Origin of the sequence: Helicobacter pylori (assembly GCF_014497725.1) — a bacterium.
GTDB classification, from domain to species: domain Bacteria; phylum Campylobacterota; class Campylobacteria; order Campylobacterales; family Helicobacteraceae; genus Helicobacter; species Helicobacter pylori_DE.
Genome location: NZ_JACTGF010000006.1, coordinates 1 through 57,671, shown reverse-complemented (window position 1 = coordinate 57,671; position 57,671 = coordinate 1). Strand labels below are relative to the sequence as shown.

Sequence of the window (57,671 nt, the reverse complement as noted above, 5' to 3'; positions counted from 1 at the left end):
ACAATTAGAAATCGTGCGTATCATTGGGAGAACCTACTAAAAATCAAGCCAAACAACCGCCCACGCATTACGACTTATTTTAATGGTTTAAGAGATGACAATAAACCTAAAAAACCCATGAATATAAGCGTTGAGTCTAGTAAAATCACTCTATTTTTAGATGATTTAATCAAAAGCATTGGGAATAAAGATTTAGAAGAGTTGAGTAACTTATAAAGAAGTGGGCTAACCGAAGCCCATTGAATGTAAGCGTATTATAGCCAAACAATCACTATAAGTCAAACCAAAACCAACACAAAATTTGCTAAACTAGAACAAATCAATTTAGGGAGGATAAAAATGCCATTTGCTCCTATGTTACTAGCTACAGCTAATAATTCTATTGGCGATAAAAATAACCATGTGAGTTTAGAATACCTTATAAAGCTTTTTATGGATAAAAAAACGACTAATCTAAGCGAAATAGATAAATATGTGATAGATACCATTAAAACAGAGGCAACCAAGCAAGAGATAGAATGGTTTTCACAAGATTATCATGTCCCTATGGAGAATATTAAGCATGTCCTTTCTATCAATCCCTATCAATAACTAAAAGGCAAAATTTATGCAATACAACCCAAACGCTCTTAACAATCTACAAATTTTAAATCCTAAAGAAAAAGAAGAATTTAATAGCCTTGTTTGTTATTTTGATGAATTTAGAAATACTAAAGGCTTGTTTGAAAAACTAGGCTTTGATTTTATCTATTCAAGCGCTCAAATTGAGGGCAATACTTATAACAAGCTAGACACACTTTCTTTATTAGAAGAGGGACTAACAGCTGGGGGTAAGAGATATAGCGATGCTAAAATGATACTCAATTTAAAAAAAGCCTTTGATTTTATCTTAAACAATGATTTAAAACTAAGTTTAGAAACTTGCTTAGAATTACATTCTATACTAAGTGATGAATTAGTTCTTAAATCTAATCAAGGCACTATGCGAAAACATAATCTAAGTGGCATTACTGGGAGTTCTTATTTGCCTTTAAACACAGGGGATAGATTGTATACTGAAATGAAGTTTGTTTTTACTCAAGCTAATAAAATAAGAGACCCTTTTGAACAAGCCATTTTTTTACACAACAACCTATGTTATTTACAATATTTTGAAGATTGCAACAAACGCACTGCAAGGTGCATGCAATTTATCGCTTTAAAAAATCATAATATCATGCCCTTAGTCATTTTAGAAGATAACAAAGAGTGCTATAGGCAATATAGGGGGGCTATGATAGAATATTATGAGACTAATGACTACGCACCTTACATAGAATTTTTTAAAGAAAATTACGCAAAAATGCATGATTTTTTACAAGAAGTAAGAGAGCTAAACTTAAAGCAAGAAAACACCCATTCAAATTCCTATGACAACAACACCGATGATTTAGACAGCTCTAATGAATATGCCCATGCGCCTAAGCGTAGGCGATAAACAATATTATTAAGTAGGTATTTGATAGTTTTAGTTATTATGTATGTATTTAATAGAATTTAGTTACTTAATATATACAATCTTAATAAACAATAACATTCAATTTATTGCTTATGATATAAATTAAATAGAATTTAGTTATTTATACTAACTATTAAATATATTCTTAATAAGTAACAACAATCTATAATTAAATTGTTTTTGTAATGTTTTGTAATTTAAGATAGCCATGTAAATACTAATTGTTTTTAATTAGCAATATAACATTAAATAGTTAAGTAAAAACTATCTAATGTTATACTATTTATTCTAATTAGACTATTTAGAGTAACTATATTAAACTAACTAATCAATTTTAACCCCCTTACTTCTTATTCTCTATCAAACTATCAAATACAAGAGCTACTTTCTTGTTATGCTCTTGTGTGGTATGGATATAAATCTTAGTAGAGAGTAATGAGCTATGCCCTAAAGCTCTTGAAGTTAAAACTAAGTCTTGGGTCTCTTGATAGATAAGCGTAGCAAAACTATGTCTAAATAGATGTAAGCCTGTGCCATATTGTTTGTAATGTTTGATTTGGGCTAATTTAAAGATTAAGGGGATAAAATTATAAAGCGTTAAAGAATTTTGTGATTTTTGCTTATCCTTTTTAAAGAGATATGCTCCATTGAAATATTTTAGTCTGTAATCATCACTAAGCCAAGCATTCAAGCTTGGTTCTAACAAACTCTTTTTGATATAAGCTTTTCTTTCTTTCCTACCTTTACCTTGAATTAAAATAGAGTAGTTTTGTTCTTCTACTTGAATGTGTTTTAACTCTATGTTTAACACTTCGCATTTTCTAAGCCCTCCTAGTATTACAATGAGTAAAACACACTTATTGCGCTTTTCAAAGCTAGTGGTTGGCTTATATTTTAAAAGTGTTTTTAAAAAACTCTTTAAATCCTTGTAGTTTAAATGTCTGGGTAAGCTTTCTTTGGTCTTAGCAAAGGCTAGGTTTTTAAGGGCAAAGTCAAAGTTATAATGCTTTTTTCTATCCAAGTAATCAAAGAATTGCCTTAAATACATCACATACTTAGCCATAGAGCTTGGTTTTCTATTTTGAGCGAGTTCAAAAAGAAAGTTAATGACTTGCTCTTCACTAAGCATTCTAAAACTTCTTAGTTTCAGATTGTCTCTAAAGTATTCAAAGAATAAAAACAAGCCTTGCATCATTATGGTGTGTTTGATACCTTGATTATAAAGAATATGACAGAGTTGTCTTAATTGCTCAACATTATGGCATTTTAAAACTTTGTTTTGTGTATCTAATATCAAAGCCATATCATTCACATCTTGAATAGGTGTGAAATTTTTAACCTTAGTGTATAAAAAGACTTTGAGATTATCAAAAAGTTCTCTTTGAGATTTGGTGAGTTTGTTATTTAGCATATTGCTCCCTTATTTAAAATTCAAAAATAAATCTTAAAGAATGAGAGTTTTATGTCTTTTAATTTGCTTGGTTTTAAAAGCGGTATTTTTAACAATTCCGCATTGCTCCTTAGAGATTACTAAGTTCCGCTTTTAAATCTTAGTTTTTAAAAAGTTCCGCATTCACTAAAGCATAAAAACAAAAATTCCACCCCCCCTTAAAAATTAATAATCAAATACATGGTTATTTACATTACTTATCAAATACAAAAATTAAATTTAGCAACGATTAAATAGCTATTGAAAATTAGCTTTAAGCATTTTTTAAGATTAGGAAGTGCGTGTTTATGGGTATTAGAGATAAAAGCGGAACTTAAGTTCCGCATAGTTATAAAGATATTAAGGGAAAGAAAGGTTTACCTTTCTTTCCTTACCTATTAAGTGAACATGTTATAAGTAATATCATGTCATGAGTGTTTTTCTTTTTTTTAAAAAATATTAAATCATGTAAATCATGTAATGTGATTTTGCTAAAAAAAAGAAAAAGTTAAAAAAGAAAAAACTCTTTAATTTAAAGAGAATAAACTAATTGGAGTTCCCATAGGATAGTGTAATATTTAGTTAAGGGTAGGGTTTTAGTTTAAGATTGATAAAGTAAGAATAAAAATCAAAAAGAAAAGAAAACTAAGAATTACTTATCAATGAAATGTTTGTTGTGGGGGGAATGATTAGGATTAGGTTGTATTGTTAAGTTGTAAGGGTTTATTGTTTGGTGTTCTAGGATTAGAAAGAGTTAAGTTTAGGTTTGTTTCTAGCTCTTATCATTAAAAGATTTGAGTTTGAGTAGTAGTAGGTTCAAGGAATAGATTAAGAGCTTGTTTTATGATAATGTTTAAGAAAACTTTAAGGTTAAGAAAATTCAGCGTGCCGCTTAAGAAAATTTTAAGCTCTACAAGGCGTTTTAAAGCGTTTTTTATTTTAAGTTAATAGTTTGTCTTGTCTTATGGCTTTATTTTGATTGTGGGGCATTTTAGAGTGCTTTATTTGTATATCTGTTTAAATAAGCTAATTTGTGAAAAGAACAAGAATGAACCCCTTTAATCAAAGGGTGTATTCTTTATTAAGAACATTAAAGGCAATCATCGCTTGAGAGCATTATCTATTACGCCCTTTAAAGTTTGTGTTGTCATTTTGTTTTAATCCAGCATGAGCTTTAGGGTCATCATCAAGCTCATTAGAGTGCAAGGTGTTAGCTTGTTGTTTGGCTAATTCTTTAGCTTTTTCTTTTTCTAGCATAGCTTGATAGTGTGCTTTAGCTCTAGCTTGTTCTTTTTTACCAAACTCAATCCAAGGCTCATCGTTATTAGGCTCTTTGGTGATAGCTTGAATTTCTTTTTGCTCTAGCTTAGTATCTTTAGCGTGTTCTAGGACTTTTTCAAGGTTTAGGTTGTCATAGTGGGTTAAAAACCTATTAGCTCCTATGATCTCATTACAGATATAGACAATATCCTTAGAAAGTTTAGAAAATTGCTTAGTTTGTTTGAGAAAGTCTTGTTTTTCTTTTAAGGGTAATGAAAAAGTCTCTTTATAGCTTTCTAGGGCTTTGAAATAGCTCTCTTTGGCTCTTTTAAACTCTTCTTCTTTTTGCTTTAAATCTTGTTCTAAAAAGAGTAGTCTTTCTTTGGCGAGTAAGAGCATAGTCTTTTGATGGTCTTGTAATTGTTTGCTCACTAGCTCATAAGTATTGTCATTAAGCTTATAGGTAGGGTCATCTTGTTTAGATTTAAAGCTTTCTAGCATAAATTGATATTTTCTAGCACTAAAATAAGCGTTTTTAAAGGTTTTGAGAGTGGGGTGCTTATCTTTAGAAAGTTCTAAGGCTTTGGCTAAAAGAATAGGATTAGTTAGAGTGTTGTATTGGGTGTTTTGCTTGGTTTTAACTTCATTTCTTAGCTGGGCTAATAGTAAGTGTGAGTTTTTATCTAAAAGGCGTTTGTCTAGGTGTTCAAGCTTATTTAAAAGCATTTCTTTCTTCTTTAAAACAGAATAGCCCTTAGTCTCTCTTTCAAAGTCTCTGTCTAAACCATTGAGAATAGCAAAATTCTTAAAGGCTGAATGGTTTTGTTTTTTATCTAATTCTTTTTGATAAAAGCCTAAGAGTTCGTATAGCTCGTGTTTGTTAGTGTTTTTTAAGTGTTCGCTTACTGGTTTTCTCTTATCTATCCTGTCAATATCTAGCTGTTCTTTTTCATCATTGCTTGTGTCTTTGTGATTAAACAGAGCGATTTTAAATTCAGAAATCTTTTGTTTTAAAGGGGTGCTGTGGTTATTTTGAATGTCTAGGGCTTTTGCTTTGTTTTTATATTTGAGTTCTTGTAAATACTCGCTTTGTAAAGCCTTGTTTAAGTCCCACTCATCTTGTGGGGATTTGATTTGTTCTAAGGCTTTTTCTTCTTTTTCCAAGTCTTGTAATTGTTGTTTGATATTGTCTAGCTCTTTAAGTTTTGGCTCATTGACATACAAGTATTCTTCGCTCAATAAGTGGTCATTCAACCTATAAGCAAACTCACTTCTTAATTCATTAAAAAATTCTTTACAATCTTCATGCCCCTTAAAACGCAGTCTTCTTCGTGTGAGCTGATTAGTCTTATTGATAAAACAATGGATATGGGCATGGTCTTGATGAGCGTGTGGCACAAGGGCAAACTTGTATTCAGGCAATCTTATTTTTAAGCTCTCCCAAGTAGAATGTAAAAGCCCTTGCATTGTCTCTTCATCTGGCTTATCTTTGATAGAAAAAACTAAGTGCATAGTCTCGTTATAATCTTTAGTCAAATCAAAGTCATTGAGCCAACTCTCTAAGATGAATTGCTTATCGCATTCTAAAAACATTTCATTGTAAGCTGTTTCGCTATTTTCTAAAGCATAATTTAGGGCATTTTCAAAGTGGGAGCGTTTCATTTGCCCTATGTTTTTAATCAGCACAGGACTAGTGCTCTTTGTGCCAACTAAATTAGATTTAATAGACTTTGGACTAGAACTAAATTGATTGAATTTAATGAGCAATCTTTTATCCACTTTATCGCTATCGCTAGGTCTAGGCTTTCGCATATGCTCTAAAATATCATCTAAAAAAGATAAATCCATAGGGCGATTATCCAGCTTAGTATCTTTTATAGCTCCATCTAGCATACGAGCCCTTCAAGACTTAATAACAAAGTTAAAATTTTATCTAATTCGCACGCTTTCAAATTGACTTCATTTTCCTTACTAAGAAGAGCGTTAAAAACGCCCAAAGTAGCATAGCACAAAGAATTGAAAAAAGACCTAAATCAAAATAAGGTGCAGGATAACACCATGTGTGCGTACACATTAGGTTAAAACTTCGTATTCAAGGGGATTGGAGCTAGATTTTTAAAAAATAAGGGTTTTTGCTAACTTTTTTCAAAAAGTTTTAAAGAGAGTGCTTTGATAGATGAGATATTTTTTAATCTAGTCAAGGGATAAAAATTTCATTCAAGAACTTACTTCCCTTACTACAAAATTTAAGAGCAAGAACTTGTTAGCAATGCTATAAAAACTTAGAGACTTTTATTGAAAGAACTTGTAGCCAAATATTAAGAACTAAATAGCTAAATGATAAGAACTTAGTTGCTAACAAAAAAGAACTTACAGCCCACTGATACGAACTAATGGGCTAGATAGATACGAACTTGTAAGCAAAAATTAGAGAACTAGGGTAGCTACACGATAAGAACTAAGAGACACAAGTTAGAACTTAATAGCTCACACCCATAAAGAAACTTAGGGAAATAGATTAAGAACTTGTTTGCTCTAATGGTATGAACTAGGTTGCCTACACGATTAAGAACTAGAATGACACCACCTTAGAACTTACTAGAAACTCGCTTGATAACTTACAGCTAGAACTAAAGAACTTTCAAGTTCATTTCATAAGAACTTGTAGCTAATGCTAAAGGAATGAAATTATTCTTTAAGCTTTTGTTTAGAAAGTTTGTGTTATATTTCCAAATGACTTTTAATTAAATTTAACTTGAAACTTAGAGAACGCTTAAAACTTACATTCTTTGAGAAAAAGGAAGGAGTGGTTTATAAGCCTTACAAAAGGGGTCAAAAAATTAAGATTGCTAACCGCATCAACATTGACCAAAATTGAGAAAGCCCCAACTCCCCTAAATTCTTAAAGAATTACTCAGAGACTTTTAAACACACCATAGCTTTTATGCGAAAATTTTATAGAGCGGTATCTGTTGATAATGTAACGATAAAATCCATTAAAGCCAAGCTAAGGGATAACCATTACCACAAAGTGAGTGGTAGCCATCAAGTTGGGGGTGTGCATAAAGTAATCTCTAGTTTCAACGCTAAAAAACCCCTTTTTCATTAGACAGCATCTTAAAAGCCACTGAATTTATCGCTAATACTGGATTGGGCGTTTGAGTTGTGGATAATAAGGTTAGTCCTAAACATGCTAACATGTCAAATTAGCTACATAAGGATAAGTTATCTTGTCTCTGTTAGCGATTTTGTGATTTGCAAGGAAAGATTTATGGATGAAATTAAAACGCTGTTAGTGGATTTTTTTCCGCAGGCAAAGCATTTTGGGATAATCTTGATCAAGGCTGTCATTGTCTTTTGTATAGGTTTTTATTTTTCGTTTTTCTTACGGAACAAAACCATGAAGCTTTTATCCAAAAAGGATGAGATTTTAGCGAATTTTGTCGCGCAGGTTACTTTTATCTTAATCCTTATCATCACTACAATCATCGCGCTCAGCACGCTAGGCGTGCAAACCACCTCTATTATCACTGTTTTAGGAACGGTGGGGATTGCGGTGGCGTTGGCTTTAAAAGATTACCTTTCAAGCATTGCTGGAGGGATAATCCTTATTATTTTACACCCTTTCAAAAAAGGAGACATCATTGAAATCTCTGGCCTAGAGGGCAAAGTAGAAGCGCTTAATTTTTTTAACACCTCTTTACGCTTGCATGACGGGCGTTTGGCGGTTTTGCCTAATAGAAGTGTCGCTAATTCTAATATTATTAATAGCAATAACACGGCATGTCGGCGCATTGAATGGGTTTGTGGGGTAGGGTATGGGAGCGATATTGAACTGGTGCATAAGACTATAAAAGATGTTATTGACTCAATGGAAAAAATTGATAAAAACATGCCCACTTTCATTGGAATCACGGATTTTGGATCCAGCTCATTGAATTTCACTATTAGGGTTTGGGCAAAGATTGAAGACGGGATCTTTAATGTGAGAAGTGAACTCATTGAACGCATCAAAAACGCCCTAGACGCTAACCACATTGAAATCCCTTTCAACAAGCTAGATATTGCTATTAAAAATCAAGATTCTTCTAAGTGATTGGTGTGAGACGCATTGATTGTAGTAATACTTGAATTTTAAAGGAGACCCTATGTCAAGCGATTTTAAAAACATTTTCATCGGTGCGGATAATTCTAAACGCACCAAGTCTAACTTAATAGCGAAAAAAAACCCTATCAATTCCCATTCGTTATCATCTATCCTTGATGCTAATCTCAAGGAATATTAGGGAAGCTAAAAGCCAACTACCTCTCTTTAAAATCTCTGTCAAAATCCTAACCAATCTTTATTGGCTCAACTAAACGAGTATGATAAGAAAAGTCAGCGTTAAAGAACGGCGCAAGTAATAGAGTGGTATCATTAAACAATAACAAAAAGGAGCGAGTTATGCTATTGAACTATGATTTTTTGGAAAGAATGGAAGGCTCTAAAGTCAGAGCCATTGATGAGAAAATGAAATTTCTGCATTGTTCGAACAGCATTGACAGGTTGATTTTAAGTTATAAGATGAACCCCATTAAAGGCTCTACTATTGAGAGCGCCAATCTTTCTAGGGTGGTGAGTAAGATTAAAAACAGACTACCCTTTGGGACTATCTTGGCGTTTAGACCTTTTAAACCTGAATTTATTACTGATTTTACTGAAGAGGAACGAGAAAAACTGATTGAAGCGTATAAGAGCGGTTATAAACATTCTAAAGCAGACCGAGTAGCCAAAAATTGGAATGACGACCCTAATTCCATAGACGCCTATTATGATTCTGACGCCTTTTTGAGAGGTAATGGAACCATCTACGCCAAACTCTGTAAGGGGTTAGGAAAACCTTTTGTTAATAAATTCTTAAATCCTAAAAGTGAAGCCACAATGAAAGGCTTTATGTCCAGTAAGGAATTTGTCAAAAGATACCGCTACACAAGCAAGGACAATATGGAAAGGACACGACAGCTGAAATCATTTTTAAACTTTAAGCGGGATTTTCTGGGTTATTATTGAAGTGGTAGGGTATTGGAAAGAGAGCCTAAAAGATGGCCTTTTAACTGATAAAGAAACGAGCTTTTTCGTATTTCAAAACGAACCTAGTGATACCTTTAATTTAAAAAAGACCTTATTGGTGTTAGCTAGAGCGTTTAGTCAAGCGGCTATTTGCTATTGTCAAAACGCAAGCGCTAATGAAGTGGATTTAATCGGTGCTGAGCCTGGTAGTTATGGTGAAGTGTGGGATACATTCAATGGCATTGCTTTTTCAGTACCTGCACAATTACCTCAATCTCTCACACGATTAAAAGACAAGGTTTATACCTTTTTCAAAAAACAACCTGATAGCGGTTATGGCATAGATTTTGGTGGAATCGCTAAAACGCAAATCAAAGCAACTATTTTACCTATTGATAGGCTTAGCGAACCTTTTGAGAGCTATATTGTAGGCTCTATCAAAGGGAGACAGAATATGGCTCGTGCGTATGGATACCCTAAAGTTTTTACCATTGATGAGGTGAGTGGATGGGAAAAAGAAGCCATTGAAAGCCGAGACTATGAGAGACGGAATTTGAGTAAGACTTATAGATTGAGCGCGAAACAAAACCTTGAAATCATTAAAATTTCTAACGCTCTGGCACAAGGTAAGAGTGACCTTATTGCAAGCGTGTTAAACAATACCAACAAGCCTAACGACAAGTAGAGAAAACCCATCTCTTATCTATGCGTTGGATAAAGATATAACCTATAACGGCTTTCTAGAGTTTCATTAACAATAGGGGGTATTTGCGATGATTTCCCTTTAAAGCGTCCTAAAATCCCCATAAAACGCTCTAAAGGTCAGTACACCCAAAGCTTTTAGTTTTATTCTAAATTTTTATTATTAATGATCAATAAGAGCAAACCCAACAAACCGCTTTATTATGACCCTATAAAAATAGGGGGGAAAGCGAGATCTGCAATTAATCTTGCTGGATCCTTATGGCTGTGGGTGTGGATAGTTCTTCTTCAGTAGGGATTCTTAAAAAATCGCTATTACCCACTTTTCTTGTTTGTTTCACCACAGGCTGAGAGGGCGTAGCGATAGATTCCAAACCCGCTCCACCGCTGTTTCTTTCAGCACCGGTTGCAATGATAGTAACGCGCACATGATCAATGGGGATACTCTCGCTCGTGTGTTGGCCAAACTTAACATCAACATCTTGATTGGCTCGTTCTTGAATAGATATGCAAGCTTGAGAATAAGCATACATAGGATAATCAGGGTGGTGCTCAAAAAAGACAATAATGCTCTTAGCCCCATCAATAGAAGCATCATCAAGAAGAGGCGATTGGATCGCATTTTCCACCGCTAATTTAGCGGATTCTTCGCCAGTGGCTTCACCAATACCCATTAACGCAAAGCCTTTAAAACCAAGAGCGCTTTTTAAATCGGAAAAATCAACATTAATATCACCGGGCTTAGTGATGATCGTAGAAATGCCACTCACAGCCCTAACCAAGACATCATCAACTTCCTTATAGCATTCTTTGGTGCTGGCGTTTTTTTTCATGGTCAAAAGAATTTTATCATTAGGGATAACCAAAATAGAATCGCTAGATTGCTCCAACTCCTTTAACCCCTCTTCGGCTTTCTTGCTTTTTTGAGACCCTTCGTATTTGAAAGGCTTGGTAACGATAGCAATCGTGAGCGCTCCCACTTCTTTTGCGATTTTAACGATAGTAGGGGTGGCTCCAGTCCCAGTCCCTCCTCCAAGCCCTGTAGAGACAATGACTAATTTGGCGTCCTTAATCGCTTCTCTAATTTCATCAGCACTTTCTTCAGCGGCTTTCCTACCAATATCAGGAACCCCTCCAGCGCCTAAACCTCCAGTAGACTCTTTGCCTAAAAGGATTTTAACCGGAGCGGGATTGTTTTTGAGATGTTGGCCATCAGTGTTCGTTGCAATGGGGGTAACATCTTGATGCACGCCGTATTCAACCAGGTGTTTAATCATGTTAGACCCCCCACCTCCAACACCGATGACGACAATCTTAGCCCCTTTATAAGCTGGATCGCTTACTTCTTCAATGCTCGCTTGACCAATATTATAATTTTCCATCTCTGATTGATGAACCATAGCCACATTCCCCTTGAGATACGATTTTTGCAAATCTTAAACTTTGATAAATAGCTAAAGGATTATACCATGTTTTCTGGCTTTTGATAACTATCAAGGCGTTTTTATCGCATAAAGAAATGGCTGTATCTTAAAAGATTTTAGAAATCTTATCAAGGAAACTTTTAAAAAAACCTTTTTGTTCGGTGGGTTTTATGGGTAAGAAGTCATCGTTTTTAGCGGTGTTTAAAGGAGTGTTAAGGGTTTTTAAATCGCTCAAATTCCTTTCTGTGGGCGATGAATGGATATGGGGGGTAGGGCTTGATTGATGGGCTGTTCTTGTGTAATCATCGCTTTCATGGTAGCGGATAACCCCTTTAGAGTCTCTTTCATAATTGGTATGCCCCCCTGCTTTGTATAAAATCAAGCCAACCACGACTGAAAAGCGAGGGTCTTTCAAGTCTTCAAACATGCCCATGATATTGTATTTTTCCACAGGGGCTGCCAAACGCACCGGGTAATTAGTGAAATGGGTTCTGGCTAGTTCTTTGATCCCTTTCATTAAAGCCATCCCACCGGTTAACACAACGCCCCCGCCCAAATGCTCTTCTAAGCCGCTATCTTGAATGCTCCTGTGGATGATTTTAAAAGTTTCTAAAGCCCTTTCCCTCATGATAGTTTGGATTTCACTAAGCGGCACAATATGGCTTTCATGGCCATCAGAGCCGGTGGTAGGGATTTGGACATTTTGAGAGGGCGTTTCTTCTCCGCCTTCAAAAGAAAGATCCCCGTATTTGATCTTAACTTCTTCAGCGTAAGGGAATGGGGTGTTGAGCATGTGTGATAAATCCGTGGTTAAATGGTGAGAGCCTACGGGTAAGTATTTGTTATAGCGTATGGAATTGCCGCTATAAATCGTAAGGTTGCATGTCTCTCCGCCCATATCCACGCAAGCCACGCCCAATTCCCTTTCGTCATTAGACAAGGTGGCAATCGAGGCTGCATAAGAATTGATCACGATGTTTTCAATCTCCACCCCAGATTGGATCATGATTTTTTCTAAATTTTCAATGTTGTTTTTTTCTGTATAGACAATGTGGATAAAGACTTCTAAGCGAGTCCCACTCATTCCTAAGGGGTCATTCACTTCTTGTTTGTCTAAAGTGAAGCGATAGGGGAGGGCATGCAAAATATGTTTGTCGTTATCTAAGCCTGCTTTAGCGCATGCGTTATTGATAGCGCGATTGATTTCATCTATAGTAACCACATTGTCTTTAGTGCTCGCTACACCAGTAACATCTCTAATGCTTTCAGTATAAGCCCCAGAAAAAGAAACAATCGCTTTAGTTTTAGGGTAATACGATTCTCTAAAGGATGAAATGGGGTTATTCCTGTCTTCATCAGCGTTCAAACCTGCCATTTTTTTAGCGCTATTAATCACTTCTTTAATGGCGTTAGAAGCGTGAGCAAGGCTATTGATACGCCCTCTTTTAATGGCTTTTGAATTGATTTCTTTAGAGTCTTGATGGGCTGTGCCAATGATGCGCAAAATCCCTTCTTTAAATTCAGCCACTATCGCGCAAATCTTTCTAGAGCCTATATCAACCCCTATAACGATTTCTTTATGTTCCATGATTTCCCCTTGCATTTATTGAATGTATTTGACTATCTTATAGCGTTTTTTCAATTCTTCTATCAACGCTTTATCAAAAAAATCCGTTTTAGTGTTATTGACTAAACGCTGCATATACTGGCTTTCTTCTGCGCTAAATGAGTGGTTGAAATTTTGCTCTGTGATTTGATAAAGCACCACTTTATTACCAATAGTAATAAACCCTTTTTTTTCTTGGCGGTTAAAAAGGGTGTTGATAAACTTAGCGCTTTCTTCTTGGTTAAGTTCGCTAATAGTGCCTCCAAAATTAGGGCTTACATAGCCCACGCTTTTGCCTTTAAAATCCTTAAGCTTTTCTTTAGCTAAAGCTTGCAACGCCATAAGGGTTTTTTCTTGAGTCAAACGGGTTTTAAGAGCGCTTTTGGCTTCATTAAAATTCTGCAATTCGTCTTTAATTTGAGAGATGAGTTGCACCACAATAAAACCATCTTTAAAAGGCTCTGGCTTTAGGATTTCAAGGGGTTTGAGAGCGGTGAGTTTTTGCGTGATTTCAGCAGTATAGGGGGAGTTGTTCTCTTCAAAATCTTGTGTGGTGTAGTTTTGCGCGTTCGCTTTTTTTAGAGCGATATAGCTCCTTAAGGCTTTTTCATTCGCTTTTTGCATGCTTAAATCATGCTTGACTTGCTCTTGAACGCTTTTAAAATCCTGCAATTTCCCCTCTTTGTCCAAATAAGACACCTTGTTTTTATGGTAGTATTCCTCCAATTCTTTCAAATCAGGTTTTTCCAAACTAGCGTCAAAATATAAAGAGCGTGTTTTAAAGCTTGTGGGCTTTTTAAAATCCTTTTTATGAGACTCGTAATATTTTTTCATCTCTTCTTCATTGAGAGAGATTTTAACATCATTAGGGTTTAGGATAAGAATGTCTAATTTGTCTTGCAATTTTGCCCAAAGCGATAGGCTGGATTGCTCCAAAGGGGTAGTGGTTTTGGGGAAGAGAGCGCTGATTTTTTGAAGGATTAAAAGCTTTTCAACGCTTTCTTCAAAGTGTTTAGGGCGGTAATGGCTTTGCTTTAAGATATTCTTATACAATTCTTCATCAAAAACGCCATCTTTTTGAAAAACGCTCGTTTTTCTGATCTCTTTGGCCACTTCTCGCTTTGTAGCGCCAAGCCCTAAATCTAAAGCGAGATTTCTCAATAGGGCTTGATTGATGAGCGAATCTAAAGCGCTTTTTTCTAAATGCATGGCTTTGATTTGATCTTCAGTGAGTTCTTTAAAATCAGGGATAGACTCAGCATATGCGTCTTTAAGGCGGCGGTATTCTTGGGCTAATTCTTCTTGAGAAATCTTAATCTGTCCCACTTTGGCAACGCTATCGCTATCTAAAGAAAAGCTGTATTGCCCCCAACCTATCATTCCGGCAGCAATAAAAGCGATCGTGCTTATCCATATTGTAACCACTAAATACTTTCTATGATTTTGCATCCATTCAATCATAAGAACTCTAATCCCTTTTAAAAAATCAAAAATGTGAAATTCAGGTTTAAACAACCTTATAGTAAAATCAAATAACCTTATTTTAACCAAAGGTTATTAAAATTATCCTTATTATAGAGAGTTTTTAACATGAATTTTCAAGAAAATTTAGCCGCTTTAGATTTGGAGTATCTTTGGCACCCTTGCTCGCAAATGCAAGAGCATCAAAATTTCCCCATTATCCCCATTAAAAAGGCTCAAGGGATTTATCTCTATGATTTTAATGATAACGCTTACATGGATTTAATCAGCTCATGGTGGGTGAATCTTTTTGGGCATAATAACGCCTACATCAGCCAGCAGCTCAAAAATCAAATTGATAATTTAGAGCATGTCCTTTTGGCTTCTTTTAGCCATAAGCCCATTATCACGCTCTCTCAAAGGCTTTGCCAGCTCACCGGTATGGATAAATGCTTTTATGCGGATAACGGCTCATCTTGTATTGAAATCGCTTTGAAAATGAGCTATCACGCCCATTTTTTAAAAAACCAAACGCGCCGCAAAAAGCTTTTTTTATCGCTTTCTAATTCCTATCATGGCGAGACTTTGGGAGCGTTAAGCGTGGGCGATGTGAAACTTTATAAAGACACTTACACCCCCTTATTGCTCAAGAATCTCATCACGCCCGTGCCTAAAAACGACAGCGAGATAGAAAATAGTTTGAACGCTTTAAAGCGTTTGTTAGATAAACATGGTGAAGAAATTTGCGCCTTCATTGCAGAACCTCTTTTGCAATGTGCAGGGAATATACATATTTATAGTGCAAGATATTTAAAACAAGCCGTTTTATTGTGCAAGCAAAAAAATATCCACATTATTTTTGATGAAATCGCTACCGGGTTTGGGCGCACAGGGAGCATGTTTGCTTATGAACAATGCGGGATTGAGCCTGATTTTTTATGCTTGTCTAAGGGGATTAGCGGGGGGTATTTGCCTTTAAGCGCGCTATTAACCCGCAATGAAATTTATAACCAATTTTACGCTCCCTATGAAGAAAATAAAGCGTTTTTGCATTCGCACAGCTACACAGGAAACGCCCTAGCATGCACATGCGCGAACGCCACGCTGGATATTTTTGAAAAAGAAAATGTTATTGAAAAAAACAAGGCTTTGAGCGAGTTTATTTTTAGCGCACTCCAAAAGGCATTAAAAGACTTGATAGAGCAACAAGTGGTGTCTAATCTAAGGCATTTGGGCATGGTCTTTGCCTTTGAAGTCTTTATTCAAACCAAAGAGCGTTTGAGTTTAGCGGTTTTTAAAAAAGCTCTAAAAAAAGGTCTGTTATTACGCCCCTTAAACAACACGATCTATCTCATGCCTCCTTATATTATCACGCATGAAGAAATCACAAAGGCGGTTGCGGGGCTAGTGGAAATTCTTGATGAGTTAAAAAAAGCTGAAAGCGCTTTTAAAAATAAAATGTAAAAAGCTTGATTTTAATCAAGCGATAGCTTTTTTCTGCCTATTTGATTTCAAAAATCAAGCTTTTCACTTGATATTAAGCCTATTCAATAAAACCTATTCAATGAAGCCTATTCAATGATTTTGGGCACAACGAAATAATGATCTTGGCTGTGTTTGTTGTGGCTTAAAATCTCTTTAGCGATGTGGGGTTGGCTTTTGGGTTCGTCTTCTCTTAAGGGGGTGCATAGCTCTGTATCTGTTTTTAACCCATTAGTTTCTAAAGCGAAGATGTTTTCCACAAAGCCTAAAACCTCCGCTAAATGGCCTTTAACGCTTTCTTTACGCTCGTCTTTAATCTCTAGCATGCTCAATTTTTCTAAGCGTTGCAATAAGGTGTCATCAATTTGCATTCTTTTCCTTTAATTTAAAATAGGGGTTCGTCCATCGTTGCTGGGGCTTTAAGGCCCATGAGTTTTAACACGCTGCTAGCGATATTGTTCAAGGCTCCGTTTTTTATGGATTTGACTCCATCCCCTAAAACAAAGCAATACACGCTCCCGGCGGTGTGGTTGGTTAAGGGGTTTTGGTTTTCATCTTTCATGCGTTCGCAATTCCCATGATCACTTGTTAAAAGCATGGCGTAATCCAATTTTTTAGCCAGTGAAAGGATTTCGCCTAAGCATGCATCCACTGCTTCTACCGCTTTAATACTCGCTTCAAAATTCCCTGTATGCCCCACCATATCGCCATTGGCAAAATTCACAATGATCAAATCCGTGCCTAGTTTCATTTGCTCTAACACCGCAAGGGTTACTTCTTTAGCGCTCATTTCAGGCTTTAAATCATAAGTGGTAACTTTAGGGCTTTGGATAAGCACTCGGTTTTCATTTTTAAAAGGCGTTTCCACTCCGCCGTTGATGAAAAAGGTTACATGCGCGTATTTTTCAGTTTCAGCGATATGGCTTTGGGTCAGGTTGTGTTGAGAGACCACTTCAGCGAGCGTGTTTTGAACGCTTTCTTTAGGGAATAAAACAGGGTAGGGGAAAGTGTTATCATAAGGCGTCATGGTAGCGATATGGAGTTTTTTAAAAGCTTGGCGCTTAAAGCCGCTAAATTCCTTTTGGCCTAAAGCGCTCACGATTTCTCTAGCCCTATCATTCCTGAAATTGATAAAAATGAAGCTTTCACCATCTTGCATGCCGCAATAATTTTTAAAACAAGCGGGCATGATAAATTCATCGGTGATATTTTTATCGTATTGGCTTTGGATATACTCGCTAGGGCTTAAAGGCGTGTGATTAAGCCCCATTAAGCTATGATACGCAAGTTCAATCCTTTCAAAGCGATTATCCCTATCCATCGCATAAAAACGGCCGCCTATGGTAGCGATTTGAATGTTTTCATTGCAGATATTTTGCATGGTTTCTAAATAAGTTAAAGCGCTTTTAGGAGCCACATCGCGCCCATCGGTGATTAAATGCAGAAAGACTTTTTTATGGGATTTTTCACACTCTAAAGCCAGAGCGATAAAATGCTCAATGTGTGAATGCACGCCCCCATCGCTCATCAAACCCATAAGATGCACCACTTGGCTTTTTTGGATCGTGTTTAAAAAAGCGGGGTTGTTTTTTAAGTCATCGTTTTGAAGGCTTAAAGAAATTTTGACTAAATCCTGATACAGCACCCTACCAGCCCCAATACACATATGCCCCACTTCAGAATTCCCCATTTGCCCTTCAGGTAAGCCCACGCTCAAGCCATGCGTATCAATCAGGCTATAGGGCAAGGTTTTAAACATCAAGTCATAAGTGGGTTTTTTGGCATGGAAGAAAGCGTTATGATCGCTATCTTTACGATACCCAATGCCATCAGTGATAATCAAAAGAGTTTTTTGCGCCATTTTTAGGACTTTTTAAAGCTCTTGCATGAGAGTGATGTGGTTGGCTAAAATCGCATTCCTTTGCCCTGGAGAGCAATTTTTGCACACTTCTTTACTTTTGGAAGCGGTTTTGGTGTTGCTTTTTACATTATTTTTAATGTTATTCTTAGAGGAGCGTTTTGGATTCGCTTTAGCCGGTTTTTTGGGGCTTTTTTTAGCGGGTGTGAAATCAGCACTACTGATTTGAGCCAAATACATGGGTTTATCTTTTGCTTTTTCTGGCTTGTTGGCTGTTTGCTCGCTAGTTGCCTCTTTCATTTCTTGGGATTTCTCTGCTTGGGTTTCCTCTGTTTGAGATTTTTCTATTTGAGATTTTTGGGCGGCTAAAGTTTGGGGCATGGCGTTGCCGATAGGGTCTAAATCTAGGTTGCTATTAGCGCTTTTTTGCAATTCTTGGTCATTACTAGACTGCGAATCAAAGATTTTAGATTCTTTCAAACGCCTGATCTTGTCTTGTATCTCTTCGTAATATTTTTCAGCATCAGCGTTAGACTTCTCGTTTTTTTCCCAACGACTGCCCTTGTTGTAAGATTTAATCATGTCTTTTAGATTGTCATGGTAGCGTGTTTTCCAATAGAGCAACTCTTTTAAAGCCACTTCAGAAGCAAACGCATCGTCTTTAATGAGCAATTCCCCCATCACATTACGCAAAAAGGGGCTATCGTTATGCCCATAGCTTTTTAGAACGCTTGGGATATAAGAATGGTACACGCCAGCACTCGGATCCGAAAAATTGATTTTATAAACCCCTGCACATGACTCCTTCCATGCGATGCCTGCCATTTCATAGCCTAAATTTTCTTTAGAGCCGAATTGATAAGCGGCTTTTAAGACTTCTTTTTGCTTAGCGTTAAAATTTTTAAGGTTGTCGCAATTGGTCATCATGACTTTAGTAACGGGCGATTTGGACTTGTTTTTAACCCCCTTAGCGGGCTTAGGCTCTGTTTTAGTGGGGCTTTCTGCTGCAACTAAGCTTAAAGATGTGCTTAAGGTTGCACCTAGCCATAAGGCTTTAAAAAGGGTGTGAGTGAGTGGGGTCAAATGTTTCAAAACGCCTACCTTTTGTATTTAAAAAATAAACTAAACTAAAAATAAATTCAAGTATAATTCTAACATGATTTAGTCTTAAAAGTGATTTTGTTTTTTAGGGAGAATTGAGATTTTGCATTCAGATGAATTGTTAGTAGAGATTTTAGTTGAAGAATTGCCCGCGCAAGCGTTGTTGAATGAATATAAAGAAATGCCTAAAAAACTCCACGCTCTTTTTCAAAAGCACGCTTTAGAAGTGGGAAATATAGAGGTTTTTTACACCCCTAGGCGCTTGTGTTTGTTTATCAAAGACTTTCCTCTTTTAACCCAAGAAACTAAAGAGGAATTTTTTGGGCCTCCGGTTAAAATCGCATGCAATCACCAAGATAAAACGCAAGGGTTGAACGCTCTAGGTTTAGGGTTTTATCAAAAATTAGGACTAAAGGATCACCAGCATTTCCAAACGGCGTTTAAAAACAATAAGGAAGTGCTTTATCACGCTAAAATCCACGCCAAACAGCCCACAAAAGATCTGATCATGCCCATTGTGTTAGAGTTTTTAGAGGGTTTGAATTTCGGGAAGTCTATGCGTTGGGGTAATGTGGAAAAAAGCTTTATCAGACCCATTTATAATATTTGCGTGTTGTTTAATGGGGAAAATTTTAACGATATTGAAGTTAAAGAGTATGGTTTTAAAACCAAGCAAGCCACCAAAGCGCACCGACAAGAGGGTTTTGATTTTATTGAAGTGGATAGCCCTAAAGCGTATTTTGAAGTTTTAGAAAAAAACCATGTCATTTTAGACCCTAAAAAGCGCGAAGCTAAAATCTTACAAGAAATTAAAGAGCTAGAAACAAAGCACCACATCATCGTAGAAATAGATAGGGATTTATTAGATGAGGTTGTAGCGATCACGGAATACCCCAGCGCGCTTTTAGGGGAGTTTGACAAGGCGTTTTTAAAATTACCCAGTGAAATCATCACCACTTCCATGAAAGAAAACCAGCGCTATTTTGCAACCTTTTGTCAAAAAAGCCAAGAAGAAAGCCCAACATTGCATAACGGCTTTATTGTGGTGAGTAACGCTATCAATAAAGACAAGCAAAAAATCATTGCAGGCAATCAAAAGGTTTTAAAAGCCCGTTTGAGCGATGCGGTTTTCTTTTATGAAAACGATCTCAAAAAGCCTTTAGATAACGCTCCTTTAGAGAGCGTGGTTTTTGTGCAAGGTTTAGGGACTTTAAAGGACAAAATGGAGCGCGAATCAACCATCGCCCAATACTTGACGCAAAAATACGCTCCATCTTTAAACATGCCTTTAGAAAAAGCCCTTGAGTTAATTAGCCGAGCCGTTCAAGTCGCTAAGGCGGATTTACTCAGTGAAGTGGTGTATGAATTTAGCGAGCTTCAAGGGATCATGGGCTATTACTACGCTTTAAAACAAAATGAAAACGAGTTAGTCGCCTTGAGCTTGAAAGAGCAGTATTTGCCCGCAAGCGAAAACGCCCCCTTGCCCTCTAGTGTTTTTAGCGCGATCGTGGCTTTGAGCTTGAAATTAGACAGCTTGTTTTCTCTTTTTAGCGTGGGTAAAATCCCTAGCGGATCTAAAGATCCCTTTGCTTTGAGGCGCTTGAGTTTTGGGCTATTGAAAATCATCGCGCATTACGGGTTGGAATTTGATTTGAAAGCGGATTTAAAAAATCTCTTTGAAAAAGTGGGCGTTTATCAAAGCTTTGATTTAGAAATTTTAGAAAAGTTTTTACTGGAACGCTTTCATAATTTAATAGATTGTAACCCCTCTATTATAAGAAGCGTGTTAAACACCAACGAGCGAGACATTGTTACAATCATCCAGAAAGTCAAAGCCTTAAAACGCTTTTTAGACGATCCTAAAAACGCTCAAAAAAAAGAGCTGCTTTTTAGCGCTTTCAAACGCTTAGCCAATATCAATAAAGACAGAAACCCTAACGAATCAAGCGGGTTTTCTACGAGTCTTTTCAAAGAACCAGAAGAGCATGCCCTTTTTGAAGTGTTCAATGCGATCAAAACAAGCGCTTTTGAGAGTTTGGATAGCAAAATAGAAGCTTATTTTGGTTTGCATGCGCCTTTAGAAGAATATTTTAAAAGCGTGTTAGTCATGGATAAAGATATAGAAATCCAAAAAAATCGTAAAAATTTCTTGTGGGGCGTGTATCAAAGTTTCTTAGAAATTGGGGATATTAAAGAAATTGCGATTTAATGCTGTCAAACGCAAAGTCCAGCGTTTTTGTTTGGGGGTAGCTTTTTTAATAAGCGGTGCGGGTGTGCTTGATGCGAAAATCTTTACCCTACAAGAGTTTTTTAAAGAAGTAGAAATTAATTCAATGGAGCTGATCGGCAAAAAAGCCGATTTTAAAAGCCGTTTGAATGAGCAACGCTCCGTGAACGCGTGGGATTTCCCCTATATTTATAATGAAACCTCTATGGTGAAAAACTTCCAAGGCATTATAGAAGCGCAGCCCAGAACCCTTTTAATGGTAAGACCCAAGCTCCCATGGGTGAGTTCGCTTTTATCCAAAAGCCTTTCTATCAAAACCATTCAATACGATAAAAGCTATCAATTGAATAAAAATCTCGCTTTTATTGGCGCTAAACGCCTTTATTTGACTTATGTGATGACTAAGGAAAAGTATCAGGTGTATGCGCAACGGGAAGCGAACTTTTATTCGCAGCTCAAAATCGCTAAAGAAAAAGTCAAAGCCGGCAGCATGAGCGAAAAGGATTATATCAACTTCAATAATTCTTATTTGGAATCCAAACTCGCTAAAACCAATGTGGAAACCAAACTCATAGATTTAGAAAAAATGCTAGACACGATGCTTGCGATTGTGGAGCCGGTCAAAGAGGGGGCGCATTTTGACACTTATTTAGACCATTTGCATGATGTCAAGGTGATCGGTTTGGATTTTGAATACGTGCGCTTAGAACCTGAAGCTTTAAAGTTCAAATTGGATCGCTCGTTGTATGTGGATATTTTGGATTTGACGGCTAAAGATTATCAAGTGAATGCGAAACTGGCCAATAGAGACGTGTTTAATGCATTTGAATTTGGGATTGGCTCTGAAAGCTATAACTCTTCCACTAATCTTTCTATAGAAGTGCATATCCCTTTGCCGGTAACGCCTAAAAATATCTATCAAAAGCGTAAATTCTTGGATTTGCAAAGCGGGACGCTCGCGCAAAATGAAGTGATGAAACGAAACATACGAATCAACGCCAACTCCTACTTAAACCAGCTCAAAACCAAAGAAGCATACATTGAAACCCAAAAAGAAGCCATTGCCAATAAGAAGCGTTTGATGGAAATGGGGCGTATCGCTTATGAAGCCCAAAAAATCGGGCTTTTTGAATACTTGATTTATCAAAATTCTTACATGGACGCTCTCATCACTCTAGCGGAAGCTAAGATTGAATACATTGATATTAGCGCGCTTTTAGAAGAGACTTTAGGGGAGAGTTTGACCAGATTAGGAGAATTGCATTGAAGCGGGCGTTATGGTGGCTTATGTTAATGGGCGTTTTGGGTGTTTTTTTGGAAGCCAAAGAGTATCCAGAAATTGTTTTAGAAGAAAAAAACTTGCAACCCATGGGGTTAAAGGTGATTAAATTAGATAAAGAAATTTTCAGTAAAGGGCTTCCTTTTAACGCTTATATTGATTTTGATAGTAAAAGTTCTGTAGTGCAGAGTTTGAGTTTTGATGCGTCTGTGGTTGCGGTTTATAAAAGAGAGGGCGAGCAGGTGAAGGCTGGAGATGCGATCTGTGAAGTGAGCTCTATTGATTTGAGCAATTTGTATTTTGAATTGCAAAACAACCAAAATAAATTAAAAATCGCTAAAGATATTACTAAAAAAGATTTAGAGCTTTATAGGGCCGGTGTCATTCCTAAAAGGGAGTATCAAACGAGCTTTCTAGCCAGTGAAGAAATGGGCTTAAAAGTCAATCAACTAGAATCCACTTTCAAAAGCTTTGGCGTGGATCCTAAAAACCCTAAAGGGCAGTATGGTTTTAGGATTGTGGCTAGAGATGGCGGTCTTTTAGCGTTAGCACCTAAAAATGTGGGCGAGAAGATTTTAGCTTTCACTAGCTACGTGCGTATTTCAAAAAGCGATGATTTGATCGCTCAAATCAAATTGCCTGTAGGCGTTTCTAAAACCATTAAAAGGGATTCGCCGGTCTATAATGAAGAGGGGGAAAAAATCGGAAAGATCCAAAGCGTTTCGGTGGTGTTAGACAAAGGCTCTAACACGATTTTAGCCACCGCTTTATTAGATGAGGGCAATTACCATGTGGGGGAAATGGTAGAAATGTATATTCAAGGCTCTCAACCTAAAGACTCGGTTTTAATCCCTTCAAACGCTTTAATCAGAAACGGGAAGGATTACCTGGTGTTTGTGAGGACGCCTAAAGGTTTTAGGCCTGTGGTGGTTCAAGTTTTAGAAGAGCGCAGCAAGATTTTTATCGTGAACGCTCAAAATTTACACCCTAATGACAGCGTGGCAGTGGGGTCATTGATAGGGTTAAAAGGCATGATCAACAATTTAGGGGAGGAATGATGCTCGCTTCTATCATTGAATTTTCCTTACGCCAGCGGGTGATTGTGATTGTTGGCGCGATTCTTATTTTATTTTTTGGGACTTATAGTTTTATCAACACTCCAGTGGACGCTTTCCCGGATATTTCGCCCACTCAAGTTAAAATCATTTTAAAACTCCCTGGCTCTAGCCCTGAAGAAATGGAAAACAACATCGTGCGCCCTTTAGAATTGGAGCTTTTAGGCTTGAAAGGGCAAAAATCTTTAAGAAGTATTTCAAAATATTCTATTTCAGACATCACGATAGATTTTGATGATAGCGTGGATATTTATTTAGCGAGAAACATTGTTAATGAACGCTTGAGCAGCGTGATGAAAGATTTGCCCGTGGGGGTTGAAGGGGGCATGGCGCCCATTGTTACGCCGTTGTCAGACATCTTTATGTTCACTATTGATGGCAATATCACCGAAATAGAAAAACGACAGCTTTTAGACTTTGTGATCCGCCCGCAATTAAGAATGATTAGCGGCGTAGCAGATGTCAATTCTATTGGAGGCTTTAGCAGAGCGTTTGTGATCGTACCGGATTTTAATGACATGGCAAGGCTTGGGGTGAGTATTTCTGATTTAGAATCGGCCGTAAGAGTGAATTTAAGAAACAGCGGAGCGGGGCGCGTGGATAGAGATGGCGAAACCTTTTTAGTCAAAATCCAAACCGCTTCTTTGAGTTTAGAAGACATTGGAAAAATCACCGTTTCCACTAATTTAGGGCATTTGCACATTAAGGATTTTGCGAAAGTCATCAGCCAGTCTCGCACCCGTTTGGGGTTTGTTACTAAAGATGGCGTGGGTGAGACCACAGAGGGCTTGGTGCTTTCTTTAAAAGACGCTAACACCAAAGAAATCATCACTCAAGTGTATCAAAAACTAGAGGAATTAAAACCCTTTTTACCGAGCGGCGTTTCCATTAATGTTTTTTATGATCGTTCAGAATTCACGCAAAAAGCCATTGCCACCGTTTCTAAAACCCTCATTGAAGCCGTTGTTTTAATCATCATCACGCTTTTTTTATTTTTAGGGAATTTGAGGGCGAGCGTGGCTGTAGGGGTGATCTTACCCTTAAGCTTGTCCGTGGCGTTTATTTTTATCAAGTTTAGCGATCTGACTTTAAATTTGATGAGTTTAGGGGGGTTGGTTATCGCTATAGGCATGCTCATTGACTCAGCCGTGGTGGTGGTGGAAAACGCTTTTGAAAAATTGAGCGCTAACACTAAGACCACTAAACTCCATGCAATCTATCGTTCATGCAAAGAAATCGCTGTTTCAGTGGTGAGCGGGGTGGTGATTATTATGGTGTTTTTTGTGCCGATTCTAACCTTACAGGGGTTAGAGGGTAAGATGTTTAGGCCTTTAGCGCAAAGCATTGTGTATGCACTTTTAGGTACTTTAGTTTTATCCATCACTATCATTCCTGTAGTGAGCTCTCTTGTCTTAAAAGCCACGCCCCATAGCGAAACCTTTTTAACGAGGTTTTTAAACAGAATCTACGCCCCTTTATTGGAATTTTTTGTGCATAACCCTAAAAAAGTGATTTTAGGAGCGTTTGTTTTTTTAATCGCAAGCCTTTCTTTATTCCCTTTTGTGGGGAAGAATTTCATGCCCGCTTTAGATGAGGGCGATGTGGTTTTGAGCGTGGAAACCACCCCTTCTATTTCTTTAGATCAATCTAGGGATCTCATGTTGAACATTGAGGGCGCGATTAAAAAGCATGTCAAGGAAGTTAAAAGCATTGTCGCGCGCACAGGGAGCGATGAATTGGGGCTGGATTTAGGGGGCTTGAATCAAACCGATACTTTTATTTCCTTTATTCCTAAAAAAGAATGGAGCGTTAAAACCAAAGAGAAATTATTAGAAAAAATCATGGATTCTTTAAAAGACTTTAAGGGGATTAACTTTTCTTTCACCCAACCCATTGAAATGAGGATTTCTGAAATGCTTACAGGGGTTAGGGGGGATTTAGCGGTTAAGATTTTTGGAGATGATATTAGCGAATTGAACAAATTGAGTTTTCAAATCGCGCAAGCTCTAAAAGGGATTAAAGGATCTAGTGAAGTTTTAACCACGCTCAATGAGGGCGTGAATTATTTGTATGTAACCCCTAATAAAGAAGCGATGGCGGATGTGGGGATCACTAGCGATGAATTTTCCAAGTTTTTAAAATCCGCTTTAGAGGGCTTAGTTGTGGATGTGATCCCTACAGGGATTTCACGCACTCCGGTGATGATCCGCCAAGAGAGCGATTTTGCAAGCTCTATCACTAAAATCAAAAGTTTAGCCTTGACTTCAAAATATGGCGTTTTAGTGCCTATCACTTCTATCGCTAAAATTGAAGAAGTGGATGGCCCTGTTTCTGTTGTGCGTGAAAATTCAATGCGCATGAGCGTGGTTCGCAGTAATGTGGTGGGGCGCGATTTAAATTCTTTCGTAGAAGAAGCTAAAAAAGTGATCGCTCAAAACATCAAACTCCCTTCTAGCTACTATATCACTTATGGGGGGCAGTTTGAAAACCAGCAACGGGCCAATAAAAGGCTTTCTACCGTTATCCCTTTAAGCATCTTAGCGATTTTTTTCATTCTTTTTTTCACTTTTAAAAGCATTCCTTTAGCCTTGCTCATTCTTTTGAATATCCCTTTTGCAGTTACCGGAGGCCTTATTGCGTTGTTTGCGGTAGGGGAGTATATTTCCGTGCCAGCGAGCGTGGGCTTTATCGCTCTTTTTGGGATTGCGGTTTTAAATGGCGTGGTGATGATAGGCTATTTTAAAGAGCTTCTCTTGCAAGGAAAAAGCGTAGAAGAATGCGTTTTATTGGGCGCTAAAAGGCGTTTGAGGCCGGTTTTAATGACCGCTTGCATTGCCGGTTTGGGTTTGATACCTTTATTATTTTCTCATAGCGTGGGATCTGAAGTCCAAAAGCCTTTAGCGATCGTGGTGCTTGGGGGCTTAGTTACCTCAAGCGCTTTAACCTTACTCTTATTACCGCCAATGTTCATGCTCATCGCTAAAAAGATTAAAATTGTTTGAATTGAAGGATTTCGCATGCTAGCTTTAGAAATTTATATTGATATTTGCTTGAAAGACGCTTTAATAGATTATTTATTTGAAAAAGGCTTTGATGATTTTTTTTATGTGGAATGCTATAAATACGCCGCTTCTTCATTGCTCTTAAGCCAAAAAGAGCAGGTGAGTGGGCGTAAAGACTACGCTAAATTCAAGCTTTTTTTAAGCGAGGAAGTCGCTTTACCTCTAGCCCAAGCGTTAAAAAATCAGTTCGCTTCTAAAGAAATGAAATTGTTTTATTCTCAAACGCATGGGTTGTAAAACGCATGGCGTTTTTCATTAAATGCCAATAACTAAAATTTTTAACTTTTTTAAAAAATGGGGTTTGAGTTACTCTGTTTTTGAAACTCATTCTCTTAAGGGGATATGGGGGTATTTTGCGATAATACCCCCCTTAACCCCCTTAAAATCCCCCTAACCCCCCAAGACCGCTTTTTATAAGCTATCGCTTGATTAAAATCAAGCTCTTTAATATTTTTGAGTTTTTTAGTTTTGATTGTGAAAAATCAAGTATAATACCCACCATTAAATGGTGCTAGGAGTTTGTAATGATGATTATTCTTAAAAATTCGCTTTCTTTCTCTCTCTCTCTCTAGTCAGCCGTTTTATCTTTTCACCCCCATATAAACCCATACCCATATAAACCCTATCTATATTTTAGGGATTTTTAGGGATTTTTGCGTCTTGTTTAGATTTTAATTTTTAATTTTAAAGGATTGGTAATGATTTTACGCGCACAGACAAATTTTGTGGAGTTTTTAGAACAGGTTTTAGAAGTTTTAAAAGAAGTGGAGATCGATAAAACAGAATGCTCCACGCTTTTAGCAAGCGTTCAAAAACAACAACTTGTGATACCCGTTGTGGGGAATTTTAGCGCAGGGAAAAGCACACTATTAAACCGCTTTTTAGGCAGTAGCGTTTTGCCTACCGGTATCACGCCAGAGACTTCTTTAGCCACTGAGTTGCACTATAGCGCTAACGAACGCATAGAGGCTTTTTCAAACAATGATGAAAAAACAGAGAGTTTTGAACTGAATGAGCAAAGTTTTGAGGTGGTTAAAGACAACGCCACGAAGTATTCCTACCTTAAGGTTTATTTGAATAATGAAGCCCTAAAAGATAGTGTGCCTTTAGTGTTTGTGGATATGCCTGGGTTTGATAGCCCCATTTCAAGCCACACCCATGCCATTTTGGAATATTTGGAAAGAGGCGTGCATTTTGTCATCCTCACAAGCGTAGAAGAGGGCAACCTCACTAAACGCATGGTTAGGGAATTGAAAAACCTTTTAGAGTTTGACAAAGGCCTTAGCTTTATTTTGAGTAAAACGAATTTGAGGACGCCCTCGCAAGTGGGAGAAATCTCTCACTACATTCAAGATCAAATCCAAGATCACCTTGATTTGACAACGCGTCTTATTTATTCCAATAAAGACAATAACGCCCTTTTAGAGGTAGCGGATACAATAGACGCTGAAAAGCTTTTTAGCGCTTTGTATTTGAAACGATTGAAGTTTTTAAATTCCCAGTTACAAAACAGCCTAAAAAGCGTGATGGAAAGCTTTGATTACTCCAAAGAAAAGGCTTTAGAAGAAATACAAGCTTTGGATTTGAGCGTTAAAGACATTGAAAAAACCTATGAAAAATTAAGGGCTAATTTAGAAGAAGAATATTCTAGCGTGGCTGTGGGATCGGTGGTTAAAAAAGTCATAGAAGAGGTCAGGGAGCAAAAATCCTATTTAGCCTCTTTAATCAACAAGCCTAACGAGTTCAATAGCGAAATAGAAAGCATCATGCAACAAAGCTTGATCAAAAACGCTAAATTAGAGATTGAAAAGATCAACCTTTCTTTTTCAAAAGATTTTTGCGCGGAATTTGCAAGCTTGAACAACACGCAGCTTTCTAGCGGTTTTTCTGTAAATGTAGAGCATAGCCTTGAATTAGGGATCAACGCCTTAAGCGTGATTTTAGCCAAGAACCCGGTTACAAGACCCTTCGCGCTGATCTTGCAAGGGTTAAAACCTCTTTTAAAAGATTTATTGACTTTGTTGCCTAATATCATCGCTTCATTCTTTAGAAATGAGGAAAAAGAGCGGGCGAAATTAGAAAATCTGATTGAAGTCAAAGTGATACCAGAGGTTCAATACAAGCTTAAAAAAGTTTTACCGGGCTTGTTTAATGAATGCTTGGAAAATTCCCTAAAAGGTTTAAAAGATCGGTGCGAATTAGAAATCACGCATAAAAGACAAGAAATCGCGCTCGCTCAAAAGGAAAAAGAAAAACACCTTAACGATTTAGAAAGTCAAAAACAAATCTTAGAAAACAAGATCAACGCTTTAAGCGATCTAGAACAACAATATTTAAAGGATCAATAATGAACGCGCAAGAACTCATCAAAAAAAGCGCTTTAATTGAAAAAACGCTACAAGAACAAGGCTTGCAAGAAAAAGCGAAGTCTTTTATGAGCGATAACTCTGTGATTAAAGCCGAAGAGTTAGAGAAAACGCTAAAAGAAATGCAGGCTGAAGATAGGGATCTTAAAGTCGGTATCATCGGGCGCGTGAAAGCGGGTAAAAGCTCGCTCTTAAACGCTTTGATTTTTGAGGGTGTAGAGGTTTTACCCAAAGCGGCAACGCCCATGACCGCTAGTCTCACTGTTTTAAAATACGCCAATACCCTGAGCACTGAAGTGGAGTTTTATAGCCAAAAGGATATTTTGGAGCTTAAAAACGAACATGAAAGGTATGTAAGGGAGTTTAACAGGATTGTTGATGAAGAAGTCAAAAAGCAAAAAGAAAAACAAAGTCTTTCAAACAGGGCTAAAGAGGGATTAAAGAATCTTGGCAACATGCTTAACAGAAACAAAAACACTGAAGCAGCGCCCAAAGAGAATATTTTAAGCGATGAAGAAATAGTGAAAAGGGCTGAAAGGATCGCTAAAAACGAGTTAGAAAAGGACACAAAGCTCGTTTCATCATACGATCAATGCGAAAAAATGAAAGAAAGCGGATCGCTCAACACGAAAAACTTAGATCCGCGCATTCAAGCCAACAGCTTACAAGAGTTGAATCAAAAATTGCTCCAATTCGTGGGCGCGGACGGGAAGTATATGCCCTGAACTAAAGCGGTGCAAATTTCTTTGAATAACCCCAATCTTAAAGATTTGGAAGTGATTGACACCCCAGGAGTGAATGATCCCATCGCTTCCAGAGAAGAGCGCACCAAAGCCTTATTGAAAGATTGCGATGTGGTGTTTATCATAAGCCCTTCTAATCAGTTTTTAACAGATAGCGATATGAGTTTGTTTGATAGGGTTTCTCATAAAGAAGGCCTTCAAGAAATTTATTTTGTGGCAAGCCAAGCCGACAGCGCCGTTCTTTCTATGAGTGAAGTGGGAAAATCCAACCAACACCTCCCTACAGCCTTAGAAAACGCGCAAAAATCTCTTTCATCTCAATTAAATAATATCATGGGAAAATTGATTCAAAACTACCCTAACCAACGAGAGGTTTTTGAAAAAGCAATCAAAAATGGCGTCATTTTGGCTTCAGGGGTTTGCTTTAGCATGCACAAAGATTTCAACAACCAAGCTTCTTGGGAAAGAAGCCAAAAAACAGAAGAGTATCACAATGCCTTACGGAATTTAAAAGATTCTTACCCTGACGCTTTTAGTAGCGATGATAAGTCTGAAGAAAGCTTATTGTTTTTAAGCAATATGGGCGCGATTGAAGAGCGTTTAAAAAAAGCCGCTCAAAGGAAAGAAAAAATCATTTCTCAAAGATTACAAGATTATACACAGAGCCAAGCGAACAACCTCCATAATTTGATCACGCAGTTATTAAAAGACCTAGAAGATGAAAAAAAGAGGGTTAAAAACGCTGATATGAGCGCGATTAAAAAGCAAATAGAGGCTTATCAAAACCTCTCTGGTAACATTGAAACAGGATTTAAGGAAGCGTATGAAGAATTTATTTTTCATTTCATCAAAAACACTAGAGATGGCTTGAATGAAACCTTAACGAAAGCTATTCAAACGGCTAAGGTGGGTGCTCAAAACGAAGAGGGAGTAGAGCGTTACACTGAAAGAGTGAAGCAAGGCGGTTTGGGAGGTTGGGCAAGATTTTTTGGTAGCGTTGTTGGTGAAAAAGATTGGGGCTATAATGAAGTAGAACGCACAAGAGCAACCATTAAAGCCGGAGCGGTGCTTGATTATTTAACAGAGATGCATGAACGCTGCGAAAGCGCTTTGAATGACAGTGCTGATTCTTTTAAAGTCGTTTTCAAAAAAGAACTCTACGCTAAAGTCTTTTCTCAATTGCGCGAAATCATCTCTGATGATTTGATTGATGAGGTGGCTTTCAAAAAAAGCGTGAAAGCTGTTTTAGATTCCATTGAATTTAAAGAGTTTGATTATGCCGATAAGCTTCCTGGCGAGATAAGGGGGAAAACGGGCTTTTTAAAAGGCGATGAAGCTAATGCTTTCATACAAAGCGTGGAAAATCATGCGAGAGGTTTTGAAGCTGAGGCTAAACAAGATGTGAAAGGCTACATCGGAGGTTTAAGAGAGAATTTAAAAAAGCAAAACTTCGCTAGCGATACGCTTAAAAAACATGCAAGACTTGCACAATCAAGCGCAAAACAAAGAACAATCCATCGCTCAATTAGACGCTCAAATCAAGGCTTTAAAGGGGATTTAATGATTAATTTTTTTAATGGTATTTTTAGTGACAATAGCAAGGCTGAAAACCACCACAATACAGAGGGTTTAAAAGAACGCTACGATCTAATCGCTCGTATTTTAAACGCCAAAACAAGCAATGAAGGGCTAGAAGAATACCAGAGCGTCTTAGACAACGAGTTTTTAGAGTTCGCTAGCGGCGTGGATTCGCTCAAAGAAAAGGAAATAGCGTTACTGACGCTCCAAGAAATCCAAAAAGAATTGCAATTAGTAGCGAGCTACCCTAGTTTGTTCCAAAAAACCATCGTTGCGGTGGGGGGAGGGTTTAGCGCGGGCAAATCCACTTTTTTAAACAACTTGTTGGGTTTGAAATTAAAACTCCCTGAAGACATGAAACCCACCACAGCTATCCCCACTTATTGCCTAAAGGGTAAAAGAGAAGTTTTAATGGGGTTTTCTCAAAATGGGGGTATGGTGGAATTACCCCATCTCGCTTTTGACCATCAGTTTTTAGAATCCCTTGGCTTTAATCTCAAAGAGATCATGCCCTTCATGCTTTTGATCGCTCCTAGCGTGCCTTTTGAATTTTTATGCTTCATAGACACGCCTGGCTATAACCCCGGCAATCAAGGCTATACGGGTGGGGACAAAGAAGCCTCTAAAGAATACCTAAAGCACGCTAAACACATTCTATGGCTTATCAGTTGCGAGCGTGGGGGTATTGAAAGCGATGATTTAGAGTTTTTGCAAGATTTATACGAAGAAGGCAAGCAGGTTTTTATCGTATTGAGTAGGGCTGATAGGCGCACCAAAAGCCAGTTAGAAGAAGTCGCTATTAAAATTAGAGAAACTTTAAAAGATCATGGTATTGAGTTTTTGGGGATTTGCGCTTACAGTGCTACAAGGTATCTAGAAATTAAAGAGTTCAGTGAAAAAAGCCATGTTTTCAATTCGCTTGAGAAATTTCTAATGAAATTAAATCAAAGGAGCGAGAAACAAAACGAAATTTTAGAATCTTTATACGAGGTGCATCGGATGTATGAAAAGGCTATTAATCAAGACGCTAACCGATTCAAACGCTACCAAAAGACTTTGCATTCTGTCAAACTGGATTTGATGGAAAAAGGCTTTGATGATTTCAACGATGCTACCTTTAATAAAATTAAATCGCTCAACAACGAATTTTCCGATCAAGAGCGATCCAAAAGAGAGAATTTAGCGCGATTGAATGAAGTGATTGGCTTGTTTAAAGAAAGCGTTGATAAGGTTTTTGATCGTGTGAGCGCTTTCACTTGGGAAAAATACAAAGAACAAAACGACGACGAAGAGGACGAAGAAGCAAACTACAGAGAGTTTGAAGAAATCAAAAAAATGGTGCTGTATTTTAGGGATCGCAGTTTGTTTTATTTGGATTGGTATGATTTGAGCCAAGAAGAAATCCAAAAAGAAAGAGATAGCATGGATTATGATAATAAACTGCTCCAATTAGATTATTCTTTAAGAAATTTGCAAACGCTTAGGGAATACAAAGAAAGCTAATGAAGATTATCAAAACCACTTAAACGACGAGGAGCTTCAAAATAATTTGCGGGAGTGGAGGAGATCAAAAAATCAACAAAATAACAATAAAGCTTTCAATACGAATGATACGAATTTATTTGAAACTATTCAGGCAGTTATTGCTGAGCAGTTGAACATAGATGCATCACAAGTTACGCCAGAAGCGAAATTTGTGAAGGATTTAGGTGTGGACTCTTTAGATATCGTGGAATTGATCATGGCGTTAGAAGAAAGGTTTGGCATTGAGATTCCTGATGAGCAAGCGGAAAAAATCGTCAATGTGGGCGATGTAATGAGATATATTGAGAAACAACTAATTTAACGCTTTTTAATTTTAAAATATTATTTAATATGTATATATTTTAATCAAAGACAGCGTTTTGAATGTAAGGGCTATTTTAAACTTATTATTGTAAAATGGTGAGTTTTACAATCAATGAGATTAGGAATTTAATGGAAATTGCAGTATTTGGTGGCGGGGCGTGGGGGAGGGCTTTAGCCTTTGCTTTTGGAGAAAAGAATGAAGTTAAAATCATTTCAAGGCGGGATTTAAACGAGCCGCTAAAAAAGCTCAATGACGCCTTGATTTCTAAAGGTTCTGCCCCCATAGAGCAAGTGGATTTAGAAAGAGGCTTAAAAGCAGCGCTCTATGTCATCGCTATTAGCGTGCAGCACTTAAGGGAATGGTTTCAAAACGCTTCTTTACCCAAAAACGCTAAGGTTTTAATCGCTTCTAAAGGGATAGAGGTGTTAAACAAGGCGTTTGTGAGCGAGATCGCAAAGGATTTTATCGATCCTAACGCTTTGTGTTTTTTAGCCGGCCCTAGTTTTGCGGCTGAAATCATTCAGGGCTTGCCTTGTGCGTTAGTCATCCATTCCAATAATCAGGCTTTAGCGCTAGAATTTGCCAATAAAACCCCCTCTTTTATCAGAGCCTACGCCCAACAAGACATTATAGGGGGTGAAATCGCTGGGGCGTATAAAAACGTGATAGCCATTGCGGGGGGGGTTTGTGATGGCTTGAAATTAGGCAATAGCGCTAAGGCGAGTTTATTATCTCGTGGTTTAGTGGAAATGCAACGCTTTGGGGCGTTTTTTGGGGGCAAGACAGAGACTTTTTTAGGGCTTTCTGGGGCTGGAGATTTGTTTTTAACCGCTAATTCTATTTTATCTAGGAATTATCGTGTGGGCTTGGGGCTAGCCCAAAACAAGCCTTTAGAGATGGTTTTAGAAGAATTGGGCGAAGTGGCTGAAGGGGTGAAAACGACCAACGCCATTGTGGAAATCGCTAGAAAATACGGCATTTACACGCCCATTGCGAGCGAACTAGCCTTGCTTTTAAAGGGTAAGAGTGTGCTAGAGAGCATGAACGATTTGATCAGACGCGCTTAAAAGGAAAGAGAGCATGCAAGATTTTTCAAGTTTATTATTAAAATTACAAGAGTATTGGAAAGATCAAGGCTGTTTGGTGATCCAGCCTTATGATATTCCTGCAGGAGCGGGGACATTCCATCCGGCCACGCTTTTAAGGAGTTTGGATAAAAGGCCGTGGAATGTGGCGTATGTCGCGCCCTCTAGAAGGCCTACTGATGGGCGCTATGGGGAAAACCCTAACCGCTTGGGGAGTTATTACCAATTTCAGGTGGTCATCAAGCCCAGCCCTTCTAATATCCAGGAACTCTATTTAAAAAGCTTGGAAGTGTTAGGGATAAACCTTAATGAGCATGATATACGATTTGTAGAAGACAATTGGGAGAGTCCGACTTTAGGGGCATGGGGGCTTGGCTGGGAAGTGTGGCTTGATGGCATGGAAGTTACGCAATTCACTTATTTCCAGCAAGTGGGGGGCATTCCTTGCAGCCCTATCCCAGTGGAGATCACTTACGGCTTAGAAAGATTAGCGATGTATGTCCAAAAAGTGGAAAATATCCTAGAGATTGAATGGGATAAAAAGGATAATGAAAGCGTGCGTTATATGCAAGTGCATTTAGAAAGCGAATACGAATTCAGCAAGTATCATTTTGAAATAGCGAGTGTAACAAGGCTATTAGAAATGTTTAAAAACGCTCAAGCCGAAGCCTTGCATTGCTTAGAAAATAAGCTCCCACTACCGGCTTATGATTTCGTGATGCTATGCTCGCATTTTTTCAATATTTTAGACGCCAGAAAGGCGATTTCGGTGGCTGAAAGGCAAAATTATATTTTACAGATTAGGGATTTAGCCAAAGGGTGCACCGTTCTTTATAAAGAGCAAGAAGAAGAAAGAGAAGAGCGTTTAAAAAACGCTTTAACAAAGGCTTAAAATGGCGTTAGTTAGGGAAGTGTTAGAAGTTTTGAATCGCCTTTCGCCTTTTGAACTCCAAGAATTGTGGGATAATAGTGGGTTGAATGTGGGGAGTGAAAATAGCGAGTTTGGCGAGATTGTCGCATGTTTAGAAATCACGCTTGAAATCGCTCTAAACGCGCCACAAAACGCCCTAATCATCACGCACCACCCTTTAATTTTCAAGCCCTTAAAAACGCTAAATTATGAGGCTTATCCGGGGAATATTTTAAAAATCTTAATCCAAAAAAACATTTCAGTCATCAGCATGCACACGAATTTTGACAAAACGCATTTAAACAAGCATTTCGCTAGCGCGCTTTTAGGGTTTGATGGCTTGATAGAAAAAGGCCTTATGTTGGTGAAAGAAAACGCTAATATAGAATTTGATGCGTTGGTGAAAAAAATCAAAGCTTCTTTAGGGGTGGGAAAATTAGCATGCGTCAAAAGTTCTCAAATGATTAAAGATCTAGCGTTTGTGTGCGGATCGGGAGCGTCCATGTTCTCTTCTTTAAAAGCGCAAAGCTGTTTAGTTACAGGCGATGTGAAATACCATGACGCTATGATCGCTCAATCTTTAGGGATAAGCTTGATTGACGCCACGCATTATTATAGCGAAAGGGGTTTTGCGCTGATTGTGGCTGAAATTTTGCATTCTTTTAATTATTTGGTTACAATAGAGAACTTTAAAGACCCCTTGCAAATCATTTAAAGGAAAGCGATGAACACCCACCTCAAACAATTGATTGAAATTTCGCATTTGGATAAAGAGATTGACTCCTTAGAGCCGTTGATCAGAGAAAAACGCAAAGACTTGGATAAGGCCTTGAATGATAAAGAAGCTAAAAATAAAGCGATTTTGAATTTAGAAGAGGAAAAATTAGCCCTAAAATTACAGGTTTCTAAAAACGAGCAAACCCTACAAGACACGAACGCTAAAATCGCCAGTATCCAAAAGAAAATGAGCGAGATCAAATCCGAAAGGGAATTGCGCTCTTTAAACATTGAAGAAGATATTGCTAAAGAGCGATCCAACCAAGCCAACAGAGAAATTGAAAACCTGCAAAATGAAATCAAGCACAAAAGCGAAAAACAAGAGGATTTGAAAAAAGAAATGCTAGAGCTTGAAAAATTAGCACTGGAATTGGAAAACTTAGTGGAAAACGAAGTTAAAAACATCAAAGAAACCCAACAGATCATCTTCAAAAAGAAAGAAGAACTCGTGGAAAAAACCGAGCCTAAAATCTATAGCTTTTATGAAAGGATTAGAAGATGGGCGAAAAACACGAGCATCGTAACGATCAAAAAACAGGCTTGTGGGGGTTGTTTTATTAGACTAAACGATAAGATTTATACCGAAGTGCTAACGAGTGGGGATATGATCACTTGCCCGTATTGCGGGCGTATTTTATACGCTGAGGGCGCGTATGAAAGTAACGCTCAACCTCCAAAAGAAAGCCAACCAAAAGAAAGTCAAGAAGAAAGCCAAGAATTAGTTTGATTGTTTAAGTTTTTCTACCTTTTATTTTTAACTTTGGGGCATCTTTTTTGCACGCCTTTCATCTTTTTTTGGAGTTTTAAGGAAAAATACCGCCATTCTTTAAAGGCTCGTTTTTTTCTCAAAGACAATCTTTTAAAAAGCGAGCCGATTTTTTGGTTTCATGCATGCTCTTATGGGGAGGTCAAATCCTTAGAGCCGATCATTCAAGCTTTAAAAGAGCCGATTTTAATTAGCGTTACCACTAATACCGGCTTTGAATTAGCCGCTCAAACTTATCAGCATTTTCAACACATAGAAGTGCGTTACCTGCCTTTTGAAACCTTATTATTTGCATGGGAAAAAAACTTAAAACGCTTAAAAACTTTGGTGGTTACAGAAGCGGAATTGTGGTTTAATGTGTTTGATACGGCTCAAAAATTAGGGGCAAAAACCATGCTCATTAACGCTAGGATCAGCGTTCGTTCTTACCCCAAGTACCAGCGTTTTTCTTTCTTTTATGCGTTTTTATTCAAACGCATTGATTTGATCTTAGCGCAAAGCAAGGACGATCAAAAGCGCTTGTTGAATCTAGGGGCAAAAAAAGTGGTGGATTTTTTGAATATCAAGCGTTTTTCAAAGCCTGTGATCACTTCGTTTTACCCTAAAAACCCAAACGCTTTAAACATTGTTTTAGCCAGCACGCATGAGGGCGAAGAGGAATTAGGGTTAAAAGCGTTTTTGGAGTTCAAAAAGACTTTTAAAAACGCAAGACTTTTTGTTGTGCCGCGCCACCCCGAGCGTTTTAAAAGCGTGCAAAATTTGTTGCAAGATATTTTAAAAACGACGCCTTTTAGTTTGGAGTGTTTTTCTTCAAAGGGTTTTGTGGAATGCGATATTTTGTTAGTGGATAGCTTGGGGGAATTGAATAACTTCTATGCGATCGCAGACATTGTCATTTTAGGGGGTTCGTTTGTCAAAATGGGGGGGCATAACCCTTTAGAGCCGGCGTTTTTTAATGCACGCCTAATCACAGGGGAATATCTTTTCAACCAGGTGGCGTTGTTTGAATTAATCAAGCCTTATAAAATCGTTCCAAAAGAGGATCTGTTAGACGCTCTTTTAGATTACAAAAATTTAGGCGTGGCGCGTTTTTTAGACAATGGGCATGATTTAAACGAATTGCTCGCATTGATTAAACATTAAAAAGGATAAACATGGAAAAAGCTTATAAAATATTGAGCGTTCAAGAAAACATTTCGCATAAAAAAGCCAAGGCTTTGATTGATTTGGGGTTAGTGAGTGTAGGGGGGCAGAAATTGAGCATCGCCAGAAAAGAATTGCCCCAAAACACACGCTTTAGCGTCCAAAAGGTTGAAAAACCCAGCGTGATTTTTGAAGATGAAAACATTCTAGCCCTTTTTAAACCCCCCTTTATAGAGAGCTATGATCTGGTTTCTTTTTTCAAAGGTTGGGTTTTGTTGCACCGCTTGGATAAAGAAACAAGCGGGGTGATTTTATTGGTGAAAGAAAACTCAGAATTCCACTTAAAAGCTAAAAAGGCTTTTAAAGACAGGGCGCTTAAAAAGGAGTATTTAGCGATCGTTCAAGGCATCATAGAAGAAGAGCGAGAAATCAACGCCCCCATTCTCACGATTAAAACCACTAAAGCTTTCAGTAAAATCTCTAAAAAAGGGCAAGAAGCGGTTACAATCATCACGCCCTTAAAAATCATCAATAAAAAAACCCTTTTAAAAGTGGGAATCAAAACCGGAAGAACCCACCAAATCAGAGTCCATTTAAAGCACATCAACCACCCCATTATAGGCGATACGCTCTATAATAATGAGCCAGGTTCAGCCAAACGCTTGATGCTCCATGCGCATAAAATCGCGCTGCTAGGGTATGAATTTGAAGCGATCCCCCCTAAAGAATTTGAAATTTAAGGATTGATTATGAACGCTTGGAATACGATTTATGATCAATTTAACCCTATCGCTTTTAGTCTTGGCGGTATTGAAGTGCATTGGTATGGTTTGGCGTATGCGTGTGCGATTGTTATCGCATTTTACATGGCGTTAAGAATGATCCAAAAAGACCCCAAGCGATTCCCCATTGAAAGGAAGGAATTTGAGAGTTATTTTTTATGGGCGGAGCTTGGCATTGTGCTAGGGGCAAGGATAGGATACATTCTCATTTATGAGCCTAATTCCAGCTATTATTTGACGCATTTTTGGCAAATCTTTAACCCTTTTGATAGCCATGGGAATTTTGTAGGCATTCGTGGGATGAGCTATCATGGGGGGTTGGTGGGGTTTTTGATCGCTTCGTATCTTTACAGCCGTAAGGATTTGAAAAAGCTTTTGATTTATTTGGATTTGATTGCGATTAGCCTGCCTTTAGGGTATGTTTTTGGGAGGATTGGGAATTTTTTAAACCAGGAGCTTTTTGGGAGAATTGTCCCCAAAGACAGCCATTTAGGGCAAATCATTGGTATTATGGTGGATAATCAATTGCGTTATCCCAGCCAGTTGATTGAAGCGTTTTTAGAGGGGGTTGTCGTGTTTTTAATGGTGATGTGGGCTAAAAAACACACCAAAACGCATGGGTTGCTGATTGTGGTTTATGGTTTGGGGTATTCCTTGATGCGCTTTATTGCGGAATTTTACAGAGAGCCAGATAGCCAAATGGGGGTTTATTTTTTAAATTTGAGCATGGGGCAGATTTTAAGCTTATTTATGGTAATTGTTTCGTTAGGGATTTTATTGTATGCTACGAAGAATTCTAAAAAAATAAAGGAAAATCAATGAAATTTTTGGATCACGAAAAAAGAAGACAATTACTGAACGAGTGCCATTCTTGCAAGATGTTTGATAGCCATTATGAGTTTTCTAGCACAGAATTAGAAGAAATCGCTGAAATCGCCAGACTATCGCCAAGCTCTTACAACACGCAGCCATGGCATTTTGTGATAGTTACTGATAAGGATTTAAAAAAACAAATTGCAGCACACAGCTATTTCAATGAAGAGATGATTAAAAGCGCTTCAGCGTTAATGGTGGTATGCTCTTTAAAGCCTAGCGAGTTGTTACCACATGGCCACTACATGCAAAACCTTTACTCGGAGTCTTATAAGGCTAGAGTGATCCCCTCTTTTGCTCAAATGCTTGGCGTGAGATTCAACCACAGCATGCAAAGATTAGAAAGCTATATTTTAGAGCAATGCTATATCGCTGTGGGGCAAATTTGCATGGGCGTGAGCTTAATGGGATTGGATAGTTGCATTATTGGAGGCTTTGATCCTTTAAAAGTGGGCGAAGTTTTAGAAGAGCGTATCAATAAGCCTAAAATCGCATGCTTGATCGCTTTGGGCAAGAGGGTGGCAGAAGCGAGCCAAAAATCAAGAAAATCAAAAGTTGATGCAATTACTTGGTTGTGATTAAACGAAATCAAAAACTTTTTAATTATAATCAAAGCCAAAATTAAATTAAGGAGTGGCATTTTGTTTAAAAGAATGGTTTTAATCGCTCTTTTAGGGGTGTTTTCAAGCGTTTCATTAAGCGCTAAGAGTATTTTAAGAGATGATGGGATTTTAGTATCTGATTTAAAGGGCATGAAATCAGAATTATCTGATGCTCCTGCTTGGGTTTTTGAAGACCCTAAAGTCCCCTATGAAGAAATGGGCGTGGCGTATATCCCTGTTAATAATAAATATTTAGGGATTGAGCAAGCGGCTTTAAACGCTAAATTGAGCTTGATCGTGGTTTTTCATGAAATCATGATGAAGTATAAAAAACGCTTCATGGAGCAATTCCATGAGTCTGAGCAAACGACTACGAGTATCAGCTACGCTATCTATAATTACCTAGCGACTAAGATTCAAGTGGCCGACACTTACACGAATTTAAAATCGGAGGTGGCTGTGGTGAAAATCAAGCTAGTGGGTTGCCAGATTGAGCAAATCAAAAGGTATTTAAAAGCGAGCGTTGAAAACCTTAACGATAATGAAATCGCCTACATTGCTAAGGTCGCTCAAAAAGAATTCGGTAGCGTTTGCGCTTTAAGGTAGTTTTATAGCATTCTAGCGAGCATGTTTAAGGCATGCTCTACGCTTTTATTTTGAATGCTTTCTCTGTCCCCTTTAAAAAAACAGCGATCAATTAAAGCTTGAGATCCTAACTTTTGTGCACCAATATAAATCGTGCCTACCGGATTAGCCTTACTCCCCCCATTAGGGCCAGCCACCCCACTGATCGCTAACGCTAAATCCACTTTAAAATTTAAAAACACGCCTAATAGCATTTCTTTCACGCATTCTTCGCTATAAACCCCAAAGACTTTTAAAGTCGTGGCATTGACTTTCAATAAGTCGCGCTTGACCTCTTCATTGTAACACACAATGCCCCCCATAAAAACCGCTGAAGCCCCGCTAATGGAAGTGAATGCATGCGATAATAACCCCCCAGAGCAGCTTTCAGCCACCGCCATTTTTAAACCTAAAGATTTCAAGCGCTCTATCACAGCGTTTGCGCTTTTTTGGTTATCGTCTAATTCCACGATGTTAGAGTTAAAAAGCGTTTGAAGATAAATTCTCGCTTGCTTGATATTCTCGCCTTTTAATTCAATGCCATCTTCTTTGACTTGAGCGAGAATGTCCAATCGTTTCAATTCTTTTTCAATCAAAATAAAACCGCTCTCATTGTCCATATTCAAAAATTTAAATTTCATTTTTAACCTTTCAAAACCCTAAATTCAGCGTGCGCCACAATTCTTCCACTTCTTCTATTTCTAAATCAATCGTGCTTTGAGTGTGAAAAAAAGCTTGGATTTTTTCTAAATCCAGGCTTTTAGCTTTCAAACAAGAGGGGTGCGCTAGAATAAACCCTTGCGCTAAAGCGACAGAACGCTCTAATTTTGCATCGCATAAAAAACAAGAATTGTAACTTTGCAAGCGCCCTTCAAAATTCAAAAGCGTTGCATACATTTCTAAAATCACTCTTAAGGGGTGCTGCTTGGAGAGTTTGCTAGCCCCATCATCTAAAGTGTCAAAATAGATGCTATCCAAAGAATGCACGCCCTCTAAATGCTTGAATAAAAGAGCGCAAAAGCGTTGCCAAAAAAACAAGCGCTCCATTTCTCTTTCCCAAATATAGCCTAAATGCAAAATATTCCTTAACTTGGGTAAAAACTTATCATCGTTTTCTTCTTCAAAATCAATTTTACGCCCCACATTCAGCACACTATGGCGTTTGCCATAGAAACGATAGAGGGTTTTGAGCTGGTTTTTGGTTAAAACGCGCACGATCAAATCTTCATCTCTTATGCTTTGTGTTTGTAAAAGAAACCCTTGCATCGCTACTCTTAAACTAATTTTGTTTTATTATAAGCAAAACTTGGATACAATCCTAATAAAACTGCAAAATTAAGGAAAAACATGGGATTTGCAGATTTCTTTAAAAATTTTAAGATCAATAAATTGCGGACAGCACCAAGTAAGGAAGAACAGCCAAGCCATTGGGTGAAATGCCCTAAATGTTATGCGTTAATGTATCATAAAGAAGTGTTTAGTAAATACAGCGTGTGTTTGAAATGCCATTACCATTTCCGCATGAACGCAACTGAAAGGATTGAATTTTTATGCGATGTGGGGAGTTTTGAAGAGTTTGACAAACACTTACGCCCTAATGATCCTTTAAATTTCGTGGATAAAGAGAGCTACAAGCAACGCATTAAAAAATACGAAAAAAGGACTAACCGCCCAAGCTCAGTGATCAGCGGTGAGGCTAAAATCAACCGCATGCCTTTGCAGATCGTGGTGTTTGATTTTAGCTTTATGGGAGGGAGTTTAGGCTCTGTGGAAGGCGAAAAGATTGTAAGAGCGATCAATCGCGCGGTCGCTAAAAAAGAAGCGTTATTAATTGTTTCAGCGAGTGGGGGGGCTAGGATGCAAGAATCCACTTATTCGCTCATGCAAATGGCTAAAACGAGCGCGGCTTTGAACCGATTGAGTGAGGCTAAACTCCCTTTCATTTCGCTCTTAAGCGATCCCACTTATGGGGGCGTTAGCGCGTCTTTTGCTTTTTTAGGGGATCTCATCATCGCAGAGCCTGGGGCGATGATAGGTTTTGCAGGGCCTAGGGTGATCAAGCAAACCATAGGGGCGGATTTGCCTGAGGGCTTTCAAACAGCGGAATTTTTATTAGAGCATGGCTTGATTGATATGATTGTGCATAGGAAGGATTTGAAAAAAACTTTAAGCGATCTCATCGCTATGATGACGCATAAGACTTCAAAGATTTTTTAAAGTTTTAACATTGATGCGTTGCGTGGTGTATTCTATCGCTAAAAGTTCGCCCCTAGAGTTAGTGAACATCTATCAAAAGCAATGCAAGCGATTTGATTGCGAGCTGGAATTAGTGGATTTGTTCCCTAAAAATACCGCAAACGCTCAAAAAGTTTCTAAAGAACTCGCTCAAAAAAGCTACTCTCTAGCCTTTGAGCCGTATTTAAACCCTAAGGCAAAAAATATTGCCTTACACCCTAAAGCTCAAAGGGGCGATAGCTTTGCGTTTAGTAAAATGTTAGAAAATCATCTTAATATTAATTTTTTTATCGCTGGAGCGTATGGGTTTGAAGAAAATTTTTTAAAGGATTGTCAAGCTTGGAGTTTGAGCGAGATGACTTTTAGCCATGAAGTGGCTAAAATTGTCTTATGCGAGCAGATCTATAGGGCTTTAAGCATTATTTTTAGGCATCCATACCATAAATAGGAGGTGCGCATGCGTTTTTACATTATCTTTACATTTTTATTTATTGTGGGTTTTGGCGTGTTTGTTTATAGTATTGATCCGCAAGCTTACGCCTTCAATTTAGGGAGTTACAGCTTTAATCTTCCCATTGCGGTATGGCTTATGGGCGTTTTGGGCATGTTCGCTTTTTTTTCATGGGTTTTTTTATTCAAGCACAATCTCAGCCATAAAATCCGCTTATACCACGAAAAAAGGGATTTTGACAAATTGCTCAAACAAATCCTGTCTCAAGACACCCAAAAGACTTTTTTAAAAACGAAATTTAAAAGCGATCTCGCTAAAAACCTCTCTCAAATCTTAGCCCGCTATGATTTAAAGGCTGATTTAAACACGCCAAGTAGCGGGTGCGAAAAAGTGGATAACCTTTTTAAACATTACCACAATATAGAAAACAACACCCTTGAGCCTAAAGATCACGCTAAGCATTCGTTGGCTTATGAGCATGCTTATTTTTCTAAACGCTTGAAGGCTTTCATCCATAACGATTTAAAAAACGCCTTTGAAGTTTTAACAAACGTGCAAATCCCTTTGGAATTACGCCGCTACGCTTTTATAGAAATCGCCCAAAAAGGCAGCAAAAAAGAGGTTTTAAAGGCTTTGAATGCGATGCAAGATAACTTGGACAAAGAGTGCGTGAAGTCTTTTTTAAAAGCCTTTTTTGAAAAATCTTTAAACACAGACACTTTAAAAATTTCAGAGCTTTGCAAAAAGGTGGGTTATGACAAGAATGATTATTTAAAGCTCGCGCAAAAAGCGCAAAAATTTCTTGTCCCCGATCAATGGTTCCAGTTTTTTGAGATTTTAAGCCAAGAAGACGATAAGGCGCAAAAAGCCTTTTTATTCGTGTTGTTAGAATTAGAAATGAACGATCTCGCTAAGGAGCATCTAGCGGTTTTATCCTTTGAAGAATACATGCTTTTAAACGCTTACATGGATTTGAAACAAGAGCATAAAAAAGCTTATAAATTAGAAGCGTTTTTGTAGGGGGGTTGTTTGGCTTCATATTTTTAGGGCAGATAAAAATAGATGGTTACAAAAAATTCAAGGAATGGGCTAATGGAGTCGCTTTTAGCGCCAAATGATAAGAGGAAAGACGCTAATGCTTTAAACCTTGATGAAACTAATCCTAAAAGAAACAACCAAAGCCAAAAATACGCTTTAACCCGCCATAAAAAGTTTTAGTAACCCGTATTTGATGAAAACAGAGCTTTTTTATTTTTCTTCTACGAATTTTTATCCATATCTTGAAAATACCCCACTCAATCAATGTGAGAGTGTTCCTTTCTAAAGAAAGAAGCTTCCTAACTAAACATTGAACGCTAACACGAAAGGCTTTGTTTTTTAAAGTCTGCATGGACATTTCCTACCCTATAAAAGACTAGGGGGATTTTAACCTCTTTTAGCCTAACGGCTATGTGCTTCTTGCGCCCTAAAGGACAGGGTTTTTCGCACTAGTGGGATAAAAAATCCTAAGAAGATTTAAAAAAGCTAAATTTGTGTTCTTAAAAGATAATAAGAAAAAGATGATAATGGTATTAAAGAATACCTCCAAATAACGCTTTAAAAACGCACCACCATAGTGGCCATGTATGAACCTGATTTGAAGTTGCTAGGAGCGCCTTCAGGCAATTTGATATGGAAATACTTTTGACAACCATTAACCGCTTTTTCATAATTTTTAGTGAAAGAATGGTGATGGCGGTTTTCCAAAGGCCCTTTCATGTGTTTGCTCGTCAACGCAGAATGCTTTAATTTGACAAACAAAAGCAAGTTTTCACCGAACAACGATTTCATCGTGAAAGCGAACGCTCGTTTGTAAAATGTCCGTTTGTCAATATCAATCCCAATAATCCCACTTCCAGCCGAATAGACTAAAGGCTTTGAATACAATCTCAGATCATCGCCATTCAAAACGCTTAACAAAATCCCTAAACTTATTAGTGTCCTAACCCCATTTTCTTTCCTTAGATATAACATTATCCGTATGTTTAACAGATAAGGAAATTTAACCTAAAACACCTTAATGGTTGATTAAAAAATTAAAAAAAATGTATTTTTTTAAAAAGCGTTACGATTTAGAGGTTTGTGAAGATTTTTATAATTGATAGTTATTTTTGAATAACTTTTTTTAATTGATTGATAATGAAATAAGACTCTTTTTTAATCCAACATGGATCGCTAAAACCTTATTTTAATTTTAAAAAATGGGATTTTTAATTTTTACTTCAATCAATATTCAAGTTTTTAGTTTTCACCATACAACCTTTTTAAAAGATAAAACACCCCCACAAGCAAAGCCACACCGATTACAAGCGCGAGCGAGCGAGAATGTATAAAACTTGCCACCCCCAAACTCACCGCGCTGCAAAGCATCGCAATAGTCGCATAAGGGAGTTGCGTGATAAAATGGCTTTGCACCGAACACCCTGCCCCCGTAGCCGATAGTATAGTCGTGTCAGAAATGGGGCTTGTGTGATCGCCATAAACCGCGCCTGAGAGGATCGCTGAAACAATCAAAATAATATCGCTTTCATTGGCCATGCCCGCTCCAATGGGCAGCATGATCGCAAACGCCCCCCAGCTTGTGCCGGTAGAAAAAGCGATAAACCCAGAGATTAAAAAAAAGATTAAAGGCATATACGCGCCTCCCCCGCTATTTAAAAATCCCTTGCTGATGTGGGCCAAGTAAAGCCCTGTTTGAGCGTCATCTCTGATCACAGGCCCAATAGCCCAAGCGAGCGTTAAGACTAGTATCGCCGGCCCCACACTCTTAAAGCCATCCAATATGAGTTTAAAAAAGCTCCCTTTTTCTAAAAACTTATAGGCTAAAAGATAGGTGATAATGAGCGAAAACAATCCCCCATAAAAGAGCGAAAAACTCGCATCAGTGTTTTTTAAGATCACTCCTGTATAAAAAATCAATGATGAAATGGACACGATCAATAATAAAATAGAAAGGGGTAACAGGCTTAATGGGGCTAGTTTTGAAGAGCTTTCTTCTTGTTCGCTATAAAAATCCTTCACGCCTATGTTTTGATACTTCCTCATGCTAGGGAGATTGATTTGCCATAAAATAGTGAGAAAGACTGCAATGAGCGCAAAAATCGCATAATAATTACTGCTCAAGCTTTGCACAAGCACCGAAAAACTATCTTTTAATAAGGGCGAGCTGTCGTTATTCATGATCCCCATAATATACGCCCCCCAGCTAGAAATAGGGACTAATAAGCACACCGGCGCTGAAGTGGAATCTATGATATAAGCCAAGCGCTCTCGTGTGGAGTTATGAGCGTCGTTTAAAGATTTTGAGATTTGCCCCACGGTTAGGGCGTTAAAATAATCATCTACAAAAATAATAATGCCTGAAAAAAAAGCGATAAATTCGGGGGTTTTGGCGTTTTTTGAGTATTTTTTAGCTTTTTTGACAAAGTTTTGCACGCTACCGGATTTTAAAATCACTTGGCTTAAGACGCCTAAAAAGATTAAAAACCCAAAAACATAAAGGTTGGAAAGATTGAAATTAAGCCCCTTTTCTGGCTTATAAGTGTAAAAAACGGAAGTGATTTTATGATAAATATATTCTACGAGTTGGGAAAGGTGTAACGAATGCATTAAAACAGCGCTCACTAAAATGCCCACAAACAACGAGAGCGCGACTCTTTTAGTGAAAACCACCATTAAAATAACGCTAAGAGGAACAATGAGGCTTGATGCTGACAATCCCACCGAATAAAATCCTTTAAATCAATCCTTAAATTTCAATTAAAAGAGACAATCAATATTCACAAAATTCTTTGTTAAAAGAAGAGATGAATTTGCCAAAACCAATCGCTTAAAGGATTCAATCAAGTGGCCGGGAGAGAGGGATTCGAACCCCCGGAGGTATGACCCTCAACGGTTTTCAAGACCGCCGCTTTCAACCACTCAGCCATCTCCCGCTATTTTCATAAAAGTCCCTTACAAAAGTCCCTAAATGACTACAATATGGAGGCGACACCCGGATTCGAACCGGGGGATCAAAGTTTTGCAGACTCATGCCTTACCACTTGGCTATGTCGCCTTAAATTTTAACACTAGCGTATTCAAAAAATAAAATCAAATCGCACTCAAAAATGGTGCCCAAAGCCGGACTTGAACCGGCACGGTATTGCTACCGAGGGATTTTAAGTCCCTTGTGTCTACCAATTCCACCACCTGGGCAAACTAAATAGAAACCATGCTCTAGAAGTTAAATCAATATGGAGCGGGAAACGGGGATCGAACCCGCGGCCCCGACCTTGGCAAGGTCGTGCTCTACCACTGAGCTATTCCCGCACTCTTTATTCAAAAAGACGATTGTTATTTTATCTAAACTCAATAATAAAAGTCAAGGGCTTATGAAAAATTTCAAAACTGATTTTAAAACCAATCAAAACAGCCAAAACCCCTTTTATTTAAAAAATGAACAATGAATGTTTTGAGTTTCCATTCAAACAAAACCCGTTTAAGAATTTCTAAATATGGGTAAAAAATATACAATACCTTATAATAAGATGAAAATTCATGGCGTTTTGCGCTCATTTTTTATTTCTTTTTAATTTGATTGCATAATAATAGCTGGCATAACACATAATCATAGGAGTTTCAATCATGAAAGAAGTCATCCATTCAGCGTTAGCCCCAAAGGCTATAGGCCCTTACTCTCAAGCTATCGCTACTAACGATCTTGTTTTTGTCTCTGGGCAATTAGGCATTGACGCGAGCACCGGCGAATTTAAAGGCGCGGACATTCATTCTCAAACCACGCAATCCATGGAAAATATCAAAGCGATTTTAAAAGAAGTGGGGCTAGGGATGGATAGCGTGGTTAAAACGACTATCTTATTGAAAAATTTAGACGATTTTTCGGTGGTGAATGGAATCTATGGGAGTTATTTTACAGAGCCTTATCCGGCCAGAGCGACCTTTCAAGTGGCTAAACTGCCTAAAGACGCTTTAGTAGAAATTGAAGCGATAGCCATTAAGTAATTTATTAAAGGGACTATCAGCATGAAAAAAGAAGTCGTGGTCATAGGCGGTGGGATTGTAGGGCTTTCTTGCGCGTATTCTATGCACAAGTTAGGGCATAAGGTCTGCGTGATTGAAAAAAACGATGGCGCAAACGGCACTTCTTTTGGGAATGCCGGGCTTATTTCTGCATTTAAAAAAGCCCCACTCTCATGTCCTGGTGTGGTGTTAGACACCCTAAAGCTCATGCTCAAAAACCAAGCCCCTTTAAAATTCCATTTTGGGCTTAACTTGAAGCTCTATCAATGGATTTTAAAATTTGTAAAAAGCGCGAACGCCAAATCCACGCACCGCACCATGGCGTTGTTTGAACGCTACGGGTGGCTGAGTATTGATATGTATCATCAAATGCTAAAAGACGGCATGGACTTTTGGTATAAAGAAGACGGACTTTTAATGATCTACACTCTAGAAGAAAGTTTTGAAAAAAAGCTTAAAACTTGCGATGACAGCGGTGCTTATAAAATCCTTAGTGCTAAAGAGACCAAAGAATACATGCCCATTGTTAATGACAATATCTGCGGGAGCGTGCTTTTAACCGAAAACGCGCATGTGGATCCGGGCGAAGTGATGCGCTCTTTGCAAGAATATTTACAAAATGCGGGCGTGGAGTTTCTTTATAATGAAGAGGTTGTTGATTTTGAATTTAAAAAAAACCTTATTGATGGCGTTATCACGCATAAGGAAAAAATCCAAGCAGAAACAATCATTCTAGCCACTGGGGCTAACCCCACTCTCATTAAAAAAACCAAGAACGATTTTTTAATGATGGGGGCTAAAGGCTATAGCATCACCTTTAAAATGCCTGAAGAATTAAAACCCAAGACTTCTTCTTTATTTGCGGATATTTTCATGGCAATGACCCCACGAAGAGACACTGTAAGGATCACTTCTAAATTAGAATTAAACACCAATAACGCTCTCATTGATAAAGAGCAAATCGCTAACATGAAAAAGAATTTAGCCGCTTTCACGCAGCCTTTTGAAATGAAAGACGCCACAGAATGGTGCGGTTTCAGGCCCTTAACCCCTAACGATATTCCTTATTTGGGCTATGACAAACGCTATAAAAACTTAATCCATGCGACAGGGCTGGGGTGGCTTGGCATCACTTTTGGCCCGGCCATTGGTAAAATCATCGCCAATTTAAGCCAAGACGGAGCGAATGAAAAAAATGCCGATATTATGCTTTTTTCTGCATTTTTTAGGGATTAAGGAATTTCTTTTTTAACCCCTAGTTTATTGAGGAGTTTTTATGGAAACGATTGATTCGGTGGTGCGTTTATTATCCAATTTGGTGTGGGGGATTCCCATGCAAATCTTATTAGTAGGCACCGGTTTGTTTTTAACCTTTTATCTTAGGGGTTTGCAATTCAGTAAGATTTTTTATGCGATCAAAATCCTTTTTGACAAAGAGTCCCAATCTAAGGGCGACATTTCGCAATTTTCCGCTCTCATGCTCTCTTTGGGGGCGACTGTAGGCATTGGGAGTATCGTAGGCGTAGCGACTGCTATCAGCATTGCAGGGCCAGGAGCGGTGTTTTGGATGTGGGTTACTGGGCTTGTTGGTATGGCGACTAAGTATTCTGAGGGGATTTTAGCGGTGAAATACAGGGAAAAAGGAGCGTTTGGATACAAGGGAGGGCCTATGTATTACATCAAAAACGGCCTTAACATGCCCAAACTCGCCATGGCGTTTGCGATTTTTACGATTATTGCAAGCATTGGCACCGGTAACATGACGCAATCCAATGCGGTTTCTTCCATTTTGAGCGAACAAGCAAACTTGCCTACTTGGGTTTCAGGCTTATTGCTCACGATTTTAACCGCTTTCATTGTCATAGGGGGGATTAAATCCATTGGTAAATTCACTTCTTACTTAGCTCCTGTGATGGTGCTTTTATATTTGATCGCTATTATTTATATTATTGTTAGCCATTTTGATTTAGCCCTTCAAGCGATCAAACTCATTTTTGAAGAAGCCTTTAACCCTAAACCCGTTGTGGGCGGAGCGAGCGGCGCGTTGGTAGCGACGATGATAAAAACGGGCGTGGCTAGGGGGTTGTATTCTAATGAAGCGGGGTTAGGGAGCTCAGCCATTATTGCCGCAAGCGCTCAAACGCGCCACCCGGTGCGTCAAGCCTTAGTGTCCATGCTCCAAACTTTTATTGTAACCTTAATAGTGTGTTCGGCAACAGCGAGCGTGATTTTAATGGCGCCAGAATACAACACCTTGCTCACTGATGGCACGAAATTGAGTGCTAATTTGCTCACTTTAAAAAGCACGGAGTATTTTCTAGGCTCATTAGGGGCGGTGGTGATTTTTTTGACCATGATCTTTTTTGCCTACTCTACAATTATTGGTTGGGCTTATTATGGGGAAAAATGCACGGAATACGCCTTTGGTGAAAAAAAAGTGAAATATTACCGCTTGATCTTTTTAGCGAGCGTGATGGTGGGGGCTATGGCTAAAATTGATTTTGTGTGGAATTTAGCGGATCTTTCTAACGGGCTTATGGCTATCCCTAATTTAATCGCTTTGATTTTATTGCATAAAGTGGTTTATTCTGAAACTCGTTGGTATTTTAGCAAGCATTCTAACAAGTAAGATGGCATGTTAAAAAGGGCGAGTTTTGTAGAAGTGGATACCGCTTCTTTAAGGCATAATTTTCATGCAGTCAAAAGCATTGTCCCTAAAGACGCTTGTGTCATGGCGGTTGTCAAGGCGAACGCTTATGGGGCAGGAGCGATTAAAGCGAGCGAAATTTTCTTACAAGAAGGGGCTAATTATTTAGGGGTAGCGGCCTTAGATGAAGCTTTAGAGTTGCGTTCTCATTTCCCTAAAACCCCCATTTTGATTTTAGGCTATAGTCCTAATTCTAACGCTTCCATGCTGATTGATAACGATTTGAGCGCTATGGTTTTTAGCCTTGAACAAGCGGAAGTTTTTTCTCAAATGGCTTTAAAATCTCAAAAACGCTTAAAAGTGCATCTCAAAATTGATACCGGCATGCACCGCTTAGGCTTAGAGCCTAATTTTAAAAGCATAGAAATCATTAAAAAAATCCGCGCTTTAAAGGGCTTGGAAATAGAGGGGATATTCACGCATTTAAGCAACGCTGATGCTAAGATTAAAACCCATGCTAAAAACCAAATGAAAGCCTTTAACGCTTTTTTAGAGCAGCTTTTGGATCAAAAAATAGAGTTTCAATACCGCCATGCCTACAATTCTGCCGGCATCCTTTCTTTGTGTAACGGGAATGAAAATCGTTTGTTAAACCTCTATCGCCCAGGTATCATGCTCTATGGTTTTTACCCTTCTAATGAAATGAAAGAGTCGTCTCAAACGATATTAAAAAATGTTATCAGTTTAAAGGCGCGAATCGTTCAAATCAAACGAGTCAAAAAAGGCGAATTTATTGGCTATGGCGAGCATTTTTACACCAATGAAGAAACTTTAGTGGGCGTTTTAGCTCTAGGGTATGCGGACGGGTTGGTGCGCGCTTTAGGCAATCGCATTCAAGTAGCGATCAATAACCAATTAGCCCCTCTTATTGGCAAGGTGTGCATGGATCAGTGCTTTGTCAAACTCAATGATATTGAAGCCAAAGAGGGCGATGAGGTCATCTTATTTGGGGATAAAAGCGCTAAAGCTAATGACGCAAGCGAAATCGCTGCACTTTTAAACACCATTGCTTATGAAACCATCAGCACCCTATCTAAACGCTTGGAGCGTGTCTATATTTAAAATCAAACCATGCAAAATTTTTATTTTGTGTTAGAATGCTTTAAAAAATTTAGGATTAAAATATAAAATGAAAAAAGTTTTATTTCTCTTTTTATTGGTAATAAGCTTTTTTTGGGGTTTTTTGAACGCTTCTAGTTTGTATGAAAAACTTATTAATAAAGAAACGATCAGCGTTGGCACAGAAGGCATTTACCCCCCTTTCACTTACCATGATAAAGAGGGCAAGCTCACCGGCTATGATGTGGAAGTGGCTAGGGAGTTGGCTAAAGAGCTTGGCGTGAAAATCAAATTCCACGAAACTTCATGGGATATCATGCTGACAGGTTTGAAATCGGGGCGTTTTGATATGGTCGCTAACCAAGTGAGTTTGACGACTAAAAAACGCCAAGCGGCTTTTGATAAAAGCTTGCCTTATAGCTATTCAGGCACCATCATGTTAGTTAGAAAAGATGAAAACCGCATTAAAGACATTAAAGACATCAAGGGCTTAAAGGCGGCTAACACTTTAAGCTCCACTTATGGGGAAATCGCTTTTAAATACGACGCTCAAATCGTTTCGGTGGATTCTATGGCGCAAGCCTTGTTGTTAGTGGTGCAAAAACGAGCCGATTTGACCTTAAATAGTTCTTTAGCGATCTTAAACTACCTAAACACCCATAAAAACAGCCCCTTTAAAATCGCATGGGAGTCCAAAGAAAAAGATGGGGGCGCTTCCTTTGTTATTAACAAGCACCAAGAAAAAGCTTTAGAGCTTATCAACCAAGCGATGCAAAGATTGATCAACAAAGGGGTTTTAAAACGCTTGGGCGAACAATTTTTTGGAAAAGATGTCAGCCAGCCCTAATCTGTCTTTGTTTTTTGAATCTTTAGATTTAAGCAAGGAGCGTTTGGAATTATTATTAGAGGCTTTCTACCCCATGCTAAAAGCCGCTTTTTGCATTTCTTTGCCTTTAGCGGTTATCTCTTTTATTTTAGGCTTATTCATTGCTATTGTGGTGGCCCTCATTAAAATCGCTCCCCCTAAACATTTCATGCATAAGGCTTTATTAGCGGGCGTGAATTTTTATGTGTCAATCATTAGAGGCACGCCTTTATTGGTCCAAATTGTGGTGGTGTTTTATGGTTTGCCCGCTCTTGGGGTTTATATGGATCCAATCCCGGCAGGCATTATTGCGTTTTCTTTTAATGTGGGGGCATACGCTTCAGAGACTTTAAGGGCGAGCTTTCTTTCTGTCCCTAAAGATCAATGGGATTCAAGCTTGAGTTTGGGCTTGAACTACTTGCAAACCTTTTGGCATGTCATCTTTTTTCAAGCGCTCAAAGTCGCCACGCCAAGCTTGAGTAACACTTTCATCAGCCTTTTTAAAGAAACTTCTTTAGCTTCTGTGGTAACTATTGCAGAGGTTTTTAGGATCGCGCAACAAAAAGCGAACGCCAGCTATGACTTTTTGCCTATTTATTTGGAAGCCGCTTTGATTTACTGGCTTTTTTGCTTGGTTTTAGAAGTGATCCAAAAGCGCGTGGAAAAAATCTTAAATTAGGTTGGCTCATTCTAATATTTGATTATAATACAGCCTAAATAATACAAAATAAGGAAATTCTCATGGGTGTGTTTTTGGATAATAGCATTAAAAATGTGGTAGATGAATTGAATGTTCGTTATTTTTTGCCTGACATTCAGCGTGAATATGTGTGGCTCAAAAAAGCCGATGAAAAAAAGATAGAGCAACTTTTTGACTCCATTCTCAGGGGTTACCCTATTGGCTCTTTTTTATTTTGGAAATTGCAAAAAGAGGATATAGCCAAGAGCGACGAACAAGACGAGAAGAAACTCAATTTCCAACTCTATAAATTCATTACAAATTACGATGAGCGAGAGCCTCACAATGAAAAAATCTATATTGAACAAATCAGGCGTGATGATTTGTATATTGTCCTAGATGGCCAACAGCGTTTAACCTCGCTTTATATCGGGCTTAAAGGCAACGCTTAAGAAAAAGAACGCTAAAACCAACAACCCTAACGCTTATGAAGAGAAGCGTTTGTATTTGAATTTAAAACACCAGCCAAGCATGGACAACCCAGAAGACAATTACCAGTTTGAGTTTCATGCCAAAAAGCCTGAGAATGATAAAGATCATTTCTGGTTTAAGGTGGGGGATATTTTAAAGTTGGAAAGTGTTTGGGATTATGCGCAAGAACATGATTTAAAAGGTGATAGATTGAAATTATTAGAAAAGCTAAACAAAGCTTTTTGCACCGAAAAGCTCATTTCATTTTTTGAAGAAACAGAAAAAGATCTTGATAAAGTTTTTAAATATCTTTATCCGTGTCAATAGTGGCGGGGTCAAGTTAAGCTATTCAGATTTATTGATGTCTATTTTGACAGCAAGTTTTTCAAGCGATATTAGAGAAAGAATGAAAGAGCTAGTGGATGCTTTAAAAGACAAAGGCTTTTCAAACATGGGGCAAGACCAGGTGCTAAAAACTTGTTTGCTTCTAGTTGGTAGCAACACTGAGTTTAAATTAAAAAATTTTAATAAAAAGAATATCAAAGAGATTGAAGAAAATTGGGAAAAAATCACAGATAGCATTTATAACGCTGCAGAACTATTAGAAACTTTTGGTTATGCGGGCTATCTGGGTTCAGCTTATATCCTATCCAGTTTAGCCTATTTTTATTTTTTAAATTCAAAAATGAATGAGAACGATAAAGAACAAGCCCTAAAATTTGTCCGCAACGCTCAAATCACGAGTTATTTCACTCCTTCAACGGATACAAAATTAAACAACATAGCCAATAGCATGAAGGATGTGAAAACCTTTGAATCATTCAACCACAATTTAGCCAAACACCAAACATGCCCTTTAAAAATCACTAACGATGCTATAGAAGAAATGATGTGTTCTAGTAGCCATGCTTTAGTCTTTCCTATCTTGCAAATCTTATACCCACACCTGAACTACAAAACCACCACTTTTCATACAGACCATATTTATCCAAAGTCCAAGTTTAATAAGAAAAATAAAAAATTAAATCAAGATTTCTATGGGTGGAAGGATTATTTATTCAATCTCCAGCTTTTCGAAGGCCAAGAGAACAAGGTTAAAAAGAATAAAGACCCCGAAATATGGCTCAAAGAAGAATATAAAGATAATCAACAAGCCATAGAAGAGTATAAAAGAAAAAATTATATTGACCCTACCCTAAAATTAGAATGGGAAAACATCAAGGAATTTCGTGAAAAAAGAGAAGAAGCTATCATTAAAAGGTTAAAAGAAGCATTATTGTCTAAGTCTTAAATAGGAGTGTTTTCGTGGCTGATATAATTTAAGTAAGCGTTTTAATAAAACAAGTAAATAAAATTTAAACTTGTTTAAGTGATGTTTAATGATAAAAAAGATAGAATGATTCACTTTTTGAGTGCTAATCAAATTTTATTTAATATTTGTTATCTAAAAAATGCTCTTAAGGTGTGAGATAGTTATATAAAATCAATCTTATCCATCTTAGTTTCAAAATGAAAAATTTAAAAGGGCGATAGCCTTATTGAAAGGATAATCAATAAAACATTTAGGCAAAAAAGAGGTAAAAACCTTAGGGTTGTCTTCGCTTGGTGGGACTTTAGAATTTTACGATTTTATTATCTTTGTATTTTTTACAAGTATCATTGCCAAACACTTTTTCCCAAACACCCTCAGCCCTATTTGGTCTGAAATCAATACTTATGGTATCTTTGCTGCAGGTTATCTAGCGCGCCCGCTTGGCGGAATAGTGATGGCCCACTTTGGGGATAAATTCGGTCGTAAAAACATGTTCATGCTCTCTATTTTATTGATGGTGATCCCAACCTTTGCGTTAGCTTTGATGCCAACTTTTGATCATTTTGTGGGTTTTGGCGTGGATAGCATGGGACTTAGCCTAAAAAACGCTCATTATCTTGGTTACATAGCTCCTGTTTTTTTGGTGTTTGTTAGGATTTGTCAAGGCGTCGCTGTGGGTGGTGAATTGCCTGGCGCTTGGGTTTTTGTCCATGAACATGCCCCACAAGGACAAAAAAACACTTATATTGGTTTTTTAACCGCTTCTGTAGTTTCTGGGATTTTGCTTGGGAGTTTGGTTTATATCGGGATTTACATGGTTTTTGACAAGCCTGTTGTTGAAGCTTGGGCTGGAGGGTTGCTTTTGGGCTTGGAGGGATTTTTGGCATCATTTCTGTTTATTTGAGGCGCTTTTTAGAAGAAACTCCTGTTTTTCAGCAAATGAAGCAGGACGATGCCTTAGTCAAATTCCCGCTTAAAGAGGTGTTTAAAAATTCCCTCTTTGGTATATCAATCTCCATGCTTATCACTTGGGTTTTAACCGCTTGTATTTTGATTTTTATCCTTTTTGTTCCCAATTTTACCCTTACGCATCCCAATTTTCATTTCACTCCGTTTGAAAAAACCTATTTTCAAATTTTAGGACTTGTTGGTATTGTAAGTTCTATTATTTTAACCGGGTTTTTGGCTGATAAAATCAAACCGCACAAAGTTTGCATGGCTTTTAGCGTGGCCTTTGCCTTTTTTGGCTTTTTATTCTTTAAGGAATTTTATTCTAACGCGCCAAGTTTAGTCAATACCATAGTTTTATACTTTTTAGCTTGCTTTTGCGCGGGCATTATGAATTTTTGCCCCATTTTCATGAGCGATGTGTTTAGCGCCAAAATCCGTTTTAGCGGGATTTCCTTTGCTTATAACATAGCCTATGCTATAACCGCTGGCTTTACCCCTCAACTTTCAAGCTGGTTGAATGCAAAAGCCATAGCAGCACCTGAAAGTTTGCAAAGTTATGGTTTAAGCTTTTATATCCTCATAGTTTCTTTAATTGCCTTTATTACATCGCTTTTAATGGCGCCAATTTACCGCAAATCCAGTGATACCGAAGTGTCGCCCACAGCATGAAGGATGCGCAAACCTTTGAATCATTCCACCAAGATTTAGCCGATTTTCATCAGACCATGTTTAAAAAAAGAAACTATATTGAACCTAAAATTAGAATGAGAAAATATAGAGGAATTTCGTGAAACAAGGGAAGAAGCTAAAAAATTAAAGGAAGTGTGATTATCTAAGTCTTAATGGGGTGTTTTAGCACTATTTGTTGTAAGGGTTTAACGCCTGGCGTTGGTGGATTTTTGGTGGTGATGAGATTCTTAACATTCAAAGATTTTTGCAAAGATTTTTGAACTTGTTGTTTTAGATTTCATTTTGTTGTAAAACTCTTAAGGGGGTGGGGGTATAATTCCTCTCTGCAACCTCATTAAAACCCCCTAACTCCGCACATTACAATGAGATTATCGCTTGATTAAAATCAAGCCCTCTAATATTTTCTCACCCTAAAACACCCACCCGTAATTAAAAAACACCTTAAAATGGCTAGCCCCTTCATTAAAAACAAAAGAGTTGGTGTAATCGCCACCATTAGAAACGACGCTAGCTTTTCTTTGGATCAAAGGAACGCTAA

At 37.9% G+C, this 57,671-nt stretch carries 47 protein-coding genes, 4 tRNA genes and 5 pseudogenes (1 of these 56 running past the window's edge); 40 read left to right on the top strand and 16 right to left on the bottom strand.

Annotation, left to right across the window (positions count from 1 at the left end; translation table 11 throughout):
* From H7N69_RS07920 to H7N69_RS05560, 3 genes and pseudogenes are all read left to right on the top strand, one after another.
* A pseudogene (locus tag H7N69_RS07920) lies at positions 1 to 216 on the top strand (CAAX protease) (it extends 474 nt beyond the left edge of the window).
* A gap of 123 nt (positions 217 to 339) precedes the next feature.
* Positions 340 to 591: a hypothetical protein gene (locus H7N69_RS05565; RefSeq protein ID WP_001115536.1), complete on the top strand. Its 252-nt coding sequence runs from the start codon at positions 340 to 342 to the stop codon at positions 589 to 591.
* 16 nt (positions 592 to 607) lie between these two features.
* Complete coding sequence (locus tag H7N69_RS05560; protein WP_187885058.1) at positions 608 to 1,477, top strand: Fic family protein; 870 nt, start codon at positions 608 to 610, stop codon at positions 1,475 to 1,477.
* Positions 1,478 to 1,841: 364 nt separating this feature from the next.
* Here the strand turns inward: H7N69_RS05560 and H7N69_RS05555 are convergent, their stop codons facing one another.
* A complete protein-coding gene (locus tag H7N69_RS05555) occupies positions 1,842 to 2,909 on the bottom strand; it encodes a tyrosine-type recombinase/integrase (RefSeq protein ID WP_187885057.1) in 1,068 nt (355 codons plus the stop codon).
* A 1,134-nt stretch (positions 2,910 to 4,043) separates the two neighbouring features.
* On the bottom strand, positions 4,044 to 6,080 hold the full coding sequence (locus H7N69_RS05550; RefSeq protein ID WP_187885056.1) for a relaxase/mobilization nuclease domain-containing protein: 2,037 nt from the start codon (positions 6,078 to 6,080) through the stop codon (positions 4,044 to 4,046).
* A gap of 1,051 nt (positions 6,081 to 7,131) precedes the next feature.
* On the opposite strand from H7N69_RS05550, the gene H7N69_RS05545 reads away from it, so the two are divergent.
* From H7N69_RS05545 to H7N69_RS07915, 4 genes and pseudogenes are all read left to right on the top strand, one after another.
* Positions 7,132 to 7,296, top strand: a complete 165-nt coding sequence (locus H7N69_RS05545) for a hypothetical protein (RefSeq protein ID WP_232260214.1) — start codon at positions 7,132 to 7,134, stop codon at positions 7,294 to 7,296.
* A 162-nt stretch (positions 7,297 to 7,458) separates the two neighbouring features.
* Positions 7,459 to 8,283, top strand: a complete 825-nt coding sequence (gene mscS / locus H7N69_RS05540) for a small-conductance mechanosensitive channel MscS (protein WP_033762899.1) — start codon at positions 7,459 to 7,461, stop codon at positions 8,281 to 8,283.
* A 52-nt stretch (positions 8,284 to 8,335) separates the two neighbouring features.
* Positions 8,336 to 8,473: a hypothetical protein gene (locus H7N69_RS05535; RefSeq protein WP_187885055.1), complete on the top strand. Its 138-nt coding sequence runs from the start codon at positions 8,336 to 8,338 to the stop codon at positions 8,471 to 8,473.
* 158 nt (positions 8,474 to 8,631) lie between these two features.
* A pseudogene (locus tag H7N69_RS07915) lies at positions 8,632 to 9,922 on the top strand (hypothetical protein).
* A 259-nt stretch (positions 9,923 to 10,181) separates the two neighbouring features.
* On the opposite strand, the gene ftsZ reads toward H7N69_RS07915, so the two are convergent.
* The 3 genes from ftsZ to H7N69_RS05510 all read right to left on the bottom strand — a co-directional run bounded on the left by ftsZ (position 10,182) and on the right by H7N69_RS05510 (position 14,430).
* Positions 10,182 to 11,339 (bottom strand): cell division protein FtsZ, encoded by a 1,158-nt coding sequence (gene ftsZ, locus H7N69_RS05520; protein ID WP_000233610.1) that lies wholly within the window; start codon positions 11,337 to 11,339, stop codon positions 10,182 to 10,184.
* Between the two features lie 130 nt (positions 11,340 to 11,469).
* Positions 11,470 to 12,951 (bottom strand): cell division protein FtsA, encoded by a 1,482-nt coding sequence (ftsA, locus tag H7N69_RS05515; RefSeq protein ID WP_187885052.1) that lies wholly within the window; start codon positions 12,949 to 12,951, stop codon positions 11,470 to 11,472.
* Positions 12,952 to 12,966: 15 nt separating this feature from the next.
* Entirely contained in the window at positions 12,967 to 14,430 is a 1,464-nt protein-coding gene (locus H7N69_RS05510; RefSeq protein ID WP_187885051.1) for a peptidylprolyl isomerase, read from the bottom strand.
* Between the two features lie 129 nt (positions 14,431 to 14,559).
* Here H7N69_RS05510 and H7N69_RS05505 point away from each other — a divergent pair, with 129 nt between their 5' ends.
* Positions 14,560 to 15,894, top strand: a complete 1,335-nt coding sequence (locus tag H7N69_RS05505; protein ID WP_187885050.1) for an adenosylmethionine--8-amino-7-oxononanoate transaminase — start codon at positions 14,560 to 14,562, stop codon at positions 15,892 to 15,894.
* A 107-nt stretch (positions 15,895 to 16,001) separates the two neighbouring features.
* Here the strand turns inward: H7N69_RS05505 and gatC are convergent, their stop codons facing one another.
* From gatC to H7N69_RS05490, 3 genes are read right to left on the bottom strand one after another with little or no spacing between them, the layout of a single operon-like run.
* The gene (gatC, locus tag H7N69_RS05500) at positions 16,002 to 16,283 is read right to left on the bottom strand and encodes an Asp-tRNA(Asn)/Glu-tRNA(Gln) amidotransferase subunit GatC (protein ID WP_001165303.1); all 282 of its coding nucleotides are present in this window, start codon (positions 16,281 to 16,283) and stop codon (positions 16,002 to 16,004) included.
* Between the two features lie 14 nt (positions 16,284 to 16,297).
* The gene (gene gpmI / locus H7N69_RS05495) at positions 16,298 to 17,773 is read right to left on the bottom strand and encodes a 2,3-bisphosphoglycerate-independent phosphoglycerate mutase (RefSeq protein ID WP_097681908.1); all 1,476 of its coding nucleotides are present in this window, start codon (positions 17,771 to 17,773) and stop codon (positions 16,298 to 16,300) included.
* Between the two features lie 12 nt (positions 17,774 to 17,785).
* Positions 17,786 to 18,862, bottom strand: coding sequence for a hypothetical protein (locus H7N69_RS05490; RefSeq protein ID WP_078293872.1), 1,077 nt, complete (start codon positions 18,860 to 18,862; stop codon positions 17,786 to 17,788).
* A 112-nt stretch (positions 18,863 to 18,974) separates the two neighbouring features.
* Between H7N69_RS05490 and glyS the strand changes: the two genes are divergently transcribed.
* The 17 genes and pseudogenes from glyS (at position 18,975) to H7N69_RS05395 (ending at position 40,634) form a co-directional block, all read left to right on the top strand.
* Positions 18,975 to 21,080, top strand: coding sequence for a glycine--tRNA ligase subunit beta (gene glyS, locus H7N69_RS05485; RefSeq protein WP_187885049.1), 2,106 nt, complete (start codon positions 18,975 to 18,977; stop codon positions 21,078 to 21,080).
* Entirely contained in the window at positions 21,052 to 22,365 is a 1,314-nt protein-coding gene (locus H7N69_RS05480) for a TolC family protein (protein WP_187885048.1), read from the top strand. The genes glyS and H7N69_RS05480 overlap by 29 nt, the downstream gene beginning before the upstream one ends.
* Before the next feature lie 20 nt (positions 22,366 to 22,385).
* Positions 22,386 to 23,435, top strand: a complete 1,050-nt coding sequence (locus H7N69_RS05475; protein WP_164997434.1) for an efflux RND transporter periplasmic adaptor subunit — start codon at positions 22,386 to 22,388, stop codon at positions 23,433 to 23,435.
* Positions 23,435 to 26,494: an efflux RND transporter permease subunit gene (locus tag H7N69_RS05470; RefSeq protein WP_187885077.1), complete on the top strand. Its 3,060-nt coding sequence runs from the start codon at positions 23,435 to 23,437 to the stop codon at positions 26,492 to 26,494. The genes H7N69_RS05475 and H7N69_RS05470 overlap by 1 nt, the downstream gene beginning before the upstream one ends.
* 15 nt (positions 26,495 to 26,509) lie before the next feature.
* A complete protein-coding gene (locus tag H7N69_RS05465) occupies positions 26,510 to 26,791 on the top strand; it encodes a DUF3240 family protein (protein WP_000880326.1) in 282 nt (93 codons plus the stop codon).
* 461 nt (positions 26,792 to 27,252) lie between these two features.
* Positions 27,253 to 28,902: a dynamin-like GTPase family protein gene (locus H7N69_RS05460; RefSeq protein WP_187885047.1), complete on the top strand. Its 1,650-nt coding sequence runs from the start codon at positions 27,253 to 27,255 to the stop codon at positions 28,900 to 28,902.
* Positions 28,902 to 31,224: pseudogene (locus H7N69_RS05455) on the top strand (dynamin family protein). Before H7N69_RS05460 ends, H7N69_RS05455 begins: the two are co-directional and overlap by 1 nt.
* Positions 31,224 to 33,087, top strand: a pseudogene (acpP, locus tag H7N69_RS05445) (acyl carrier protein). Before H7N69_RS05455 ends, acpP begins: the two co-directional pseudogenes overlap by 1 nt.
* Positions 33,088 to 33,218: 131 nt before the next feature.
* Positions 33,219 to 34,157 (top strand): NAD(P)H-dependent glycerol-3-phosphate dehydrogenase, encoded by a 939-nt coding sequence (locus tag H7N69_RS05435; protein ID WP_025452062.1) that lies wholly within the window; start codon positions 33,219 to 33,221, stop codon positions 34,155 to 34,157.
* A 13-nt stretch (positions 34,158 to 34,170) separates the two neighbouring features.
* Complete coding sequence (gene glyQ / locus H7N69_RS05430) at positions 34,171 to 35,067, top strand: glycine--tRNA ligase subunit alpha (RefSeq protein WP_187885046.1); 897 nt, start codon at positions 34,171 to 34,173, stop codon at positions 35,065 to 35,067.
* Between the two features lies 1 nt (position 35,068).
* A complete protein-coding gene (locus H7N69_RS05425) occupies positions 35,069 to 35,800 on the top strand; it encodes a GTP cyclohydrolase I (RefSeq protein WP_187885045.1) in 732 nt (243 codons plus the stop codon).
* Between the two features lie 9 nt (positions 35,801 to 35,809).
* Complete coding sequence (locus tag H7N69_RS05420; RefSeq protein ID WP_001091772.1) at positions 35,810 to 36,589, top strand: zinc ribbon domain-containing protein; 780 nt, start codon at positions 35,810 to 35,812, stop codon at positions 36,587 to 36,589.
* On the top strand, positions 36,590 to 37,771 hold the full coding sequence (waaA, locus tag H7N69_RS05415) for a lipid IV(A) 3-deoxy-D-manno-octulosonic acid transferase (protein WP_187885044.1): 1,182 nt from the start codon (positions 36,590 to 36,592) through the stop codon (positions 37,769 to 37,771). It begins immediately after the preceding gene.
* 11 nt (positions 37,772 to 37,782) lie between these two features.
* On the top strand, positions 37,783 to 38,511 hold the full coding sequence (locus H7N69_RS05410) for an RluA family pseudouridine synthase (RefSeq protein ID WP_187885043.1): 729 nt from the start codon (positions 37,783 to 37,785) through the stop codon (positions 38,509 to 38,511).
* A gap of 9 nt (positions 38,512 to 38,520) precedes the next feature.
* Complete coding sequence (gene lgt / locus H7N69_RS05405) at positions 38,521 to 39,375, top strand: prolipoprotein diacylglyceryl transferase (protein WP_187885042.1); 855 nt, start codon at positions 38,521 to 38,523, stop codon at positions 39,373 to 39,375.
* Complete coding sequence (gene rdxA / locus H7N69_RS05400; protein WP_187885041.1) at positions 39,372 to 40,004, top strand: oxygen-insensitive NAD(P)H-dependent oxidoreductase RdxA; 633 nt, start codon at positions 39,372 to 39,374, stop codon at positions 40,002 to 40,004. The genes lgt and rdxA overlap by 4 nt, the downstream gene beginning before the upstream one ends.
* 63 nt (positions 40,005 to 40,067) lie before the next feature.
* Positions 40,068 to 40,634, top strand: a complete 567-nt coding sequence (locus H7N69_RS05395) for a hypothetical protein (protein WP_187885040.1) — start codon at positions 40,068 to 40,070, stop codon at positions 40,632 to 40,634.
* Positions 40,635 to 40,636: 2 nt separating this feature from the next.
* Here H7N69_RS05395 and H7N69_RS05390 read toward each other — a convergent pair whose 3' ends face one another.
* Positions 40,637 to 41,293: a CinA family protein gene (locus H7N69_RS05390; protein ID WP_187885039.1), complete on the bottom strand. Its 657-nt coding sequence runs from the start codon at positions 41,291 to 41,293 to the stop codon at positions 40,637 to 40,639.
* Positions 41,294 to 41,303: 10 nt separating this feature from the next.
* Entirely contained in the window at positions 41,304 to 41,918 is a 615-nt protein-coding gene (gene recO / locus H7N69_RS05385; protein WP_187885038.1) for a recombination protein RecO, read from the bottom strand.
* An 81-nt stretch (positions 41,919 to 41,999) separates the two neighbouring features.
* Here recO and accD point away from each other — a divergent pair, with 81 nt between their 5' ends.
* From accD to H7N69_RS08015, 4 genes are all read left to right on the top strand, one after another.
* Positions 42,000 to 42,869 (top strand): acetyl-CoA carboxylase, carboxyltransferase subunit beta, encoded by an 870-nt coding sequence (gene accD / locus H7N69_RS05380; protein WP_000505060.1) that lies wholly within the window; start codon positions 42,000 to 42,002, stop codon positions 42,867 to 42,869.
* A gap of 13 nt (positions 42,870 to 42,882) precedes the next feature.
* Complete coding sequence (rlmH, locus tag H7N69_RS05375; protein WP_187885037.1) at positions 42,883 to 43,335, top strand: 23S rRNA (pseudouridine(1915)-N(3))-methyltransferase RlmH; 453 nt, start codon at positions 42,883 to 42,885, stop codon at positions 43,333 to 43,335.
* 9 nt (positions 43,336 to 43,344) lie between these two features.
* Positions 43,345 to 44,358, top strand: a complete 1,014-nt coding sequence (locus tag H7N69_RS05370) for a LapA family protein (RefSeq protein WP_187885036.1) — start codon at positions 43,345 to 43,347, stop codon at positions 44,356 to 44,358.
* Between the two features lie 72 nt (positions 44,359 to 44,430).
* Positions 44,431 to 44,556, top strand: a complete 126-nt coding sequence (locus H7N69_RS08015) for a hypothetical protein (protein WP_269562627.1) — start codon at positions 44,431 to 44,433, stop codon at positions 44,554 to 44,556.
* Positions 44,557 to 44,934: 378 nt separating this feature from the next.
* Here the strand turns inward: H7N69_RS08015 and H7N69_RS05365 are convergent, their stop codons facing one another.
* From H7N69_RS05365 to H7N69_RS05340, 6 genes are all read right to left on the bottom strand, one after another.
* Positions 44,935 to 45,297, bottom strand: coding sequence for a hypothetical protein (locus tag H7N69_RS05365; protein WP_000953800.1), 363 nt, complete (start codon positions 45,295 to 45,297; stop codon positions 44,935 to 44,937).
* A gap of 321 nt (positions 45,298 to 45,618) precedes the next feature.
* Entirely contained in the window at positions 45,619 to 47,100 is a 1,482-nt protein-coding gene (locus tag H7N69_RS05360; protein WP_187885035.1) for a Na+/H+ antiporter NhaC family protein, read from the bottom strand.
* A 124-nt stretch (positions 47,101 to 47,224) separates the two neighbouring features.
* Positions 47,225 to 47,312, bottom strand: a tRNA-Ser gene (locus H7N69_RS05355).
* A gap of 47 nt (positions 47,313 to 47,359) precedes the next feature.
* Positions 47,360 to 47,434: transfer RNA gene (locus H7N69_RS05350), tRNA-Cys, on the bottom strand.
* A gap of 53 nt (positions 47,435 to 47,487) precedes the next feature.
* Positions 47,488 to 47,574, bottom strand: a tRNA-Leu gene (locus tag H7N69_RS05345).
* Positions 47,575 to 47,613: 39 nt separating this feature from the next.
* Positions 47,614 to 47,688 (bottom strand) — tRNA-Gly (locus tag H7N69_RS05340).
* On the opposite strand from H7N69_RS05340, the gene H7N69_RS07910 reads away from it, so the two are divergent.
* From H7N69_RS07910 to H7N69_RS05300, 11 genes and pseudogenes are all read left to right on the top strand, one after another.
* Entirely contained in the window at positions 47,652 to 47,825 is a 174-nt protein-coding gene (locus H7N69_RS07910; RefSeq protein ID WP_232260212.1) for a hypothetical protein, read from the top strand. The genes H7N69_RS05340 and H7N69_RS07910 overlap by 37 nt on opposite strands.
* Before the next feature lie 178 nt (positions 47,826 to 48,003).
* Positions 48,004 to 48,381, top strand: coding sequence for a RidA family protein (locus H7N69_RS05335; RefSeq protein WP_187885034.1), 378 nt, complete (start codon positions 48,004 to 48,006; stop codon positions 48,379 to 48,381).
* 21 nt (positions 48,382 to 48,402) lie between these two features.
* The gene (locus H7N69_RS05330; RefSeq protein WP_187885033.1) at positions 48,403 to 49,635 is read left to right on the top strand and encodes an NAD(P)/FAD-dependent oxidoreductase; all 1,233 of its coding nucleotides are present in this window, start codon (positions 48,403 to 48,405) and stop codon (positions 49,633 to 49,635) included.
* Positions 49,636 to 49,675: 40 nt separating this feature from the next.
* Positions 49,676 to 51,028 carry an alanine/glycine:cation symporter family protein gene (locus H7N69_RS05325; protein WP_187885032.1) on the top strand — a complete coding sequence of 451 codons (1,353 nt, stop codon included), beginning with the start codon at positions 49,676 to 49,678 and terminating at the stop codon, positions 51,026 to 51,028.
* Positions 51,029 to 51,034: 6 nt separating this feature from the next.
* Positions 51,035 to 52,168 carry an alanine racemase gene (alr, locus tag H7N69_RS05320; protein ID WP_187885031.1) on the top strand — a complete coding sequence of 378 codons (1,134 nt, stop codon included), beginning with the start codon at positions 51,035 to 51,037 and terminating at the stop codon, positions 52,166 to 52,168.
* Positions 52,169 to 52,235: 67 nt separating this feature from the next.
* Positions 52,236 to 53,012, top strand: coding sequence for an amino acid ABC transporter substrate-binding protein (locus H7N69_RS05315; RefSeq protein ID WP_187885030.1), 777 nt, complete (start codon positions 52,236 to 52,238; stop codon positions 53,010 to 53,012).
* Positions 52,996 to 53,709: an amino acid ABC transporter permease gene (locus H7N69_RS05310; RefSeq protein WP_187882555.1), complete on the top strand. Its 714-nt coding sequence runs from the start codon at positions 52,996 to 52,998 to the stop codon at positions 53,707 to 53,709. Before H7N69_RS05315 ends, H7N69_RS05310 begins: the two co-directional genes overlap by 17 nt.
* A gap of 62 nt (positions 53,710 to 53,771) precedes the next feature.
* A complete protein-coding gene (locus H7N69_RS08100; RefSeq protein ID WP_332246442.1) occupies positions 53,772 to 54,161 on the top strand; it encodes a DUF262 domain-containing protein in 390 nt (129 codons plus the stop codon).
* A 79-nt stretch (positions 54,162 to 54,240) separates the two neighbouring features.
* Positions 54,241 to 54,507 carry a hypothetical protein gene (locus H7N69_RS08095; RefSeq protein ID WP_332246441.1) on the top strand — a complete coding sequence of 89 codons (267 nt, stop codon included), beginning with the start codon at positions 54,241 to 54,243 and terminating at the stop codon, positions 54,505 to 54,507.
* Positions 54,508 to 54,541: 34 nt separating this feature from the next.
* The gene (locus H7N69_RS08090) at positions 54,542 to 55,471 is read left to right on the top strand and encodes a DUF262 domain-containing protein (protein ID WP_332246440.1); all 930 of its coding nucleotides are present in this window, start codon (positions 54,542 to 54,544) and stop codon (positions 55,469 to 55,471) included.
* 262 nt (positions 55,472 to 55,733) lie between these two features.
* Positions 55,734 to 57,112, top strand: a pseudogene (locus H7N69_RS05300) (MFS transporter).
* Positions 57,113 to 57,671 lie beyond the last annotated feature (559 nt).

Coding starts and splice junctions, on each gene's coding strand:
- lgt (WP_187885042.1), top strand. CDS start 38,521: ATGAACGCTTGGAATACGATTTATGATCAATTTAACCCTATCGCTTTT.
- H7N69_RS05425 (WP_187885045.1), top strand. CDS start 35,069: ATGGCGTTAGTTAGGGAAGTGTTAGAAGTTTTGAATCGCCTTTCGCCT.
- rlmH (WP_187885037.1), top strand. CDS start 42,883: ATGCGTTGCGTGGTGTATTCTATCGCTAAAAGTTCGCCCCTAGAGTTA.
- recO (WP_187885038.1), bottom strand. CDS start 41,918: ATGCAAGGGTTTCTTTTACAAACACAAAGCATAAGAGATGAAGATTTG.
- H7N69_RS05390 (WP_187885039.1), bottom strand. CDS start 41,293: ATGAAATTTAAATTTTTGAATATGGACAATGAGAGCGGTTTTATTTTG.
- H7N69_RS05330 (WP_187885033.1), top strand. CDS start 48,403: ATGAAAAAAGAAGTCGTGGTCATAGGCGGTGGGATTGTAGGGCTTTCT.
- H7N69_RS05420 (WP_001091772.1), top strand. CDS start 35,810: ATGAACACCCACCTCAAACAATTGATTGAAATTTCGCATTTGGATAAA.
- alr (WP_187885031.1), top strand. CDS start 51,035: ATGTTAAAAAGGGCGAGTTTTGTAGAAGTGGATACCGCTTCTTTAAGG.
- H7N69_RS08015 (WP_269562627.1), top strand. CDS start 44,431: ATGGAGTCGCTTTTAGCGCCAAATGATAAGAGGAAAGACGCTAATGCT.
- H7N69_RS05535 (WP_187885055.1), top strand. CDS start 8,336: ATGTCAAGCGATTTTAAAAACATTTTCATCGGTGCGGATAATTCTAAA.
- H7N69_RS05315 (WP_187885030.1), top strand. CDS start 52,236: ATGAAAAAAGTTTTATTTCTCTTTTTATTGGTAATAAGCTTTTTTTGG.
- gatC (WP_001165303.1), bottom strand. CDS start 16,283: ATGCAAATTGATGACACCTTATTGCAACGCTTAGAAAAATTGAGCATG.
- H7N69_RS05510 (WP_187885051.1), bottom strand. CDS start 14,430: ATGATTGAATGGATGCAAAATCATAGAAAGTATTTAGTGGTTACAATA.
- H7N69_RS05505 (WP_187885050.1), top strand. CDS start 14,560: ATGAATTTTCAAGAAAATTTAGCCGCTTTAGATTTGGAGTATCTTTGG.
- H7N69_RS05560 (WP_187885058.1), top strand. CDS start 608: ATGCAATACAACCCAAACGCTCTTAACAATCTACAAATTTTAAATCCT.
- H7N69_RS05325 (WP_187885032.1), top strand. CDS start 49,676: ATGGAAACGATTGATTCGGTGGTGCGTTTATTATCCAATTTGGTGTGG.
- H7N69_RS05475 (WP_164997434.1), top strand. CDS start 22,386: ATGTTAATGGGCGTTTTGGGTGTTTTTTTGGAAGCCAAAGAGTATCCA.
- H7N69_RS05470 (WP_187885077.1), top strand. CDS start 23,435: ATGCTCGCTTCTATCATTGAATTTTCCTTACGCCAGCGGGTGATTGTG.
- H7N69_RS08095 (WP_332246441.1), top strand. CDS start 54,241: ATGGACAACCCAGAAGACAATTACCAGTTTGAGTTTCATGCCAAAAAG.
- rdxA (WP_187885041.1), top strand. CDS start 39,372: ATGAAATTTTTGGATCACGAAAAAAGAAGACAATTACTGAACGAGTGC.
- H7N69_RS08090 (WP_332246440.1), top strand. CDS start 54,542: ATGTCTATTTTGACAGCAAGTTTTTCAAGCGATATTAGAGAAAGAATG.
- ftsA (WP_187885052.1), bottom strand. CDS start 12,951: ATGGAACATAAAGAAATCGTTATAGGGGTTGATATAGGCTCTAGAAAG.
- H7N69_RS05555 (WP_187885057.1), bottom strand. CDS start 2,909: ATGCTAAATAACAAACTCACCAAATCTCAAAGAGAACTTTTTGATAAT.
- H7N69_RS05550 (WP_187885056.1), bottom strand. CDS start 6,080: ATGCTAGATGGAGCTATAAAAGATACTAAGCTGGATAATCGCCCTATG.
- H7N69_RS05545 (WP_232260214.1), top strand. CDS start 7,132: ATGCGAAAATTTTATAGAGCGGTATCTGTTGATAATGTAACGATAAAA.
- mscS (WP_033762899.1), top strand. CDS start 7,459: ATGGATGAAATTAAAACGCTGTTAGTGGATTTTTTTCCGCAGGCAAAG.
- glyQ (WP_187885046.1), top strand. CDS start 34,171: ATGCAAGATTTTTCAAGTTTATTATTAAAATTACAAGAGTATTGGAAA.
- H7N69_RS05465 (WP_000880326.1), top strand. CDS start 26,510: ATGCTAGCTTTAGAAATTTATATTGATATTTGCTTGAAAGACGCTTTA.
- H7N69_RS05435 (WP_025452062.1), top strand. CDS start 33,219: ATGGAAATTGCAGTATTTGGTGGCGGGGCGTGGGGGAGGGCTTTAGCC.
- H7N69_RS05460 (WP_187885047.1), top strand. CDS start 27,253: ATGATTTTACGCGCACAGACAAATTTTGTGGAGTTTTTAGAACAGGTT.
- H7N69_RS05565 (WP_001115536.1), top strand. CDS start 340: ATGCCATTTGCTCCTATGTTACTAGCTACAGCTAATAATTCTATTGGC.
- accD (WP_000505060.1), top strand. CDS start 42,000: ATGGGATTTGCAGATTTCTTTAAAAATTTTAAGATCAATAAATTGCGG.
- H7N69_RS05370 (WP_187885036.1), top strand. CDS start 43,345: ATGCGTTTTTACATTATCTTTACATTTTTATTTATTGTGGGTTTTGGC.
- H7N69_RS05310 (WP_187882555.1), top strand. CDS start 52,996: ATGTCAGCCAGCCCTAATCTGTCTTTGTTTTTTGAATCTTTAGATTTA.
- gpmI (WP_097681908.1), bottom strand. CDS start 17,773: ATGGCGCAAAAAACTCTTTTGATTATCACTGATGGCATTGGGTATCGT.
- ftsZ (WP_000233610.1), bottom strand. CDS start 11,339: ATGGTTCATCAATCAGAGATGGAAAATTATAATATTGGTCAAGCGAGC.
- H7N69_RS08100 (WP_332246442.1), top strand. CDS start 53,772: ATGGGTGTGTTTTTGGATAATAGCATTAAAAATGTGGTAGATGAATTG.
- H7N69_RS05335 (WP_187885034.1), top strand. CDS start 48,004: ATGAAAGAAGTCATCCATTCAGCGTTAGCCCCAAAGGCTATAGGCCCT.
- H7N69_RS05410 (WP_187885043.1), top strand. CDS start 37,783: ATGGAAAAAGCTTATAAAATATTGAGCGTTCAAGAAAACATTTCGCAT.